Genomic DNA, 57,671 nt, shown 5'->3' on the forward strand with positions numbered 1-57,671 from the left:
TAAGCTTTGGTTCAAAAATAAGTTAGCTTTTGATTGTCCGAGTCATATCAGTAAGGTTAAATCGAAGAGATAGATAAGTCGGTGTAGGTGCGGCTGTGACCTTCCGTGACATGGATGTCACGGCAGAGCCTACAGGGATTGTACTTGAACAACGTCCATGTCTAAAAGCCAGTTCGGTATCCATGCCTCTCGTTCGTAAGCGCGAAGCTGGGCTTCACTCACCGTGTCACAGAAGCACCTGCACGAAAGGCCTGCGGCAAGCAATTCAAAATGATGAAGGTTAATGCTACCATCGTTAACTAAAAACCAATCACGCAAAATGCCTCAACCTTAATTCGAAGGCCAAGATACTTTGGTCCAAAAAAAATTTAGCTTTTAATGGTTCTGTGGATACTAATTACGGCTAAATCGAAGAGATAGATAAGCCGGTGTAGGTATGGCTGTGGGGGTTGGTGGCATGGATGCCACCGTCGAGCGTATAGGGATATACTTGCAGCGCCCCACCGAAATACCTGCACGAAAGGCCTGCTGCTGGCAATGGGTTGCCATAAAGGTTAACGCTACCATCAATAAATAAAAACTAACTCGACTAAATGTTACAAGCCCAAAAAAGCCAACACCTTCATTCGAAGGCCAAGATACTTTTGTCCAAAAACGATTTTGCTTTTAACGGTTCTGTGGATACCAATTACGGGTAAATCGAAGAGAGTGATAAGTCGGTGTAGGTGCGGCTGAGGCCTTCGATTTCAGGGATGAAATCGCAGAGCGCCCAAGGATGGGTTTACAGCGGTGCCGAGGAAGCACCTGCACGAAAGGCCTGCGGCAAGCAATTCAAAATGATGAAGGTTAACGCTACCATCAATCAATAAAAACAAACTCGACTAAATGCTACAAGCCAAAAAATGCCAACACCTTCATTCGAAGGCCAAGATACTTTTGTCCAAAAACAATTTAACTTTTGATTGTCCGAGTGACACTAGTAAGGTCAAATCGAAGAGATTAAGAACTCGGGTGTAGGTGCGGCTGAGGCCTTCGATTTCAGGGATGAAATCGCAGAGCGCCCAAGGATGGGTTTACAGCGGTGCCGAGGAAGCACCTGCACGAAAGGCCTGCGGCAAGCAATTCAAAACAATGTAAGTTAACGCTACCATCAGCGATGTAAAAACCTATTCCGGCAAATGCTACAAGCCAAAAATGCCAACACCTTCATTCGAAGTCCCACAACCTTTTGTCAAACATAATTTTGCTTTTAACGGTTCTGTGGATACCAATGATGGCTAAATCGAAGAGATTAAGAACTCGGGTGTAGGTGCGGCTGTGACCTTCCGTGACATGGATGTCACGGCAGAGCCTACAGGGATTGTACTTGCGGCGTGTCACAGAAGCACCTGCACGAAAGGCCTGCGGCAGGCAATTGATAAACCATGAGGTTATGGTTAACACAACCCCTTTAAATACCTAAGTGGGGTAAACGTAAGGTCGCACTCACCGAGCCGAGGAAGCACCTGCACGAAAGGCCTGCGGCAAGCAATTGATAAACCATGAGGTTATGGTTAAAACAACCCCTTTAAATACCTAGGGTAGGAAATTGCGAGATAAAAAAATGGCCAGTATTGCTACTGACCATAGTGTGGTTACGACTTACCGATAAGCGTTACTTAGCGGTTTGCGCGGCACTTGGGCGACGCGTACGGCGACGACTCGGGGCGTTGCCGTCTCTGTGTTCGCTCTTGCCTTGGTAAGGACTTTTGCTTTGTCCTTGGCCTTCGCGGTTGCCTTGCGGCTTATCGTCATTACGGTTGTGACCGCCGCTATTACGCGCTGGGCGATTGCCGCTAGGCTTAGCATTACGTGGGCCACGGTTTTGCCCATGACGCTTAGGTGTTAAGTCTGTTTCTGGTAGCTTATGAGTCGACTCAAAGCCTGCCACTTCGGTGCGCGGCAGGGTTTTACCGATCAAGCGCTCGATATCGGCAAGCAATTTTATCTCTTCGCTGCTCACCAGTGAAATCGCTTTACCCGCGGCGCCGGCGCGACCAGTACGACCGATACGATGTACGTAATCCTCTGGCACGTTAGGCAAGTCAAAGTTAACCACTTGTGGTAGTTGATCGATATCGAGGCCACGAGCGGCAATATCGGTCGCAACCAATACGCGGACTTCACCACTTTTAAAGTTAGCCAGCGCCTTGGTGCGCGCGCCTTGACTCTTATTACCATGAATGGCCGCAGCTGTGATGCCTTTGGCATCTAAGCTCTTAGCGAGGCGGTTAGCCCCATGCTTGGTGCGGCTAAAGACCAATACTTGTTGCCAATCGTGTTGCTTGATTAATTGCACCAGTGCAGCCGATTTTTGCGTCTTGTCTACTGGGCAAATTAACTGCTCTACCGTATTGGCTGTGGTGTTACGCGGCGTTACCGAGATCTCGACCGGATTGTTAACCAAGCCTTTGGCTAGGGTGCGGATCTCATCGGAGAAGGTGGCCGAAAACATCAGGTTTTGACGCTTGGCGGGTAATACAGCCAAGATTTTTTTGATGTCGTGGATAAAGCCCATATCCAGCATGCGGTCGGCTTCATCGAGCACTAATACTTCTAGCTGACTAAAGCTAACGGCACGTTGATTATAAAGGTCGAGTAAACGCCCTGGGGTGGCCACTAAAATATCGACGCCACGATTAATTTGGCTGATTTGCGGGCCTATGCCGACGCCGCCAAATACTACGGCGCTACGCAGGGGTAAATATTTGCCGTAAGTGGTGACGCTTTCTGCTATCTGTGCAGCCAGCTCCCGAGTTGGGGTTAACACCAGTGCGCGCACTTGTTTGGCGCGAGCACGTTCTCCTTTGCTTAGCAATTCGAGCAGTGGCAGGGTAAAGCCTGCGGTTTTGCCCGTGCCGGTTTGTGCCGCCGCCATTACATCCTTACCTTCTAACACGGCTGGAATCGCCTGTGCTTGAATTGGAGAGGGTGTTTCATAACCTTTGTTGGCTACAGCTTTTAAGATAGGGGCGGATAAACCTAGGGAGGTAAAACTCATAGATGGGTCTCTTGGGGCTGCATGGGCAGCAAAATTCAGGTGCCAGGTACGCTGGCGGGCGTGCATCTTACAGGATTTACTGAAAAATCGCTAATTATTCGCTAAAACATGGCGAGTAAATGTGCAGGCATGGGGGCCATAAGCGGTCAATGGCAAGGCCCAAGTATAGCGTTTAAGTGACGCATAAGACACCTTGTGTGGTTAAGGGGTCGTTAAGGCGCCTGTAATATCGACCGTTGGCTATAGAGGACTAGGCCGTTAGGCGATATATTTAGCTGGGCTTAGCGTCGCTAAAAACGAGGGGTAATATGTCATTAAACTCAACTTTAATAATAGCTTAGACTTCTGATTGCCTTGTGTTAGTACTTTTTTGGTTATTAAAATTGACCCCTTATTTAAATTGATTAGTATTATTCACTCGCTCATGATTGAGTTTTGTGCAAAGGAGACTACAATAGCCGCCTTTCGGGCAAAACCCATCGCGGGCCTCGCCCAACCGGTGGTAGATATTTAGACACTCGAAGATCTATGCCTTTACTTATGTTAGGACTGAATCATGTTAAAAGATAAAAAGTATGCCCTTCGTGTTGTTGAAACCGAAAAAGGCTGGAGTGCACAAGTCACTCGTCGTATGACTGCGCGTAAAACCGTGGTTTCTAAGTCAAAAGCTGGCTTTGCAACCGAAGCGGAAGCGACAGAGTGGGGCAATGCCGCACTGCAACAGATTGTTGAAAACCTAATGGTACGTAATCAGCGCCGCGCTAAGCAGCGTGAAGAGCGTACTGAAGCGTTAGCGGCAAAAGAAGCGGCAGCGCAAGAGTGGCGTGACGCGCACCCAGATGCCGATGCCGATGAAGATGACGACGAGATTTATATCAAGCAAGATTAAACCTTGTTATTGATATATCGCCCTAAAAGCCAGCCATAAGTGCTGGCTTTTTTGATCTAGCTCAATTTTTGTGAAGCGCCTAACATTTACGCTCGTCTTTGTTTATTAAGCCCCCATTGCCTGCGATACTTCATGGATTGGCAATATACGCCGTTACCCTCGCCTCAATGTCGTCGGAGCCCCATGGACAAAAGCTTAGAAAAAGTGCTTTCCCGTTGGTTGAAACAGCAAAAATCAGCCTGTGGCATCTACCTTAACCTCACTGTGTTGTTTGGCGTATTGACGGGCCTAGCCTTAGTGGTACAAGCCTATCTGCTGGCCACCATGTTGCATGGCATGATTATCGAGTCGCAGCCCAAAACTGATTTTATCAACCATTTTTATCTCCTCATCGGCATCATAGCGCTTAGGGCATTATTAGCCTATGGCCGCGAGCGCATTAGCTTTAAAGCGGGCTGTTTGCTGCGCGGGCAGATCCGTAAAGCGGTGCTGGATAAGTTAACCCAACTGGGGCCCGTGTTTATAAAAGGTAAGCCGGCGGGTAGCTGGGCCAGCATTGTATTAGAGCAGGTTGAAGATCTGCATGACTTTTACGCCAAATACCTGCCACAGATGCTGTTGGCGGGCTTTATTCCGCTGACCATTTTGGCGGTGGTGTTTCCGATAAACTGGGCCGCGGGCATCATCTTGCTGGCAACGGCCCCGTTAATTCCGCTATTTATGATCTTAGTGGGCATGGGCGCTGCCGATGCCAACCGTAAAAACTTCACCGCCTTGTCGCGTTTAAGTGGCCACTTTATGGACCGCCTTAAAGGCATGAGCACCATTAAGCTGTTTTATCGCGGCGAGCGTGAGATCAAAGCGATTGAAACCGCCTCTGAAGAGTTTCGCAGTCGCACTATGGCGGTGCTGCGTATGGCCTTTTTAAGCTCAGCCGTGCTGGAGTTTTTCGCTGCAGTGTCGATTGCGGTATTGGCGGTGTATTTTGGTTTTAGCTTTCTTGACCATCTCGATTTTGGTCATTATGGCGCTGGCCTCACCCTGTTTACCGGTTTATTTGTGCTGATCTTGGCCCCCGAGTTTTATCAACCGCTGCGGGACATGGGCACGCATTATCACGCTAAGGCGCAGGCCATCGGCGCGGCAGAAGCGTTAATGGCCTTGCTTAATCATCCCGAGAGTGGCTGTGGCGATAACAATAGTTGCGATAACAATAGTGGCGGCAATCAGGGTGTGCCGTTTGCCTCTAATCAGCCGCTGAGTATTGTGCTGCAAGATGTAACCGTGAGTAGCCTCGATGGCCAAGTGTTGGCCGGGCCGCTGAGTGTGACGTTAGCGGCTGGGCAACGTATGGCGTTGGTGGGGCCTAGCGGGGCAGGCAAAAGCAGTTTACTCAATATGTTGCTCGGCTTTTTACCCTATGAAGGGTCGGTGTTGGTCAATGGCATCGAGCTGAATACACTCGACAGAGTCAGTTATCGCCGCCATTTGGCATGGCTGGGGCAAGAGCCGCAGCTGTTTCATGGCACGGTGCGCGATAACGTGGCGATGAGTAATATCGAGATGAGCGACGCCAGCGTACTGGCGCTTTTGGAAAAGGCGCAGGTGAGAGAGTTTGTCGACGCGCAGCCGCTCGGGTTAGCCCATCCCATAGGCGAGCAAAGTGCTGGGGTGTCGGTGGGGCAAGCTCAACGCTTGTGCCTTGCTCGCGCGCTGGGGCAAGAGGCGCAGCTTTTGTTACTTGATGAGCCTACCGCCAGTTTAGACAGCCACAGCGAACAAGCGGTACTAGCGGCACTGGATGAGGCGATGGCAGGCGCGAGCGCCTTGATGGTGACTCACCGCTTAGACTCTCTGCAGCAGATGGACATGATAGTGGTGTTAGACAAGGGGCGCATTGTGCAGCAGGGCGATTATCAGACCTTGGTGAGCCAGCAGGGGCTATTTCGGGAGCTGTGCCATGAGCAGGCTTTAAGCGAGGCGTTGTCATGAAACGTAAAGGGATAAGCCAACTGTTGCCGTTTTTAAGGCTGTTTAAACGCCAATGGCTGATGATGGGCGTTGGACTGTTGTTAAGTATCACCACCTTGATGGCTGGCATTGGCTTGTTATCGCTGTCGGGCTGGTTTCTCTCGGCCACGGCGGTTGCAGGACTCACGGTGGCGACCGCGCAGGCGTTTAACTATTTTACCCCCGCAGGTGGCGTGCGCTTTTTATCCATCGCCCGCACCGCCAGTCGCTATGGTGAGCGCCTTGCCACCCATGAGGCCACCTTTAAATTACTGACCGAGCTTAGGTGCTGGGCATGGCGCAAGTTGATGCCGCTGAGCGCGAGCGATCTTCAGGCGGTGCGCGGTGGCGATCTGCTGAATCGTTTAGTGTCAGACATTGATACGCTCGATCATCTCTATTTACGCTTAATCACTCCCATGGCCGCCTCGCTGTTGATGATTGGCGCCTTATACCTGTTTTTGGGCTGGTTTGATGCCTCCTTAGCGCTAACCCTGTGCGGCGTGTTATTGGCCTTGTGGTGTTTATTGCCGTTGATCTTTTATGCCTTAGGCCATCGCCCGGGCATCGCCCAGCTTGAGGCAAAACGCGACTTTAGAGTATTAATGCTCGAATATGTGCAAGGTCAGGCCGAGTTAACCCTATTTGGTGCGCTGCCACGGTTTCGCGCCGAGCTTGATAGGGCGCAGACAAAGTTGTTTGCCAGCCAAGCCGCGATGGCCAATGTCACTGCGCTGAGCCAAGCGGCGTTGGTCTTGTGTCATGGGCTTGCCGTGGTACTGCTGCTATATATGGCGGCCGATGGGGTGGGTGAACATCTGCCACCTGGGCCCATGCTGGCGCTAGTGGTCTTTATGACACTGGCTTGTATCGAGATGTTGATGCCGCTAGCGGCAGCGTTTCAGCACCTGTCTGCGTGTGTGATGGCCGCCGAGCGAGTCAATGAGGTGGCGCTGCAATCGCCTAGTATCATCTTCGATGAGCAGGCAGAGCATAGAGTCACCCATGGCGCGTTAAGCTTGCATCAGGTCGATTTTGCCTATAAGGCAGATAGACCCGTACTCAAAGGAGTCGATTTAACCCTGCAGGCTGGCGACAAGGTGGCGCTGCTGGGGCAAACCGGTTGTGGCAAGTCGAGTTTGTTGTCATTAATCACTCGTCAGTGGCAGCCGCAAGCGGGCAGTATCATGCTCGATGGGGTGCCTATTTCAGCCTACAGCGAAAAACAACTGCGCCAAGGCATGACTGTGGTGAGCCAGCGTATCTACCTGTTTGCCGGAACCCTGCGCGATAACTTAACCTTAGCCCAGCTCGATACGCAAACGGAGATCCAGACACAAGGCTTAAGCCGTGCAGCCAGGCAGGAGGCGCAGGAGGCCAATGATAAGCTGCTCGTTGAGGTGCTCAATAAAGTGGGCTTAAGTACCTTAACTCAAGGTGATAAGCCACTGGATACTTGGATTGGTGAAGGCGGGCGGCAGTTGTCTGGAGGGGAGCAGCGCCGTATTGGGGTTGCCAGAGCGCTATTGCGTGACGCGCCGTTATTGCTGCTTGATGAGCCTACCGAAGGGTTAGATCAACGCACCGAACGTGAGATCTTGGCGCTGTTATTTGAATTTGCTCAAGATAAAACCTTGTTGATGATAAGCCACCGCCTAACTGCGATGGCGCAGATGGACTGTATTCATCTGATGGAAAATGGGGCGATCCGTCAAAGTGGTAGCCATCAAATGCTGCTGCAACAGGATGAATACTATGCCAGCTTACAACGGCGCTTAGTGTAAATTAGGCTTGCTTAAGCCGGCGGTGAGCCGTTAAGCAGACAGTAAAAAGCCAGTTGCATTGCAACGGGCTTTTTACTTATCGACTTTTTACTTATCGACTTTTTATTTATCGACTTTTTATTTATCGTCGCTGACACCTTACGGTATCGGCTTACTTGTTCATTTGCCTACTTACGCTATGGGATACGCTAATGGTATTAGTCATCACTATCGCCCAGTGATAAGAGGGTCGCATTGCCACCGATGGCGGTGATGTTATTGGTGCGGGTCTTTTCGGTCACAAAACGGGTTAAGTAGTGTGGACCACCGGCTTTAGGGCCTGTGCCCGACAGGCCTTGTCCGCCGAAAGGCTGTACGCCAACGACAGCGCCAATTTGGTTGCGATTGATATAGACATTACCCACATTAACCTTGTCGGCTAAGGCGAGGGCATGGCTTTCGTTACGGCTATGGATCCCCAGGGTGAGACCAAATCCGGTTGAATTGATCTCATCAATAACCTTAGGTAAATCAGCAGCCTTATAGCGGATAACATGTAGGATAGGCCCAAAGTGCTCTTTTTCTAACACTTTAATCGAGTCAATTTCTACCGCAATCGGCGCCACAAAGTGGCCATTTTCGGTGCCAGATGGTAACTCAAGCTGGTTAATCAAACGGCCTACTTGCTTAATGTGATCGATATGGGCATTAAGGTTGGCCTTGGCGGTCGCATCGATCACCGGCCCGACATCTGTCTTCACCGAGTTGGGATCGCCAATGGTTAACTCATTCATCGCCCCTTTGAGCACATCAATAACACGATCGGCGATATCTTCTTGTAAAAACAGCACTCGCAGCGCCGAGCAGCGTTGTCCTGCACTGGTAAAGGAAGATGACACCACATCATTAACCACTTGCTCTGGCTGCGAGGTTGAGTCCACTACCATGGCATTTTGGCCGCCAGTTTCGGCGATTAGCGGAATGATGGCCCCTTCGCGCTGGGCTAAGGTTAGGTTGATGCGCTTGGCCGTGACGGTTGAGCCAGTGAAGCAGACGCCCCCTATGCGCTCATCGGCGGTGATGGTCGCCCCAACGCTAGCACCCGTGCCAGGCAGGAACTGTAGCACCTCTTTGGGGATCCCCGCTTGATGAGCCAGTTGCACCGCGCGGTAGCCGATAATTGAGGTTTGTTCGGCAGGCTTAGCCACCACAGTGTTACCCGCAGCAAGCGCGGCGGCAACTTGACCTAAGAAGATGGCTAGCGGGAAGTTCCAAGGGCTGATACACACAAAGACGCCGCGACCTTGCAAGAACAGCTCATTGAGCTCACCCGTTGGGCCAGGAAGCAGTTCAGGCTTGGCCATCATCTTCTTGGCTTGCACCGCGTAGTAGCGACAGAAATCGACCGCTTCGCGCACTTCATCGATACCGTCTTGAATACTCTTACCCGCTTCACGGGTACATAAGACAATCAACTCTTCGCGGTGTTCTTCTAATAGATCCGCTAGCTTTTGTAGCGCGTTGGCGCGCACTTCAACGGGCGTTGCACACCATGGGCCAAAGGCGCCGTGGGCACTGGCGAGCGCATGTTCTATGGCGTGGCTGTCGGCAAAGGCGACGGTGCCGACCACCTGAGTGGTGTCATAGGGGCTGAGCACTTCTATGGTGTCACCCGTTAGGGTTTCGCCATTGACCAGCGGGCCCGCGCTCCAGCGCTTGTCTTTAAAGGTGTCTAACGCCGCGAAAAACGGCTCAGATTCAGACATGATATTCATATTGAGTCCCTTAGAGTTTTTACGTTCGGCGCCAAAAATATCGGCTGGCTGAACAATTTTATTATTGGCTAGGGTGTTGTAGTTTTGTAGGGTCGTCAAAGGATGGACAACCAAAGAGTCGATGGGGGTTTTAGGGTCCACCAGTTTATGCACAAACGAGGTGTTGGCGCCATTTTCTAGCAGGCGCCGCACTAAGTAAGGTAGCAGATCTTTGTGGGCACCAACGGGCGCATAGATACGCACTGTGCTCACGCCAGCTTCGGCCAGCAAGGTGTCATACAACTCTTCGCCCATGCCGTGCAGACGTTGAAACTCATACTGGCGATCGCCCGCCATATCGGCAATGGCCGCGACGGTTTGCGCATTGTGGCTGGCAAACTGTGGATAGATGGCGCCGCGGGTGGCATCAGACAACAGGTAGCGGGCGCAGGCAAGGTAAGAAACATCAGTACCCGCCTTACGGGTGTAAAGCGGGTAACCGCCTTCACCTGCCATTTGTGCCCATTTTAACTCGCTGTCCCAGTAAGCGCCTTTCACTAAGCGCAGTGGGATCTCATCGCCTTGCTCTTTCGATAGGCGCGTTAGCCAGCAAAGTACCGGCAGGGCGCGTTTAGAGTAGGCTTGCACGACTATGCCTAACAGGCCCCAGCCTTTGGCGGCGTCTGAGTTATACAGCTTTTGGAATAGTTTGAGCGACAACTCTAAGCGGTCGGCTTCTTCGGCATCGATAGAGACGCCAATATTGAGGGCGCGTGCCTGCTTGATTAATTTGATAACGGTGTCGTACAGCTCGGTGAGCGTGCGGTCTTCGTTAGCGACTTCATAGCGAGGATGCAGCGCTGACAGCTTAATAGAGATGGTTGGACGCGGCGCTTGGCTTTCATCGTATTGTTGCTCGCCCAAGGCGGCGATAGCACTAGAATAATCGTCGAAGTATTTTTGCGCATCTTTCATGGTGAGCGCCGCTTCGCCGAGCATGTCGTAGCTGTGGGTATAACCTAGCTTACGTTTATCGACACTGTTTTTTAGGGCTTCTTTAACGGTGCGACCTAATACAAATTGCTTGCCCATGATCTTCATCGCTGCCAGCATGGCTTGGCGGATCACAGGTTCGCCTAAACGGTTAACTAAGCGGTTGAGTAGGCTACTAGGCTTACCATCAATCTCTTTATCTAGGTTGACGATTTTACCCGTTAGCATCAATCCCCAAGTCGAGGCATTGACTAAGGTGGAGCCACTCTTATTGAGGTGTTCGTCCCATTTCGCCCCTGAGAGCTTGTCTTCAATCAGTGCGTCGGCGGTCTCGGCATCGGGGATGCGCAGCAAGGCTTCAGCTAGGCACATCAAAATAATGCCTTCTTGAGTTTCTAAGCTATATTGCTGCAAGAAGGCATCGATACCGACCATCAGGCCTTTTTTATCGTATTGACGTACCTTGCTGACTAGGTCGTGGGCACGTTGGGTGACGCGCTGGATCTCTGCTTCACTCGAAGGCACCAATTGGATCAGTTCTGAGAGGTATTGCTCTTCATCGACAATATAGTTGTGGGTGATCGCTTCAAAAAGCTCATCTAGGGTAGCTGAGTCATAACGACCAGTCAGAACTTCACTTGCTTTGAACATAGTAGTAACTTCCACCTGGACCTACATTAGGGACAGTTTTGGCTTGAACAAAAGGTCTGTTTAAAAGGCGTTTGGTCTTATTTTTGTATCCAATCTGGCGCCTTCGCGCGCCGATTATACATTCAAAATGTGACGAGGAACACCATTGTGAAAACTAATGTGATCCTTGTTTGAAATGATGTAAATAGATGGTGTGCTATGCCCAGCTTGTATGGGTTTAGTTAGTGAGTGGTAATTGCACTGCGTTTGAAATCAACTGTAAATGGAGTGTTAAATACGGTCTGTTTTGTCGTGTTGACCTTAATCGCTATGGTGTCTGCTGCAATCCATTTGTTGTCATCGCGGGCTGGCGTTATCGCAGCGGCTGACAAGGTGGCTTTGTGCTGCTCAGATGTGGTAACTCCCTGACATTTGGCTATCAAAAAGTGTAATGCACAAAAAAGCCAGCAGCCTAGCTGCTGGCTTTTTTAAAGCGCTAATAGTTATTACCAGCGATTCTTTTGGCGACGACGGGGTCTTGGCAGATAAGCGATGATCACCCCAAGAATTAAGCCGATTCCCGCAATCATACCGCCTTGCTTGAGTTGCTCGAAACGCTCGTTATTTTGAATCTTTGCTAGCTCACGTGTGGCGCTATCGCGCTCGCTGCTGGCTTCGGCGAGCGCCTGCTCACTGGTGGCAAGCTGAGAGCGAAGTTGACGGATAAGCTGAGTGCTATTACTGCTTTCATTGGTCAAGGTATCGAGCTCGGACTGTACCTGTGCCAGCTTGGCTTCGACCTCGGGTAGCTGCACGCGAAAGCTCTTGCTAGTCATGACTAGATTACCATCTACCCAACCCTCACGGCCTTTGTGGTCGATAATCTTAACATAGTCTCCTTCGGTCTCACCTAAGTAAGTGATGGCTTGTCCTGCCTCGACGCTACCTAAAATACGGAACTGAGTACCCGGCCCGCCATGAAGGAAGGTGTAGACATTATCCGAAATATAACGGGTCTGCTCAGCTGCCAAAAGAGTGGGTGACAGCAACATCAATGCAACGATAGATAGGAGTCTTAACACTTTGAGTTCTCTTCAACGAAATATTGCCACATGCTAGGGATTTAACGGCCTTTTTGCAAGGGGTAGCATGGCTGATATTTTACCAAATGATGATAGAGATCAGCGATAAGGTATCGTTATGGGTTGTGTCAATGGGCTATCTTGTTCTGTCGCGCCCATAAAAAAGGAAGCCATTTGGCTTCCTTTTAATGCTTCTACTTATACTATCAAGGTGTTAGTTGAAAATACCCTTGATGGTAAAGAAGAAGATGATCGATAGACCGGCACCTGCTGGTAAAGTGACCACCCAAGATACCACTATGTTACGTACCACGCCGATATTGATAGCAGCAATGCCACGCGCCATACCTACACCTAATACCGCACCAACCAAGGTTTGTGTGGTAGAGATAGGTAAGCCGGTACCCGAGGCGATAACCACGGTAGAAGCGGCTGCTAGCTCGGCGGCAAAGCCACGGCTTGGGGTCAGATGAGTAATATTTTTACCAATGGTTTGCATGACGCGCTTACCAAATATAGCCAGACCCATCACAATACCCACAGCGCCTAAAGGTAGGATCCACCATACCAATGGGGCTTTGCTGCTGATCTCGCCGCCACTGTTAACGACAGAAACAACGGCTGCCAGTGGGCCAATGGCGTTAGCTACGTCATTAGAGCCGTGCGCAAATGCCATACAACATGCGGTAACCACCATCAAGATGGCGAACACTTTCTCAACGTTACCAAACTGGGTTTGACGATCGGCTTTGTCGCTCATCTTCAGACGTTTAATCGCTACCATACCGCCAAGCCCAACAAGGATGGCAATGCCTATGGCTAATGCATAAGACTCAAGATCGGTAAAGTGTAAACCAACGTGTTTTAGCCCTTTCTTGATGGTCACAAGTGACATTACAAAACCAGCTAAACCCATGTAAAACGGCACATAGCGTTTAGCATTTTCAAGCGGATTTTCAGTGTTAAAAATCAGCTTCTGTACGCTTTGGAATATCATGAAGGCGATAAAGCCGGAAATTGCTGGTGTGACTACCCATGAACCAACAATGCCAAACACTTTGCCCCAAGCCACTGAGTCAGCACCCACTCCGACCGAGGCAAAACCAACAATCGCGCCCACAATTGAGTGAGTCGTCGATACTGGCCATCCTAATGCAGAGGCGACGACTAACCAGATACCTGCGGCTAATAGCGCCGCAATCATGCCGTAAACCAATAACTCGGGTGAGTCGACAAAATACGCTGAATCGATGATCCCTTTTCGAATCGTGCTGGTAACTTCACCGCCGGCAAGATAAGCGCCAGCGAATTCGAAGATCATCGCAATAATGATCGCTTGTTTAATGGTGATCGCGTTTGAACCTACAGAGGTTCCCATTGCATTGGCGACATCGTTTGCGCCGATACCCCACGCCATTAAAAATCCAAATGCGGCCGCAATAGCAATAAGCCATGGGCCGTTGGTGACTAATACATCAACCATGTTGATACCTTGATAACTTGTTTTTTAGACGCGAGCTAACATTAGCTCTAAGCGAGAACCGACGCGCTCAGCAAGATCTGCTAAGTCACCAACCCACTCAATTATCTTATAAAGGAACATCACATCGATAGGATTTAGCTCATTTTCAATGCTAAATAACTGGCGACGGATTTTGATTTGTAGATCATCTGTGTCCTCTTCTATTTGGTCGAGTTCACTGATCATCTTAGCGACAAGATCGACTTCACGCCCGCGAAAACCTGTTTCTAGTAGGTCGTCGAGTTCGTTAATGGCTTCCTTAGCCTGCACAACAGCATCAATACAGCGTTGTAAATAGGCGGTGAAGGGTTCTTGTATAGCTGCGGGGACAAGTAGTTGACGGCCAATGACGCGGCCTGAAATGTCTTTCGCCTTATTAGCGATCTTATCTTGCTGGGTAAGTAGCTCCAGTAAGTCAGTTCGTTCAACTGGCATAAACAGGCCACCAGGAAGAGTCAGACGGATCTCTCTTTTAAGATCATCCGCTTCACGCTCCGCTTGGCTAATTTGCTTACGAAGTTGAACTGCTTTGTCCCAGTCACCTGCGACAGTTGCTTCAAAAAATGGTACAAGTATCGACGCACAGTAGTGCACTTTATCGATATGCTCTTGTAACGGTTTGATTGGCGATTTTGCAAACACGCCCAAAATAGAGTTTACTGGCATTGCCGTGTACCTATTTAGGTTATTCCACTGTTGGAAAATGCGGGCGCATGTTAACCCAAGCGTCCACGTATTGAAACTGTGTTTTTATATAAAAACTGACAGTTTTTATTCTAACGAGTTATATAGAAACTGCAAAGCGTAATCCTAAAGTGCTTTTGTGACAGCAATATTACATTATGACGTTTTCATTAAATAATAATGAAAGCTGCATTACAGAATCGAATTTATTAATCAAAAAGTGAGCAATTGGCGAATGGCAGCCGAAATAGAACTTAAACTGTTTTTCCCGAAAAGTGCACGAGAAGCCTTGATATCACTGCTAAACAGTTTACCTCATAGTGAGTCAAAAGGCGTAAAACATCTCAGTAATAGTTATTTTGATACCCCAGACTTACAGCTGCGGCAATGGGACATGGGGCTGCGTATTCGCGGTTGCGATGGCCATTATGAGCAGACCATCAAGACCGCGGGCAGTGTCGAAGGCGGAGTGCATTATCGCCCCGAATACAATATTGATATCGATCAACCTAAGGTCGATTTATCACGCTTCCCGCCTAAAATTTGGCCAGTAGGTGCTGACATAGATAAAGTGCAGCGCCAATTAACCTCGTTATTTGATACTGATTTTAGCCGGATGATTTGGCATATTTATCTACAAGATAGCTTAGTCGAGGTGGCTTTAGATATCGGCACCGTTTGTGCCAATGGCGTCAGCGAACCTATATGTGAAATTGAGTTTGAGCTGCTTGCTGGCCAAACGCAGGCGTTGTTGATACTGGGTGAGCAAGTGACCGAGCAGATCCCCGCGCGTTTGGGGCGAGCCAGTAAGGCGCAGCGAGGCTATCGCTTGGCCGCTATGGCAAGCCCGCAGCAACTGGAGGCACTTGATGTTATCGCTTTAAGTGATAATGCGACGCCAAAACAGGCGTTATTAACTGTGCTTAGTATTGGGCTGGAGCGTTGGCAATTGCTCGAAGCCATGGTGTTAGAGTCCACCGAGAGTGTTGAGCAACCAGAGCTGGTATATCGGCTGCGCGCCTGTATCAGGCTGCTGCGCTCTACTTTGATGCAATTTGGTCTGTTAGATGAGTCCTTATTACAGGCTTTTTCGCGCCTAGAGCAACATCTGGCCCCGGTTGATATTAGTTTGGGTTACAGCACCCTATTAACTCACAGGGCCACTTTATTATCGACCCTGCCGCAAGTGGAGGCGATTGAGCCGTTAATCACTAAGGCTTTAGCTGCACAGGATTTACCTTGCGTGATGCAAACCATGTTGGCTGATACCGCCTATGGTCACTTGCAGCTCAAGTTGGTTAACTTGTTATTTGCCTGTCGAGAGGGCTTGCTACCACTCGAACTCTCGTCTGAGCTGGTGCAATTTGCCAATAACCAGTTAGAAGATTCATGGCGGCAAATGAGTACTATGATGTCAGCCGAGCGCGCATTGAGCTGTGATGACTTGCTATCGTTGGGTAAGGCGTTAGAGGAGGGGCAGTTAGTGAGTATCGCTTATGGTGACTTGTATCGCGTTAAACAAAGAGCGCTATTTTGCGCTCCTTGGAATGACTTAGCTCAAGGGATCCGCACCTTACGCGCCTACCAATGTTTAGCAAAGTTGGCGACAGCGCAGGGGATTGAACTTCAACCTTGGCTCGATTCTCAGCAACAGAGTTTATTGGTTGCGATGGATCATTCGCGCCGCTCGGCGCTGAAGGCCATGCCTTACTGGCGTTAAATTAGCGCTTAAGATAGGGCTTAAGGCTCGGTGTCTTTGTTCACGGCACCGAGCCGAAGTTGGCTTAATTCGGGTGTTAGCCGTGTTAGCTTTATGTTTTAGCCCTGATATGGCTTAGCGCTAACAAGGCTTAGTGCTGCAGCGTAAGCCAATTCCTCGGCGTTAACCGTTAATGTTGGCTGTCATGGCCGATATTAACTTACTCAAGCGACTTGCCTTGTTTGAGTTGTTGTTTTAGTTCTGCCACTTCTTGCAGTAGTGTGGCTTGATTTTGCTCCATTCGTTGTAGGGCATGTTGAAGATCGCTACGAATTTCTTCGCTCTGAGTATCTAATTTTTCTGACTCATCGGGAGCGATAAAAATCGAGGCCATATAGCCCGATATCACCCCGAAAAAGCTCACACCACACACTATGACTATGCCGCCGATAACATGTCCAATGGTGGTTACCGGGTAATGGTCGCCATAACCTACGGTGGAAATGGTTACCAGCGCCCACCAAATCGCCTCTTCAGCGGTATGGATATTCGACCCAGGCTCGCCACTTTCTACAATTAATATTAATACTGAGGCAAAGGTAAGCAAGGTGACCAAAGCCACGAGTAAGCTTGCCAGCGTGGCCTGTCGTCGCTGCTTCATCATAGGCACAATGATTGAGCGGGTCATTCTGAGTAGACGAATAACCCGTAAGATTTGGAATAACCTTGCCATACGCAGAGGCTCAATCGCCGGAATGCTAGCAACCAGATCGATCCAATTGTGTTTGATATAGTGACGTTTATCGTCGGCGCGAAACAGATTGATGAAGAAATAACTGATAAATATGGTGCAGATACTGGCATCGACAAATAATAATAGCCGGCGGGTTTCAGTGTCGAGCTTGGCAAAGGTGAGCATCAATACCACGACAACGGAAATCAATGATAGCGCCATCATGGCTAGCTGAAACGGTGATGGGGCCTGCTCTATTGGCGGTAACCAACGTTTTTTCTCTGCCATAAAATGGATCCCTAAACGGGACGCGGGTTAATCCCACGCCCCTTTATTTTATATTTGAGCCACAATCTTATTCGTTTTCTCCAACAAAATGAACCAAGTCATCTAATACTCGGCGTTTTATTTCCAGCTGTTCGCTGGGGGGCAAGTTATATTTTTGCGCCAGTAATTGGTAATCATCTAGGCTGAGCGACACCGTTAGCCGTGGGCGTTTGGGCCGCTTAGTGACCGATAATCCTAAGATAGTGCGAATTTGATCGGATGGGCTCACCCCTGCATCCAGTGCCGCTTTACGGATGGAGTATTGAAACTTTTCATCAAGATCGAACGCGACTTGAGTGGCCTTAGCAGCCTTTTGATTTTGTAACCATTGCTCAGGGAGTGGCTGTTTAATTTTACTCATTTATCGTTACCTCAGCTTGATGTGGCAAGTCGCTTAGGGGGCAACGGATTTGCCGCTGCAGCGCTTATCACTTGCCTGGCCAGTATTCGCGAATATCACTCAATGGGCGATACAGGGTCAGCATGACGTCGGTCTCGCCGCCTTCATAGACTTCAACTTCAATGCCATAACGTTCTTCGTCGTCGAGCAGTTGATACAGTTCAAACGGTTCACCACTGTTAGTGCCCTCATCTTGAGGGGGCGTCATACCGCGATAATCTTGGCGGTGAAAATAGCCAAATTGGGCAAAGTTAATCTGATGATATTGGCTTCCTAACCAAGCGCTAAGCGATTCAGGTGCCGTGGACTGTATGCTGAGGCTGGCCTGAACATCTTCTTCAAAAATATCGCTAAATTGGTCAAGATCGACAATTTGTTCGACTTGGCTGCGGGTGATTTTTAGGGCGAAACACAGATGGGTTTCATCATCTTCATCGAGCGATAAAAACAGGGTGTCATTACCATGACCTTTTAACACCCACTCGGTCGATTGTCGGCGTTCAAACTCATAGGTATTGACCGCTTCGACACGCAGTTGTTGGCCGCGTAGCTGCTCGGGTAGCGCAAAGCTATCATCGAGGGTGATCATATCGCCAATTTGGAGATGATTGGGGTGGCTTAGTTGACGTGGCGGTGGGGCTTTTTTACCAAAAAGCCCTTTTAAGAATCCCATGTGATACTCCTAGCACTAACGTAAATGGCTAAAAGCACCTTAAGGCGAGGCCTCAAAGTGCTTTTTAGCAAACTTAACATCGATTATTTGCGCGCTTTAAGGCGTTCAAGTACCGCATTGGCATTGGACTTTTGTTCACCAATTCCCGCTTCGGCTAATTTGGCCTGCAGTGACTTGTCACTGTTCTCTTCTGCTAAGGTTTCTGAGGCCTTTAAGCGATCGTCAAACTGTTGTTGACGTGCTTTGATGCGCTCGAGTGAATCTTTTGCATTGAGCAGTTTCGAGTTGCTGCTGGCAAATGAGTCGGTAATCGTTGCCGTGGTTTTTTGTACGCTCTCAGTGGTTTTGACCATGCTAAGCTGGCGCTGATAATCTGCCAGCTGACGTTCGGTTTTACGCACCAAGTCTTTGAGTCTGGTCGCATGGGCGCTAAAGCTATCGTTAGCCGTCTGCTGCTCGGCAAGCTCTTGGTCCAGTTGAGCGATCTTCTCTGCCACTTCTAGCGCCAAGGTTTCATTGCCTTTTTCTAACGCCTGTGTGGCATAGCCTTCATGCTCGGCGATAGCACGTTTTAGACGGTCGATTTCGCGGCTAGCATGCATCTCTTTAGCCATGACGTCGGTTAGTTCACGCTTGGCCTTGGTGAGGTGCTTCTCTGCATCGCGGATCTCTTGTTCAAAAATACGCGTGGAGTTGGCATCAACAATGCTTTGGCCTACTTCAGTCGCGCCGCCGCGAAACGCGGTTAAAATCTTATTTAGAATACCCATAATGAGACTCCTCTACAGTATAACCGTGTGCTAAAAACCGGATGTCTCGCCCACAGTTACCACAATTTAATTTGGTGTGAATCTAGTTTAAGAACTCGCTGAGTTCATCGATCACTTCTAAGCAGTTATCCGACAGTACCGATAACTCCTGTTCAATCTCTTTCATGCTCGAATTGACCGATAGTGCTCCGTACACCACATATTTGTCGTCAATTTTGGCAAAAGAGGACAGTGGCATCGGAATATTGAGCTCTAGCATGGTTTCGAACATCTGACTGCGACGCTCAGGTTTAACTTCATCTTCGCCCCATAGATAGCTGATGCACAGCACCTGGTTTTCTGTGACCGACACAAATAACGGTATCTCTTCACGTCCAACAATATTGACTTGTAACACCTCAACGTCACCGTCAATGGGATAGCAATCGAACTGAAAGCCTGTATGGCTATGGTCGCCAAGATCATTGAGGTGGTTGGCAATTTGGTGAATGTTCATAGTTGTCCTCTTTGACATATTATGTCTGCGGTTAAAGATAGCACTGAGACATAATATGTCAAGCGCTATTTTACGATTCAAAATAGGGGGATATTTTCGTTTTCAGACCATGCCTGTTGATGATACTGATACAGGTGCATTGAGCCAATATCATTCACTTTTACTTCTTCGGCGTGTTGATAATAGTTGCCCGGAAACTCAAATGCCCCTTTGATAAGCCCAGGCGTTAACCAAGCTTCCTCTATCGATAACTGGGTCAGGGTTTGCAAGCGCTCACGTGGCGCTTTGCCTGCTAAGGTGGCGATACTCCAGCCCCACTCGCCAAAACTGGGCACATTATGATGATATTGCTGCATGTTAAATCCGGCACTGGCGAGGGTCTTACCCACAGAGATAAACGCCTGAGGCGCATGATAGGGCGAGGTCGACTGCACCGTAATTGCGCCGTCAGCGCTTAGTAGCTCTTTGAGTTTAAGGTAAAACATATCGGAGTAGAGTTTATTGAGATCTGGGTGGCTAGGGTCGGGCAGGTCGACAATGATGGCATCATATTTATCGCCGCGGCGGATCAGTTTATCGGCGCCATTAAAGGCATCATCGAAGACAAGCTCGACCCGCTTGTCGTTAAGCGCATCATTATTGAGCTTAAGCAAGGCGTGACGCAGTCGCGTCGGCATGGCGTCGTTGGGGGTTTTAAATAACGCCACTAAGTCCGCATCCAGATCCATAAGCGTCACCTGCTGCGGCTGCCACTTGAGGACTTGGCGCAAGCCTAAGCCATCGCCGCCGCCAATGATCAGCACCTTGTCATGACGCGCACTGGCTTCGAGGGTCGGATGGACTAAAAACGCATGGTAGATATGCTCATCCTGGCTAGAAAACTGCAGCCGGCCATTGATGTAGAGCGAATACACCGCAGGCAGATCGTTTCCGCGTAAGCGTTCGGTAAAGGTTAGCTGTTGGAAGCGGGTCGCCTTGGCGTAGATCACTTTATCCTTGTAGAGCAAATTATTAAATTGTTGCTCCCACTGCGGACCATGGCTGGCGAGAAGAACCAACAAGCCGCTAGCGATAATATGGCCTGCGAGCAGTAATTTGGCGTGAGCGATATTATCCCAAAAGCGCCAAATAAAGATGAAGCCTGCGAGCAGGTTAAAGCTAGCGGTTAACGCCGCCGCGAGTTGAATATCGATGGCTAACATCAATGTCACCCAAATCGCCGCGCCTACCCCTGCGCCAATATAGTCGGCACCATAAATGGTGCCAGCATTGTGTAGCAAATGGGCTTCACACAGAGATTGTCTGACTCTGGCGATCAGCGGGATCTCCATGCCGATCATCAAGCCCAGCAACACTCCCCAAAAATAGGGCAGGTACTCGCTTAATTTTTGCAGGCTGCCGATAAAGCCGCCTTGAGGCAGTTGATCGGGCGGCAGGCCGATAGTGTTAGCAATCAGCATTGGCAGCTGCTGACCAAAGCCAATGACGGCGGCGGTGATTAAAATCGCCAAAGCGCCGCACAGGGCGACACTGAGTTCTAAAATCGCAAAGCCAGTATAAGCGCAGCGAATTTTTCGCGCCGCAAAGGCGCCAATGCCCATAGAGACGATCATCAAGCCAATCATGGTGTAGATGGCGGCTTCTAATGCGCCGAGTACTCGCCCGGCATAGTGAGACAATAAGTATTCGTAAATCAGACCGCAGGCAGCCAGTACGGCCATGATGCCCAGTAACAATAGATCGTCAAACCAGGTGAGTTTTTTGGCGCCAACCGAGGTTGGCGCAGTCGTGGGAGAAGAGTGCATTACATCCTTGCTGGTGCGATTAGGTTACACCATCAAACTGGTTAAAATAAGGGCGATAGCCACGCTAATGGCCAATTCAACGGTGGCGATCCCCACATTGTGTTGCAGTTCTACCTCCTCGGCCAAATTGATGTTAGCTAAGACTAATTTTTTCACCAAGGCTTGTAGCAAGGAGAGCGCTAGCAGCATGATCACCGAAAATACCAACCAGCCAATAATATTGTTGATATAGGCATCTGGGATAAAAATAATAAAGTGACTTGCGGCATTAAAGCTCAGCGCCATCGCCAGCATATACCCGCTGTGGCGTATGGCTAATGCGGTATGGCCTTGGGCTAGGGCTTGTTGCATCGAGGCTTCTTGGTGGCGTTTAGCATAGCCTTTTTCACGGATACGGGTGAGTAACACCAACATGAGTTGTGAAATGGCAAATGCACTAAAGATGGCGATAAAGGTATCTAAGGTCAGATCTTCAGCCCAAATCAGTACGGCGCGAATAATAATGGCAGTGGCAATAGCGGCGGTGGCATCGACAATTGCCACCGAAATATTGCCCTTAATAATGAGGGCGTTTTTATCTATTTCGTTAAGGGCAATCTTATCGTGTAAAAAGCGTCCCAGTTTGATAAGCATTAAGCCGAAGATACCGTATGCGCTCATGCCGATAGCTTCGACCCAGTATGACTCGGCCGCCTCTCCTGTGATGGCGCCCGTTAGCACTATGCCTAAGCCAGCCACTGCGCCAGCAGTGCTAATGCCAAAGGCAAAATTATCGCGCTCAGACAGTTCATGGGTGCTGTTAACATTAACGGTCCAGCCCTGTAGGTAGCGCATCGCCGTGAGGAGGATAATGGCGATAGCAAGATCGATCCCTAAAATGATGGCCAGTTCGGTGGTGATGCCGAAGTGTTGCAATATTGTCATCTTAATTTCCTTTATTTGCCCCGACGGACACCGCGTGTCGTGCGACTTCCTGAATTTCTAAAGTTGCTGTTTTTGGAGTAGTTAGAGCGAAATTTACTGCCACTGCTGCGCCCAGCTGTGCTGGCTTTAGGCGCACTGGCGCTTTGGCGTGACAAGCTAGTAGAGCCTGCACGCGGCTTGGCATAGGGGCTGTCGAACTTCTTCCCCTGAGCATTAAACTGCTTCTTAGTTCGCTCGAAGGTTTGATTTTGCGCCTGAGCTTGTTTCGGTGACGTGTAACGGTAGCGGCCTACATCATTGTAATAGCTGTAGTTGCGACGGCTCGACCAGCGGTCGTAATACACTGGGCCGCGCACCAGATTAGAGAACATGGCATACATGCCATACCAGGCCCAAAACGACATACCATCGGAGCCCGTTTGCCAATTACCGTAGGCGGGGTTACCAACTAGCTGACTACCCGCGCCAAAATCTTCGGCGCCATTAGCCAGCACAGCGGCTTCACGGCTGATGGCGTTGACCCGCGCCAAGGCGCCATCTGACATGTCGGCGACCACGTTAACCGGATCTGACAGCATATCGTTAAATAGGCTAGGATCGGCGGCTTGATAGAGGTTTTCTGCTTCGCTGAGCTGTTGATCCAGATCGACAAAGTTATTGCCATCACTGAGCTCGTTAAGACGTCGTTGCAGCGAGGTATACATAGGCCCGGCTGACGTTGCATCTTTAGCTAACTCGCGCAGTAGTGGGGCGAGATCGGTTTTCTGTCCTTCAAGCACCTCAACATACTGCCTGAGCAGGTTAGCATTTCGGATCTCACCTTTATCGAGCATCTGACCGAGGTTATTGATGCGCTCTTGGGCGAGCTGTTGAAATTTTGCGATTTTTTCTGGCCTGTCATCACCACATCCCGTTAAGGTCAGTAGCAAGGCTAGGGTGAGAATGCGCATCAGCATTACTGCCATGTTTTCTCCATAAACATAAGGTTAGATTGCAACGGATGATGGATGAACCGTTGATCACTTCTTTGCATAATATAGCGACTAGTTGAGTTATAGTAACCCTTAAACGCGATCAATTTCGTCTCCAGTGGCCCTTTTATCACGGCGCAGGGCTCGATAAGCTATATCGCGCAAATTAACGCATATCTATATCATTCAAGACATATTATGTCGAATGTTTAAATGTTAGGGATTGTTTAGGCTATGGAAAATATCACGCATCACCCGTTACCCGCAGTGGTTAAGCAAGCCGCAGAATTGCAATGGCAACGCCTGACTGACGTTTGGCCTGATATGTCTGAGCAGTTGAGCGTGGAGCAAGAGGCGCAATTACGCCAGATGCTCGGTTTAAGTGACTTTGTCGCCGAGCAGCTATGCCGTCACCCTAACTGGATAATGTCGTTATTTGAAGGTCAATTAGCAAGCCTAGACCGTGCCGATTTCAGCAACGAGTTAAACTCCTTGTTGGCGGGTGCCAGCGATGAAGAGCAGGTCAAAGCCATATTGCGCCGCTATCGCAATCGGCAAATGGTGCGTTTGGCCTGGCGTGACTTTCAAGGCTATGCCTCACTCAATGAAGCCCTATTGGATTTATCGGCGCTAGCCGAAGCTCTCATTATTGCGGCGCGCGATTGGCTTTATCAGCAAATGTGCACGCAACATGGTACGCCATGCGATAGCGAAGGGGTTGCGCAGCCCTTGATGATTTTGGGCATGGGAAAGCTGGGGGGACGTGAGCTTAATTTCTCCTCCGATATCGATCTGATCTTCACCTTTCCCGAACATGGAGAAACCCGTGGTGGTCGGCGCGCCTTAGACAATCAACAATTCTTTATTCGTATGGGCCAGCACTTAGTGAATTTACTTCACCAAGTGACGGTCGATGGGTTTGTTTATCGGGTCGATATGCGCCTGCGCCCTTATGGTGAGAGCGGTCCCTTGGTGGTCAGTTTTAGCGGCTTAGAAGATTATTACCAAGAGCAGGGCCGAGACTGGGAGCGTTACGCCATGGTTAAAGCGCGTGCGTTGGGGCCGTGGAACGCGTTTTCTGATGAGCTACATGACATGTTACGCCCGTTTGTTTATCGCCGTTATTTAGATTTCTCGGCCATCGAGTCACTGCGTAAGATGAAGCAGTTGATCAGCCAAGAGGTGCGCCGCCGTAAGTTGACCGATAATATCAAGCTGGGCGCAGGTGGGATCCGCGAAGTGGAATTTGTGGTGCAAAGCTTTCAATTGATCCGCGGTGGCCGTGAGCCCGCATTGCGCCAGCAAAGTCTGTTTGCCGCCATCGATACCCTTTACAGCCTAGGCCAACTTGAATATTTGGCGGTCGATGAGCTTAAAAACAGCTATCAACTGCTAAGGCGTGTCGAAAACTTATTACAAGCCATTGGCGATCATCAAACTCAGACCTTACCTAGCAGCGAACTCGATTGGCAGCGTCTCTGTTTTGCCATGGGCATGGCTGATGAGGCCGAGCTTCGCAGCCATATCGATACGGCGATGAGTAAAATTCACCGTTATTTTAACGACACCGTCGGTGGGCGAGATACCGAAGATATCTGCGATCTGTGGACGCAACAGTTATGGAATGTGCAAGACGATGACGATGCACACAGTCTGATGGAAGAGCAAAGCCTTGCTGATCTCGCCTTATGGCCAGCATTAAAAAGTTGGCGCGAGACAGTCGCCAAGCGCACCATAGGCCCACGTGGACGAGATACCTTAGACAAATTAATGCCATTGCTGTTGCAGGAATTCACCCATCTGGCGGCGCCATCGAAGGCCTTTACGCCGGTATCTAAGGTGCTGGATCAAATTTTGACTCGCACCACCTATTTAGAGCTGTTGTTTGAAAACCCCGGCGCGCGCCAGCAATTGGTAAGCCTGTGTTTGGCCAGCCCATGGATCGCCCAGCAGTTAGCTAAATTCCCCATGTTGCTTGATGAGCTTATTGATCCATCGCAGCTGTATGACACCACATCGCTCGACGATTACCCCAGTGAATTACGCCAATATTTACTGCGGGTTCCCGAAGACGATATGGAGCAGCAAATGGAAGCCTTGCGACAGTTTAAATTGTCGCAGCAATTAAAAATTGCCGCCGCCGATGTCACCGGCGTACTGCCAGTGATGCAGGTGAGCGATCATCTCACATTTTTGGCTGAGGCGATCATCGAGCAGGTGATTCAGCAGGCATGGCAACAAGTGGTGGCACGCCATGGAGTGCCGCCCCACTTACAAGGCGAGCAGATGGGCTTTGCCGTGATAGGTTATGGTAAAGCTGGTGGCATAGAACTTGGTTATGGCTCAGATCTCGATTTAGTGTTTTTGCATGACTATAGTCGTGAAAAATACCCACAGAGTAGCCAAACCAATGGTGAACGTCCTGTGGATATCGGCCATTTTTACTTAAAGCTGGCCCAGCGAGTGTTACATCTGTTTTCAACCCGAACCACCTCGGGTGAACTATACGAAGTGGATATGCGCCTGCGTCCCTCGGGAGCATCGGGTTTACTGGTGAGTGAAATTGAGTATTTTGGTCATTATCAACAAGAGGAAGCCTGGACCTGGGAGCATCAAGCCTTAGTACGTGCGCGCTTCTTGTTTGGTGATAATGCCTTGGCGGTGCGTTTTAGTGAGCTGCGCCGCGACGTACTGTCCATTGCGCGCGACCATACTCAGCTGGCGAAAGAGGTGCGTGAGATGCGCCAGAAAATGCGCGCTCATTTACTGAAAGTCGAGCCGGGTTATTTCGATTTAAAACAGAGCCCTGGCGGCATTGCTGATATTGAGTTTATCGCCCAATATCTGGTCTTAGCGCATACCCATACCCACCCAGAGTTAGCGACTTGGTCTGATAATGTCCGCATATTTGAGACGTTATCGGAACTTGAACTGTTGCCACATCTTAGTGCACAGCATTTAACTCAGGCCTATTGCTATCTTCGAGATGAGAATCATCACCTTACGCTGCAACAGCAGAGCGGCAAGCTACCCATTGAATTGGTCGAGTCGCATACACAAGGTGTGGTCGATATTTATCAGCAGATCTTGGGGGTTGATGAGTAATAGGCTGCTTTTATCTCAGTCTGCTACACTGACATTTACCAGTATTTAGCGGTATATCTATGTGACCAGATTGCGCTCTGCGACTCTATTTGTGGTTTGTTTGTATTCTTGTATTGGGACAGTTACTTTAGCTAATAACTTGTCCCATCTCACTTATTTTACCGAATCGTATCCCCCCTATAACTATCGTGATAATTATCAACTGACTGGGATCGCTGTCGATCTGCTCGATGCCGCCGTGTCAAAATTTGAGACTGAATTCGACCCTAGCCAGATCCAGCTTGTACCGTGGGCTCGGGGTTATAAACTGACAAGAATAGGCAAAGATACCGTGCTGTTTTCTACGACTCGTACGGCTTATCGTGAGTCCACATTTGAGTGGGTAGGACCTATTTCGGCTACTAGGGTCGTGTTATTTGCGTCAAAGTCTAGGCAGCTGAAAATAACGCAACAGAGCGATCTTAAGCAGTATAATATCGGTGTTATTCGAGATGATATTGGCGAGCAATCACTGTTATCCCTTGGCGTGAATAAAGACCAGATACACAGAGCACATAACGCGCGTTACTTAGTACAAATGCTTGAGTTAAAACGGATCGATCTATGGGCATATGATGAGATAGTCGGCCGCTGGTTAATCAAACATGCTGGCTTAAATACCGATGATTTTGAGGTGGTTTATACCCTCAAAGATAGTCAACTTTATTATGCTTTTAGCAAGGATAGTGACCCAGTATTGCGCCAAAAGCTGCAGCAAGGCATAGATCTGGTGAAAAGTACTGTGCAAGCCAATGGATTAACCGAATATGAAAACATAGTCAGTAAATACCGTTAGTTTAGTTGATCTTATTTATCAGTAGTTTGCCACTTGGATTAAGCGCTACTCGCACTGAGAGTAGTAAGCTGGTTGTAACACATACACTGAGTACGACAAAGATAGCCAACAAGATTATCAGTTGATATTTAACCGCTAGCATGGGATCGCTACCGCCGAGAATTTGCCCTGTCATCATGCCGGGAAGTGTCACTAGTCCGGTTGTGGCCATAGACGCTAAAATTGGTGCAAGTGATTGTTTCAGTGCAGATTGCACGAAGGGCATTGACGCTTGTTTCGGCCGTGCCCCTAGGGCTAGGCGACCCTCATATTCACTTCGATTTTCCGCTAAGGCACTGAATAGACGCTGCAGGGCAACGATATTACCGCTGAGGCTATTGCCTAACAACATGCCCGCCAGTGGGATTAAATATTGGGCGCTATAGGCGGGCGTAGGTTGCAGTAATCCTAGGAGTAAAATGGCCAGCACAGGCAGTAACGACAGGGTTATACTGGCTAATATGGGCAAAAACAGCACCCGCTTAGGCAATTTGGCCCCGCCTAAAATCGCACTGGCGCCAATCAATATCATGGTGGCTAACCACGTCAAGTTAAGCCAGACGCTATTAAGATCGAATAAAAATTGTAAGTAGATACCTACCAACACGAGCTGCAACGTCATGCGCAGCACCGCAATACCGATATCTCGGCCGATCCCCAGTTGTAGCCAATGACTAATGGCCACAGGAATGCTGAGCAGCAACATAAACAGCGCTAAATCTAGCCAAGTGATATCAATGGTGGCTTGCATATCGCGTCTCTAGTGATCGCTATTATCGGCAGCGGTAAGTGTAGCGGTTAAATATTGCCGCGATTGCATTTCAATCAGCCGACTCTGGGTACGCTGAAACTCAAAGGCCAATGCCCCAGGGGTATAAAGCTGCTCCAGTGGCAGAGCGGCATGTAAATACAGCTGTACTTGTTGATCGTAAAGCTCATCGACCAGAGCGATAAAGCGCCGCGCAGGATCGTCATTGGCAGCGTAGTGTAACTGCCGCTCGCCAGCTTGAGTGGCCAGAGCGCCATCTTCGGTGCCCCGGGCGCGTATCCATGAGCGCGGCGTTCCGCCCAGCGGCGGAATGTCGCTGAGTAAAATAGTGCGATAACAACTGGCTAGCTCAATATAGTCCAGTTGAGATCGCGGCCCATCGCAGAGGGCATCGAAGCTTAGCCAAAGTGTGCTGCGGGTGCGTTTTATCACCGGGATCTGTCGACCTAAAATCTCGATCGGCTGGGTTTGTACCTCAGAGTCATCACATAGTTGTTCAAACAGTGCGTCAAACCGAGCAGCATGGTCGTAAAAGTAGGTTTGTTGATAAGTTAATTGCCGCAAACGATGATCGAGCGGGCCGTCAAGATGGAACGCTTGAGTATGCTCATTGAGCAGGTCGATGGTCGGTAAAAAACGGTCGCGAGCTAAACCGTTTTCATACAGCTTGTCGATGGGCGTATTGGAGGTCGCAACCAGCACGATACCGCGGCGAAATAAGGCCTCAAACAGCTTGCCTAAAATCATCGCATCGCCAATATCGGCAACAAAAAACTCATCGAAACAGATAACCTTGCACTGCTTAGCGAGGCGCTGGGCAATCCGTTCTAACGGGTTTTGCTGGCCATGCTCTACTCGCATCTCTTGATGAATTCGCGCCATAAAACGATGAAAGTGCAGCCTAAGTGGCATATTGGAGGGCAGGCTTTGGCAAAAGAGGTCCATCAACATGGTCTTACCGCGACCGACACTTCCCCATAGATAGAGGCCTTTAGTGTGCGGCGTTTGGCAATGCAGTTGTTGATACACGCGCTCTAACTGCTCGATGGCGGCTCGCTGGTGGGGATCATCGACAAAATGGGCTTCATCTTGTAATTGGGCGAATCGTTGGCGTGGAGAGAGTGACATAAACGCTGTGGGTTATTGACCAATAGCATCAGTATATCAGCATATTATGACAATAATCGAATGGGGCCCGTTTAGCATGGTTGCCCGTAAGTGAGGTAAATTATCTTAGGTGGCTCGCTGTTTTGAGTGATCACAACATGGGTTATTGACCAGAGTAAAAGGGCCGCTGGGGGCGCTGCGTCTGCTGTTCTTTGCGATGGGAAGTTGCGATGGAAAGTGATTATGGGAAGTAACTCGCAGCGGGTAGCAATAAAAACGCCAGCGCAGTGCTGGCGTTATGATCAAGCTTATTGATACAGCGACGGATCGTCTTGATTAGGGCGAGTTTTAAAGCGGCGATGCAACCACATATATTGGGCGCGATTACGATTGATGATCGATTCGATTATCTGATTACCGCGAATGGCATCTTCGACTTCATTGTCGCCGGGGAAATTATCCAGTGGCGCTTGGACTTCAATGGTGTAGCCTTTATCGTCGCTGTTGCGTTCGACCACAAAAGGCAAGACTTTGGCTTTACCCAGCTTAGCCAAGGTGGTTGCGCCTGTGATGGTGGCAGCATCGGGCACATTAAAGAAGGGAATAAAGACCGCGCTTGAGCGGCCAAAGTCTTGATCCGCCGTGTACCAGATGACATCGGGTGCTCTGAGGCTGCGCACCATTTGGCGCAAATCTCGCTTAGGAACCAAGCCTTTGTTGGAGCGTAACCGACCATTGACCTGAAGGTATTCCATTAATGGGTTGTTATGTGGGCGATACACACCAATGCCGGGTTGAAACTGACCGAAGATACGCGCGCCCATCTCAAGGGGAAGGCAGTGCACGGCAAACAAGATCACGCCTTGGCCGCTAGCAAGGGTTTGCTTGACATGCTCTTGGCCTTTAATCGTCATGTGGCGTTGTACTTTGGCATCTGACCACCACCATGCGTTGGCGATATCAAAGATAGCTTTGCCAGTCTCTTCAAAATTTCGATTGAGTAATTGCGCTTGCTCTTGCGCCGGCATATCAGGAAAGCACAGCTCTATATTACGTTTGGCGGTATGTACTCGGCTGCCGGCCACTTTTTTGGCCAAGCGTCCGAGCATTTTACCCAGCCACATCTGCATCGGTAGGGGTAACAACTGAGTGAGTCGCATCAAGCCAACACCCAGCCAGAGTAGCCAATATTTAGGATGACAAAATGTTACGGAGAATTCTGCTTTTTCGACCACGAGTCACTCAAATGTATTAACCAAAATTACTGCACATTCTAACTCAAATATTAGGTAAAATTAGGTATAATCATGGATTAATTTTTAAAAGATAAGCCCAATATGAAGATTTCTCTGCCAGCATTTGAAAAAGCTAAAGTTCTCGTGGTCGGTGATGTGATGTTAGACAGATACTGGGCAGGACCGACTGGGCGCATCTCTCCTGAGGCACCTGTACCTGTGGTGCGAGTCAATCAGGTCGAAGATAGACCGGGCGGCGCAGCTAACGTGGCCCTGAATATTGCAGCCCTAGGCGGCAACGTTCGCCTAGCGGGCATTGTCGGCGAAGATGAAACCGCCGCTGCGCTTACCCAAGGTGTGCAGGCCCTAGGCGTTGAGCCTAAATGGTTCAGAGTAGCTGAGAAGCCGACAATCACTAAGCTCAGAATTTTGTCACGTAATCAGCAGTTGTTGCGTTTAGATTTTGAAGAGCCTTACCTACCTGAACACAGCCAAGCGCTGCTAAATAGTGCCGAGAGCGAATTTGCCGATGTGTCTGTTGTGGTGTTGTCTGATTACGCTAAGGGCGCATTAGATAAGCCGCAAGAGTTTATTGCCAGAGCGAAAGCTAAAGGCATTAAAGTCTTGGTCGATCCTAAAGGCAGTGACTTTTCTCGTTATCGCGGCGCAACGCTATTAACGCCCAACATGCTTGAGTTTGAACAAGTCGTGGGAACCGTGCGCGATGAAGCCGATCTGGTTGAGAAGGCGCAGGCGTTGCTTAAAGAGCATGATTTAGAAGCCATGCTCGTGACGCGTTCAGAAAAAGGCATGACCCTTATCACCGCTAACGCGCCTGAGTTACATATTCCGACCGTGGCCCGTGAAGTTTACGATGTGACAGGGGCTGGCGATACGGTTATTTCGGCGCTTGCTACCGCATTAGCCGCGGGGAGCGATCTGCCACAAGCGTGTGCTATTGCCAATACGGCCGCGGGGATTGTTGTCGGTAAGCGAGGCACCTCGACGGTTAGCCGTATCGAATTGATCGCCGCCTTAAACTTAAGCCATGGCGAGAGCGGTTTTGGCGTGATAAGCGAAGATCAGTTAGTTTATGCGCTAGAAGAGGCTAAGCTGCGCGGTGAGCGCGTGGTGATGACCAATGGCTGTTTTGATATTTTGCATGCGGGCCATGTTAGCTATTTGCAGCAAGCCAAAGCCTTAGGCGATCGCTTAATTGTGGCGGTTAATGATGATGAGTCGGTAAAACGTCTCAAAGGCGATGGTCGTCCGGTCAATCAACTGGATCGCCGCATGGCGGTGCTTGCTGGACTTGCGTCGGTCGACTGGGTGGTGTCATTTAGTGAAGATACACCGCAACGCATTATTGCCCGCCTGCTGCCCAATATGTTGGTGAAAGGTGGCGACTATCAGGTTGAGGATATCGCAGGGGGTAAAGAGGTGATTGCCGCCGGTGGCAGCGTTGAAGTGCTAGGCTTTGAAGATGGGGTATCTACTACGGCGATAATACAAAATATCATGGCGAAACAGTGATCTCTGAGGCGCTATTGCTAGCCAGCGCTTGGCTGTGGGTTCCTATGTCCCATGGGCAAGCATTGGTCTGTCATACGCCTGAGCTCGTTCAATGTTTAGCCCAGTTACCCAGCGATGCGCGTCAGCAATTGCCTCCAAAGCGTGAGCTTCTTAAAGAGCTGGGCCACCGTGGCGCCATGGCAAAACCTATCGACCACCCCGCGATAACCGGGGTGGTGTTGCTTAACCCTGATAATATACCTCGGTTATCGTCGGCACGTTGGAGCGGCGAGCTGTATAGCTTAGCCCTTGATAATGCCGTGCAGATGACGCTCTGGCATGAGTTGGGGCATTTGGCCGTGACCTCTTCTGCGTCAGCGTTGTTAACTCAGTATCCGCTATCGGGTTATCAACATGAGTGGCTGGCCGATACCTACCTCGTATGGTCGCTGGCACAGCAAGGACAAGGCCGTCACTTAGCTTGGCAGCAATACCATAAGCGTAATCTTGCGGTGTTTGATAATGTGATTGCTCTCTCTCACTGGTCTGCACCTATGCTGGCTCAGTTGCTGCGTAGTTATAGCTGGCAGGAGCTGGGGCAGTTTGAGGATTTTGATCACTTAATTGATGAGATTTATCCGACGTTACAACAATATCAGATAGATGAATTAAATGAGTTTGCTAGCTTATTGCATTATCTTTTTGGTCAAGGCGTTAACCATAGGTTACCGCACTATATGTTTTGGCGCCGGGCACAAATGGCCGATGTGATTCGACCGACATTGGAACACCTTATGGGGAAAGCGCAGGCGCTAGCGTGGTTAGATGAGCAGACGATGAGTGGTGATTAAGCCTCATTGACACACCGAGAGGCCCAATAGTTAACCGCGAGTCTTAACGCCTAGGTGTTGATGGTGTTGTCCTGCTTTTTTCTATAGCTGTTGCCGTGGTGGGCGACGTTCGCGTAGTACTACATTTGGATTAAAGTCGATGTCACCCTCATCGTTAATAGTCACCAGCTGTTCTTCTTGCTTGACTACAGCGGTGGAGGTGTGTGGCGTGCGCCTAACAAATAGCAGTTGGTAGCCCAGTTTGGCTAAAGTGTAAAAAGCAAACCGCTGCGCGTTAGTGAGTCTATCCCAATGTTCACCTGATTTAGCTTGAGTGACGCGCCTATCTTCAAAAGATAATAACGGATGATTGTTGAGCGTGCTTCCTTGCATCATAATCTCCTTTTCTAAGCATTAAAATATGCGTTACATGATGAATATATAATCAGAACACAATAACTTAAGCAAGTTATACGCTCAGTTTGTTACATTTAGTCAATGTTAAGGTCGGTATTATTGAGCTTAGTGTTGATATTGTCAGATGCCTAAAATAATAAATAATCGATTAACGCAGCTGTCGGCTTGGCCCTAAAGTGCACTGTAGGTAATGGGAAGCTTTCTTGAGAGCAGAGTGAGCATAAAAAAAGACCGCCCAGCGGTCTTTTTGTTAATGAATGTCCTTGTCGAACGCTATTGGGTTAATCCCTATTGGGGTTAACCCATACCGATATTAATCAGCTTCTTTCAAACTTTGGGTTAAGTCGACAATGGCTTTCTTACCATCACCAAATAACATCAAGGTATTATCTTTTGCAAACAGCGGATTAGGTAAGCCTGCAAACCCTGGGCTGAGAGAGCGTTTCACCACAACCACAGTGCGCGCCTTATCGACGTTCAATATTGGCATGCCGTAAATTGGGCTGCCTTTATCTTCGCGCGCCATAGGGTTGGTTACATCGTTTGCGCCAATCACAATAGCAACATCGGTCTGCTCAAACTGAGGGTTGATCTCATCCATTTCAATCAACTGCTCATAAGGCACTTCGGCTTCAGCTAGGAGTACGTTCATATGCCCTGGCATACGGCCCGCGACCGGATGAATCGCGTAGAGCACTTGAACGCCGCGAGCTTCTAGCACTGAGGCGAGTTCGCGTACTGCGTGTTGCGCCTGCGCCATCGCTAAACCATAACCCGGTACAATCACCACGCGCTCGGCAGTTTCTAGCAGCATCGCCACTTCTTCTGGTGAAGAGGAGGTTACCTTGCCAGCATAAACTTCGTCGGCATCGATGGTTTCGCCGCCCTCGGCCATCACACCAAATAACACGTTAAACAGTGAACGGTTCATCGCCTTACACATGATCTGGGTCAAGATGATGCCAGAGGCTCCAACCAGTGAACCCGACACAATCAATACCGTGTTACCCGTGATAAAGCCGGTTGTCGCCGCCGCAATACCCGAGTAAGAGTTCAGCAAGGCGATTACCACTGGCATATCGGCGCCACCAATAGGCACGACTAAGAACAAGCCCAATAATACGGACACCGCTACGAGCGCATAAATAAGCATAGTGTTGCTTGGGTCAAGCACTATAGCGACCGATAACCCGATTGCAGCGATCAATAAAGCGGCATTAATCACTTTATTGCCTGGCACTTTAATTGGGTTACCTGAGATCAACTCTTGTAACTTAGCAAAAGCAACGAACGAGCCCGACAAGGTAACCGAACCTATGAGTACCGTTAGGGCAATTGAGATCAGCGCCACGATATGGGTGGCCGAGTCAGGGTCAAGGAAGCTGGCTAATGCGATAAATAGCGATGCGCCGCCGCCAAAACCGTTAAGCATTGCGACCATTTGTGGCATGGCGGTGACTTGGATTTTGGTGGCCATCAAGGCCCCAATGGTCCCGCCTAATAGCACACCGGCAATGATCCACTCATAGCTTAAAATGCTTTGATCGAATAAGGTCACGACCACGGCGATAAACATACCTAGGGCCGATAACTGATTACCACGTACCGCAGTACGTGGTTTAGTTAACCCTTTAATACCTAAAATAAACAGACTCGCGGCCACAAGGTAGGCGAGATAAATAATCGTCATACTCATGTTGGCTTATTTCCTTTTAAACATGGCAAGCATGCGATTGGTAACCATATAGCCACCGACCACATTAATCGTGGCAAGTACCACAGCGATAAATCCTAATACGTTAACCCAGACACCTGCGCCAGAACCGGCCGACAGCAATGCGCCTACCAGTGAGATGCCCGAAATGGCATTAGAGCCAGACATTAACGGGGTATGCAGGGTTGGTGGGACTTTAGTGATCAGTTCCACCCCAAGAAAAACGGCCACCACAAATAGGGTGAGTAGTAATAAAATTTCCATTATTGAGCCTCCTCTGGCGCAGCAATGTCGGGCATGCCCAATAGCGAGCGGATCCGGGCGTTAACCACTTCTCCTTGATGCACGACAACTGTATCGCGCACGATTTCATCATCAAAATCTAAATGAAGTTGGCCGTCATTATCGACGAGCAATTTCAGTAGGTTTTCAATGTTGGTGCCATACATTTGACTGGCGTGGGTTGCGGCTGTGCCTGGTACATTCGAAGGACCCAAGATCGTGACGCCATTATGCACAACGGTTTCATCGAGGCGGGTCAGCTCACAGTTGCCGCCAGTTTCGGCAGCCAAATCGACAATGATAGTGCCAGGTTTCATCCCCTCGACCATGGCTTTAGTGATAAGCACTGGCGCCTTGCGACCAGGAATGGCAGCAGTGGTGATAACAATATCTTGTTGTGCTAGCACATTGGTCATGGCTTGCTGTTGGCGCTTAATAAAGTCATCACTTTGCTCGGCAGCATAACCGCCTTTGGTCTCGGTGTTTTCAGTTTCCAGATCCAGCTCGACAGGCTTGGCACCGACAGACAGAATTTGTTCGCGCGCGGCGGGGCGAATATCATAAGCTTCCACCACGGCGCCAAGGCGTTTAGCGGTCGCACATGCCTGTAGGCCTGCTACACCAACGCCCATGATAAAGGCACGGGCCGGTTTTAAGGTGCCTGCAGCCGTCATCATCATAGGGAACATACGCGGTGCTTTATGGGCGGCCAGTAGTACCGCTTTGTAGCCAGCGATCGTCGCCATTGACGATAGAATATCCATGCTTTGGGCGCGCGTGATGCGTGGTACGAGCTCAAGGGCGATAGCTGTGGTGCCCGTTGCGGCAAGCGCCGTGGCGTTGTCTGGGTGAGCTAGGGGATCCATCATGCCGATAAACAGTTGGTTAGCTTTAGCCAGCGTTTTGATTTCATCAAATTGGCTGCCTTTGCAGTTAACCACAGTGATGATGTCAGCCTGCTCAAACACTTGCTCGCGGGGGGTGATAATAGCTCCGGCTTCCTGATATTGTTGATCGCTAAAACCTGCGCTTTCGCCAGCGCCGCTTTCGACAAGGATTTGGAGGTTTTTTTTGATTAACCGAGTCACGTTTGCCGGAATCAACGCAACGCGTTTTTCATCGGCTTGGCTCTCTTTTAGTAGACCTAGTTTCACTGAGAAACCTCTTAGTTAGGGACAGACGTCGTTATTAAAGTTGACTCATTATTGTGGCGAGTCTATTAGCATACACAAGCCCGAATTTTTCATATTTGGCTTTTTACCACTGGTCAGAGCAAAAAATTTGCGCTAGACCACAATTTCTTATTTTAAATTCTGTGCTTAACTACCCATTTTTTACGATTTTGATTCGCCACCCTCACTTTTGTAGCTCAATTAATGCGCTTTGCATATTCCAAAAAGATATTAAAAATCATATTTTATTCTTTTTTGCTTTTCAAGTAAGGCTCTAAGCTAGGTCTATTACACTGATATAGGGCCGTCCTTCATGCTGTTAAAAGAGCTTTCATCACTAGCTTCTCCACTGTCTCAAGGACAGGTCGATAAGCTAAAACAACTCACGAGTGAACTTACTGCGGTGCAACTGGCGTGGGTGGGCGGCTATCTGTCGGCGACTGCCGAAGTGGCGAGTCATGCCATCAATACTGCCAGTGCGCCAGAGCAAACCATCACTATTCTCTATGGTAGTCAAACAGGCAATGGCCGAGGTGTTGCGACCGACTTGGCTGAAAAAGCCCAGGCACAAGGCTATGCCGTTAATCTCGTTTCTATGGCCGACTACAAGGTGCGCCAGCTGAAACAAGAGACCTTACTACTTGCCGTGGTCAGTACCCATGGTGAAGGCGAAGCCCCTGATGATGCCATTGAGCTACACCAGTTTTTAGCATCGAAACGTGCGCCGCGTTTAGAGCAGCTTAATTATGCTGTATTAGCGCTCGGTGACTCAAGTTACGAGTTTTTCTGCCAAACCGGTAAAGACTTTGAGCAGCGCCTTGCCGCGTTAGGTGCTAAATCGATTGTGCCGCTAACTGAGTGTGATGTCGATTATGATGTGGCTGCGAGCCAATGGCAGCAGCAGGTGTTGACTGCCGTTAAGCCGTTAATCTCGGCCTCTAGCGCGAACGTGGTCTCAATAGGCGGTGTCAGTAGCGCCACTGCAGCAACTTACACTAAGCAAAAACCCTATAGCGCCGAGGTGCTAGTGAGCCAAAAATTGACCGGGCGTGATTCAGACAGAGATGTGCGCCATGTTGAGATTGATCTCGCTGACTCTGGGCTCAGTTATCAAGTGGGTGATGCACTAGGGGTATGGTTTAGTAATTCAGATGCCTTGGTTAATGAGATTTTGAGTGCCTTGTCCCTCGATGGCACAGCGCAGGTGACGCTTGCAGATCAAAGCTTATCGCTTTTTGAGGCGCTTAAAGATAAGCGCGAATTAACCCAGCTTTACCCTGGACTGGTGCAAAGCTGGGCACAACTAAGCGGTGATGAAGCATTACTGGTAATTAGCGAAGACCGAGAGTTGACGCGTCAGTTTTTGCTTCATCATCAACTTGCCGATCTGGTTGCTCTGTATCCGGTTGATATTACCGCTTTCCAGTTGGTCGAGTTATTGCGCCCAATCACGCCGCGCCTCTATTCGATAGCATCGAGCCAAGCCGAGGTGGACGGCGAAGTACATTTGACTGTGGCATTGGTTGCGGATGAGCGTGAAGGTGTTGCCCGTTTTGGCGGCGCGTCACACTTTTTAGCGACCGCAGCAGAGGGTGCAGCAGTTAAGGTCTATGTTGAGCCGAACAACCACTTTCGTTTGCCTGACAATCCAGAAACGCCTGTGATTATGATAGGTCCTGGCACCGGTGTGGCCCCTTTCAGGGCCTTTATGCAGGAGCGTGCCGTACAAGGGGCGGCTGGAGAAAGTTGGTTATTCTTTGGTAATCCGCACTTTGAGCAAGACTTCCTGTATCAAACCGAGTGGCAGCAATATCTTAAAGAGGGCACGCTAACCCGCTTTGATTCGGCTTTTTCGCGAGATCAGGCGCACAAGGTTTATGTGCAGCATCGCATTGCTGAGCGCGGCGAGGCCTTGTGGCAGTGGTTAGAAAAGGGGGCTCACCTCTACGTGTGTGGCGATGCCGAGCGAATGGCTAAAGATGTGCATCAAGCTCTGCTTGATGTGGTGAAGCAATATGGCGGTAAAGATGAAGAGGCGGCCGCAGCATATTTAGAGCAACTTCGCCGTGATAAACGTTATCAAAAAGATGTTTATTAATCGACGTATTACGCATTTTAGCTAAAAAACCACTTAAAGTAGCGAAACGTGCATCGGCAGCGCCCGGGCACTTATAGGGAAAGACAGTAACCATGAGCGAACAAAAATTATCAGTAAATGAACACCTAAAGACCGACAGTAACTATTTGCGCGGCACTATCGAAGAGGGGCTAGATACCTCATTAACTGGCTCGTTCAGCGAAGGTGACCAGCAACTGATCAAGTTTCATGGTTTTTATCAGCAAGATGACCGCGATCAACGCAATGAGCGTAAAGCGCAAAAGCTAGAACCCCTTTACAGTTTTATGTTGCGTGCTCGAGTGGCGGGTGGGGTGTGTACGCCGAAGCAATGGTTGGGGGTCGATAAAATTGCCTCAAACCTCACCAGCTCAAATAGCATTCGTCTTACGACGCGTCAGACGTTTCAGTATCACGGTATTCCTAAGCGTAATCTTAAAACGCTAATTCAAGATTTGGACAAAGAAGCGCTAGATTCAATCGCAGCTTGTGGTGACGTCAACCGCAACGTGATGTGTAATCCCAACCCGGTAGAGTCTAAGCTGCATCAGCAAGCTTTTTACTGGGCCAAGCAGTTGTCGGATAACTACTTGCCGCGTACTAAAGCTTACGCCGAGATATGGTTAGGTGATGACAAGGTGGCCGTCAGTGAGGGTGATGAAGTAGAGCCTGTGTATGGCAAAACGTATCTGCCGCGTAAATTTAAGATGGCGGTGGCGGTACCGCCCGATAATGATGTCGATGTCTACACCAACGACCTTGGCTTTATCGCCGTAGCTGAAGCGGGTGAGTTAATTGGTTTTAATATGGTGGCAGGCGGCGGTATGGGATCAACCCATGGCGAGGTTGCCACCTTCCCGCGTCTGGGTGATGATTTTGGCTTTATTAAAGCGGAAGATTGCCTTAAGTTTGCCGAAGCGGTACTTAAAGTGCAGCGTGACTGGGGCAATCGCTCCGATCGTAAACAGTCACGCCTTAAATACACCATCGTAAAACATGGATTTGATGCCTTTAAAGCTGAAGTTGAAAAACGTGCTGGCATTAAGTTTGAGCCTAAACGTGATGTAGTGATCGGCGATCGCGGCGATCGTTATGGTTGGATAAAAGGCGTTGATGACCAATGGCATTTGACCCTATTTATCGAAGGCGGTCGGATTAAAGATCTACCGGATCAGCCGTTGCAAACTGGACTGCGTGAAATTGCCTTGGTACACAAAGGGGATTTTCGTATGACCTCTAATCAGAACATCATCATCGCGGGTGTTGCCGAGGCAGATAAAGCACAGATTGAAGCGATTGCGCGCCGTCACGGTTTGATGGGCAAGTTGATCAGCGAAACCCGTGGTCATTCCATTGCCTGCGTAGCATTGCCGACTTGTGCATTAGCGATGGCAGAAGCGGAGCGTTACTTTCCTGATTTCTTGACCAAAGTTGAGGCGCTGCAGGAAAAGCATGGTTTTCTCGACCAAGGTATTGTTATTCGTATGACGGGGTGCCCTAATGGTTGTGCTCGTCCTTTTGCGGCTGAAATTGGCTTGGTTGGTAAGGCCCCCGGGCGTTATAACCTCTATCTTGGTGCCAGTTTTGAAGGTACGCGATTGAATAAGCTTTATCGAGAGAATATTCAAGAGGCGGAGATTTTAGCCGAACTCGATGCCCTGTTTGCTCGCTATGTCAGTGAGCGTGAAACGGGAGAAACCTTTGGTAACTTCACTGTGCGTGTCGGCGTAGTGAAAGCGGTATTAGATGCCGCCAGGGATTTTCATGGATAAATTAATGATATCGCCAAACCAGTTACAGGCGCTGATTGGCGCACCTAAAGTAGAGCAACAAGCTGAATTAGCAAAGATAAATGAATACCTTGTGACTCTTACAGCGGCCGAGCGCGTCCTGTGGGGATTAGCCTATTTACCGGGTGAGCATGGTTTGTCATCTAGTTTTGGCATTCAGGCGGCAGTCATGTTGCATCTGGTCAGTCAGGCTCAGAGTGATATTGCGGTGATCTTAACCGATACAGGTTACCTGTTTCCTGAGACTTATCAGTTTATAGATCAATTGACCGAGCGCTTGCAACTTAACCTTAAGGTGTACCGAGCGCCAATGAGCGCCGCTTGGCAAGAGGCCAAATTTGGCAAATTGTGGGAGCAGGGGCTCGATGGTCTAGAGCAGTATAATCGCATCAATAAAGTGATCCCGATGCAAAATGCACTACAAGAGCTTAATATTGGCACTTGGTTTGCGGGGTTAAGACGCACCCAAGCCAGCACTCGTGAAGCTTTGCCTATTTTAGCCATTCATGGCGAACGTTATAAATTACTGCCCATAGTCGATTGGAGTAATAAAGATGTGCATCAATATTTGACCGCACATCGATTACCCTATCATCCGTTGTGGGATCAAGGTTATGTCTCTGTAGGTGATACTCATTCTACCCAACCCTTAACATTGGGAATGACAGAAGAAGAGACGCGTTTTAATGGCTTGAAGCGTGAATGTGGGCTGCACTATGAGATTTAAGGTTTGTTGGGAAGGCAAAATGGTGGCGTTTTTTTAATCGCAACGTTGTCGCTATAGTTATGATAGATAAGCTAATAAGACGTTAGTCTTAATACTTTTTCATGCTTTGCACACTTTTTTTGCACATGGTTATGCACAGGCTGGTTATTTGATCTATAGTTGTAAGTTCCCGTAGATGGTTTTGATATGTTGTTCGGTTTTTGTGTGCATTTTATCCCGCTGGGATAGCGTAACTCTTACTTCCTTGATGAAGGTTACAGCAGGCATGGCAGCATTATCGACGCCAGCGAAAGCTTGATTGGTTTGCTAGCGCTTACTAATTATCGCTGAGGCCCTGGATAGTCCGGCGTGACTATCCAGGTGTCTGGACTCATTAACTCTTTGTCTCGCTATTTCCTTATCTTATCCCCTGCTGATTTTTACCTGAGTTCAGTTTATTGGTGTGATTATGCCACTCGATTAAGCTAAATCGTTTACATTATCTATTTACCTATAGATAGTTATTTCCCTTTTTATTCATCCATATAGTATTATCTGTGCCATTAATTTTTTATGCGTAGGCTAAAGGCGGCTTCAACGCCTTAGCAGATTATTGATATTTAAAGGGAGTTAGTTAATGAAAAAGGCATTAGTGGCGGCAACCGTGATCGCTATCGGAGCAGGTGCTTACTGGGTTTCGCAGCAAAAAGAGCAGCCAAATAATGCGATGTTGGCCTATATTCCAGCCGATACTCCTCTATTCTCCGCACAGTTTAGTCCGTTTCCTATCAAAGATTACATCGACCGTATTCCTGAGGCGCAAAAGCAATACCCTGAAGAATTACGTGAGTTGATGCTTGAAGAAGATGATCCGCGTGCTAAGTTCTTCCTCGGATTATTTAATCGCTACATGGGGAGTATTAAAGATGGGCAGACCTTCATCGATACCTTTGGTTTACCGCAAAATATCACCAGCTATTTTTATACCTTAGGTGCGATCCCTGTACTTAAGCTTGACGTCGCTAAACCTGAGGCGATTTGGGCATTGTTAGATAGTCTCGAGGCTGAAAGTGGTTTAGTTCATGAAATGCGCTCCTTGGGTAATGTTAATTACCGCGCCTATCCATTGATGGATAAAGATGAAACTGAGCAGGTTGATCTGGTCGTCGCTATCGATAATGGACTGCTGACCATGACGTTATCGACCAGCTTTAGTGAGCCGACTTTACTGGAAACGGCCCTAGGCATTAAGGCGGTGACAAACCCCATCGGCGACACCCATATTATTGAAGATACTATCGCTAAACATGGGTTTTTAAAGGATGGCTTGAGTTATATCAATCATCAGGAGTTGGTGAAGGCTATAACGACTAATGATGGTAATCAATTAGCTAAGCAACTAGGGCATATCTTTCGTGTTTTCAAGGATGACCCTTTTATCGAGTTACGTTCGCAAGTGTGCCGCGATGAGCTTAATGGTATCGCTAACAACTGGCCCAGAACCGTAATGGGATACACAAATTTTGAGTTAACCAAGCAGCAGACCACCATGGGGCTCAGCACGGTTATTGAGAGTAATAATCAGGTGATCATGGGCGCTGTGCAACAGATACGTGGCTTTTTACCTGCTTATACGCAAGATATTTCAAACAGTGTATTTTCTGTCGGTTTAGGTATTGATGTGGATCAGTTTGTACCTGCAATAACAAAAGTGTGGGACGACCTGCTTACGCCATCGTATCAGTGTGAACCGTTGCGCCAAATGCAAGCCGGAATGGAAGGTCAAAGTCCGGCGATGTTAGGTATGTTTACTGGTATGGCTAATGGAGTTAAAGGGGTGTCGGTGTCGCTTATCAATTATGAATTGAATGAAGCGGCGGCGGATTTAGATATCAAAACGCTAGATGCAATCGTGACCCTGTCGGCTGATGATCCTGCTACCTTATTCAACATGATGAAGCCTTTTGCGCCAGAATTGGCTGATATTCAACTGCCAACAGATGGTAGTGCGGTTGATTTAAACAGTGCCCTGCAATTACCGCCTTATTTAGGTTTGACCGCTAATATGGCGCTTAAAGGTAATCATTTAGCTCTCTACAGCGGTGATAAGGCCCAACAAGTTGCTGATGGCTTAGTGAATGAGATGTTATCAAGCAATGGTTTGCTGACGTTATCGGCCGATTACAGCAAGCTGTTTACGCCTATGATGACGCTAATGGAGATGAGTGGTGAGCCTATTCCTGAAGAGTTAGCTAGCCTTAAAGATTACAATATGAAGATAAAGGTGGATTTTGATTTCAATGCTAACGGCATAGTGATTAACACATTTATGCAGACAGCAAGCGACAAGTAAGCCATTAATCGATTTGAGCCCTATCGCTATGGTGAACCACAGTGGTAGGGCTTTTTAGTTTTTACAGCAGGGGGGGGTCTTATGGTGATAACTGGTGTGTTTTTAAAGGGGAATGAAGCCCGTTTAGTGAGTGTTGAGGGAACCCGTGCAAGCCATAGGGTGCTGGCAAGTAAAATCAATAAACTGACTATTCCTAAGGCTCCCACTACAGAGGATATTAAGCTGTTCTGTGCCGCTTTTGAGAGCTATTGTCAGCAACATAATGTGGCGCAATTAGTGCTTAATCGCCGCGCCACAACCGGGCAAGGTGCCGGTGGCGCAGGCACTTTTATCCTTGAGGGGGTTTTATTGACTATCGCTAATGTGCCGTTGAGCCTGGTGCATCCTGCTACGCTTAAAGCTACCGATAAGCGAACTGGTGAGTTGAAGGCTGATAAGCCTAAAACAGTTGATTTAGGCAAGGCCTATGACCTTGCCTTCGAAGAGTTAAGTTAAGGCTTAACTGCGTTTTTCTATGCCTAGCTCGGCTAAGGTGGCGGCGATATCTTCAGCTGCGGTAGCAGGATTAATATCGTCATCAATTTTTAAGATGGTTCCATCTTTTCCAATATAAAAAGTCACTCGGCTGGCGACTCGCACTAAATTAAGCACATCAAAGGCTTTAGCCGTGGCTTTTGTCGGGTCACTTAACATAGGAAAGTCGGCTTTTTGTTCTTCGGCAAACTTTTGGTTATCTTCAAGATCATCGACACTCGCCATCATATAAACGGCATTATACTCCCGAATAAGGTGACCTTTTTGCACCAGTGACTTGCACTCTAATGTACAGCCGTGAGTATTAGCCATGGGGTACCAAGCCAGTACTAAGGTTTGTTTGCCTAAATAATCTTGTAGTTGGTAGAAGTGGCCATCGGTTGCTTGCAATCTAAAGTCTGGCGCTTTATCGCCTACTTTTAAATCGGTTGCATGGGCAAAGTTAATGCAGGTTAGGCCGAGGATCAGAACGCTTGTGAGCATCTTAATGTGCATCCATCTGCTCGATAGGGTGTTGATTAGTGTCTTCATGTTATTAATCCTTTTTGGTGGACATTGGGCGATTGGTAGAGGGCTTTCTGGTCATTCTGGAGAGTCTTTACTGGCGTGTAAATTGATGAGCGAGATGATCGAATTACGCCATAAAATATCGTCTATATTGGTTAAAATATCAGGATAGGTTGCTAGCCCTGATAACCGTTGGCCGAGCATATCATAAATGAGACTACTGCTAATGCTCACCTTAATATTGCTGTTGGGCAATGTGATGAGGTAATACCTATCAAAGCTACCGCGAGTCGGCTCACCGATTAAGAGGGTATTTGGCCATTGCTGGGCAAAGTGGGCGATCCACTGGCATTGCTGGCGACATTCTGGGCCAATGAGTAATACCAGCTGCCTTGGTTGAGCGGTTGCAGTTGTTAATCCTGTCAGCCAAGCGGGCTTATATTGAGGCATTGGCTGTGAATGTGCTTGATAGGGCGACAATTTAGACTCAGTTACACTTTGCTCAGCGAGTGTGGCGGGCGAAAACATCGCTCGGCTGATTGCTAATTTAGTTTCACTGTGGAGCCATTTTCGTGCATGCCATTGACTAAAGCGAGCATCAAACTGGGCATGGATCTGTTGACTGGCTCGGGTTAGTTGCAGCTGTTCATCATGGGGGAGGTTATCATAGGCAATAAATTGCAATGGCGATAGATAGTCGCTGCGCAGATTTGGCGCTCGTCTATAACGGGCAATGGCGTAAAGTGCTGAGGCGGCACTTACATTAGGCGCCAGGCTCTGGTCGCGGTAGTGTTGTGCCAGCCAAGTTAACAGCTGATCGCCATTGCCATAGGCGTTGCGTAAATCAATGATGGTCAGCGGCGTTAATAACGACTGACTCAACGCTTTTTGTAACTGACTATTTTGGGTGAGCTTACTTAAGTCATGTAGGCTAAATTGGCCGCGCACAGCATCAAAATAACTCTCTGGTTTAGGCAAAGGCGCCATCGCAGTTTGCGCGGCATATTGCAATGAGAAATTAAGCTGGCGGATATGCTGTTGCAGATCACTTAAGGTGATACGCACATGGTCGTTATGCACTATGCCTATCTCTTTTCTCAGTAGCGAAATATGCTGTAGCAGTTTGGCTTGCTGATCGGGTTGTGACTGCTGTGATGGTGCTAAAAATAGTTGCCAAGCATCGACCCATCGGGTTATGGGTACGCCATCAATATGAGTAATGAAGGGGTGCTCATTATCGATTGGCATATTGTCGTTATTAAGCGCTCGCCAACCAAGGTCATTGTATTGAAGATGAATGGGCAGCTTAGCATCGCTGTTAACATCCGATATGCTACTGGCGATATCATCTAAAGGTGCTAAGACCTTTTGCAGCTGCATAGCAAAATCACTGCGCTTAACGGGTAATGTACTTAGCTCGGCCAGCCGTTGAGCTCGGTCGCTAATGAGTGCTAATCGCTGCGGCGCGATAGCGGCAAATGAGGAGTGTTCTACCAGTTGTTGCTGTAGAAATTGCAAGTCGTCGCGGATCTCTTGGCTCGTTAATAGTGCCTTAGGCGGCTCGCTGCGCAGCGCGATCGCCGTCAGCTGCAGACAGCTGATAAGCATGATTAATGCAAAGCCATTGATGATGGATTGATGACCGAATTTCATCATGCTGATTGCTTATCCTCTCGTGCTGAGCTAATGCTTTGACGTTTATAAGATGTCGTTTATAGAAAAACCTATCCCAATTCTATTGGTGTGTGAGTTGTAGTCTAACAGGCTCTCGCCATAGCCATTAAAATACTGCGCATATAGCCTTAAGTTGCCTATGATGGGGTAACTCCAGGTGACTTCTACTGCACCATAATTAGGTTGATCTAAGTTGTTTCGTAGCAGCATAGTGAATCGGTGTTTATCTAAACCGTACACCGCATGAAATTCAAAATTACCCATGTAATCAGTAATATCTGGGTTGTCGTCGCCTCTTGCCGATGTCGGCGTCTCTTTGGCATCTTCAGGAATACGCCACCACACCTTGGCGCTCAATGCAAAAGGGCCACTGTCGAACACCATGGTGCCATAAATACGATTCCAGCTACGGGAGAGATCACCTGCTTGACCATTGGATTGATGCACCGCACCGATACCCCACAACGAGTTAGTTAGCGGGCCAATTTGCCAATCGTTATTGAATAGCATGAATATTTCCGGTTCATGATTAGTCTCGCGAAACGGTGATGAGATCTCTTTATTGTAGACCTGCCAATAGGATTGATTGGTGTAGGCAAAATACAAGTGACCATTGTCGCCAAATACGTTATACATCAGCGGAAACTTGAAGCTAATTTGAAATTTAGCTTCCATTTTATCTATGTCGGCCTCAGTGTTTTCTATCTCTTCTCTGAAAGGGTCGATGTTAGGGGTGGTGTTATAGGTAAAAGGTAGGATGTAGTTGACCTTGTGTGGGGTGATCACAAAGGGAAAGTCTGCGGTGGCTAACTCCACTTTTATTCTTTCATCGACTAATGATTCGCTTTTTTTCGTTGAGGATGTTTCTGGCTGGTCAGCGCTAAAGGCTGGCGTAGTAAACGTAAGTAGTCCAAGCAGAGGCATCCAATAACGATACTGAGATATTTTCATCCATGCGTTCCTTTTAACATATGAGTTAATGTGGCTATAACAGTAAAAGCTAGATCTGTTTTAACATTTGAGTCGCCATACTGCATCTTTTATCTGCTCCGCGCCGATTTCAACAGCTTATTCGCCTTGGTTATGCCTCTTCATTGATGTGCCGCTAATAACTAAATGGAATAAAATCTAATTATTATATATTTTTTAAGTAATAAAAATGGCGCTATATTAAGCTGACTATATATTGGCAGAGATGCGGACATGGAACTAATTACTTTACCTAGGCAACAGGATCGCGGCAAAGTGTGGCTGGTTGGTGCTGGCCCTGGCGATGTTGAGTTACTGACGCTCAAGGCTTTTCGCATCTTAAAACAAGCCGATGTGGTGCTTTATGATGCTTTGGTGAGTGAAGATATTATGGCCTTAGTGCCAGTAGCTGCCGAGAAAATTGCCGTGGGTAAACGTGCAGGAAAACATAGCGCCGCCCAAGATGAGATCAATCAACTGCTAGTCACTAAGGCGTACACCCGCAAAAATGTGGTACGCCTTAAAGGAGGAGATCCGTTTATCTTTGGTCGCGGCGGTGAAGAGCTAGAAACCTTGGTTGAAGCTGGCGTCACCTTTGAAGTGATCCCCGGCATAACGGCGGCGAGCGGCACATCTGCCTATGCTGGCATTCCATTGACTCACAGAGATCATGCTCAAGGCGTGACCTTTATTACCGGGCATTGCAAATTGGCGAGTCGCCCGCTCGACTGGCAAAGTTATGCCAACAGTCAAAACACCCTAGTGATCTATATGGGCATTTTAAATGCGCAGACGATAAAGCAAGGGCTTATTGAAGCTGGACGTGCACCAGCGACACCAGTTGCGATCGTATCTAAAGCGACGACCCATGAGCAGCGAAGCTTTATCGGGACCTTAGATGAGCTGGATCAATTAGCGGCATCGCCACAATTACAGACGCCAGCGCTGATGATTATCGGTGAAGTGGTTGGATTAGCTCAAAACCTTAACTGGTTTAATCCTAAATCTGCAAATTGCAACGTGGCGCAAACGGGTCAATAATCAATTTTAAAATCTTTACTAAACAAGGCGTTTAGCGCTTTAACATACTCTTCATCTGGCTTAGGGCGCACCAATTGGGCAAGTTCATCCCCGGTAGGCGTTAAGCGATAGTAGTTAAATTGCAGGTTTCCATGTTTAGGGGTGAGCGTCATGCACTTACCCGACAGTGTCAGGCTGATAGCGGTTTTAGAGTTGAGAACTCCGGTTTCAAATTCGCTTTTATGCAGTAATCCGGCATCCACCAAGGTTAAGATGGCAGAGTAGGGTAAGCCAAATTGTGACAGGGCAATATGGGTATTATCTGACTTGCGAAACAGCTGTCCAATCCCACCAGAATGGCGATACCCCATGAGTAACTTCAGCTTAGATTCGTTATTAATGGTCACGCTCATGCCTAAGGCTTTTTCAAAGATCTGCGCCTCTTTGTGCGTCAGCTGTTTGAGGGTCGATAGGCTGCGTAAGCTAAAGCGGCCGGGATTGGTGAGCTCATTGGCTAAAATACGTCCCCATAAGGTTTGCATGTTACGGTTATGGATCTGCTCTGCTAACTGAAAAAATTGATGTATCCAGTCGGGGTCTAAGTCAGCGCCAATCACATCTGACGGCGTTTGTGCGAGCGCAATGGTATAGATAGTTTCTAGATTACTTTGGTATTGGTTGACCAACAGAGTCTGCCGTTGCTGGGCGCGCGCTGTTATTGATGCCATCGAAGGGCGATAACCTTCCTCACCGCTCAAGCCTAAATAGCGGCCAAGTGATAAGGCCTTTTTGCGGGCAGAGACATCAAGCTGATTGTGTTGTGAAGCGCTAGTACCCTTTTCTGTCATGGTTTAAATATGTAATTGTGTGATGAAGTTATAAGCAGTTTATCGCACTATTATTAGCCTTGCCTTGCTTAATTTCATCTTATTTATTGCTGATGTAAGTCAGTTGTTTTTGGTTTGAACTTTAGGACTTAAGCTGCGGATTTTTCATGGTTAGGTGTGAGCGCGAGCTTGTTATTGAGGTTTGGGATGAGTGTCGTTACCTTTAATGAGTAATGGTTGTATTTGTGATGCAGGTAAACTTAGCCGATGTTTTGCTGCTAACCCTCGTGATCTGTTTCAATTAAATATTGCCACAAATCGCTTATGATGATTTTATTGGTTGATATTAATAAAGTTAGAGGTATCAGTGAGTAAAATATTAATTATCTATTCTAGCGTGCATGGACAGACACGTAAGGTCACTGAGCATCTCAAGCAACATCTTGAATCTTTTGGCGATCAGGTTACCTGTGCCAGTATTGATGCTGTACCAGCACTTGAAGCTTTTGATAAAGTGGTGCTAGGCGCCAGTATTCGTCACGGTAAACATCATCCTGCAGTCTATGACTTCATCAGCCAAAATATGCAGGCCTTAAATGACAAGGTCAGCAGTTTTTTTTCGGTCAGTCTAGTGGCCAGAAAACCGGCTAAAAACACGCCAGAAACCAACCCTTATATGCAGGCTTTTTTAGCTAAAACGTCTTGGAAACCTAAGTTACTGGCCGTATTTGGGGGCAATTTAGATTATCAAGGCTATAACGCCCTCGATAGAAATATTATTCGCTTCATCATGTGGCTCACTAAAGGGCCGACGGCGCCAGACACTCGGGTGGAATATACCGATTGGGATAAGGTGAGCGAATATGCGAGTCAATTGCATCAACTGTAAGTGTGGCTTAAGCCTAGGAGAGGGCAAATATGCTCCGTAAACTGGTTAACAAAACCATAGAGTACCAACATCTGCTGTTGATTTTGTTATCGTTATTTTTGATCCTCACCAGCAGTTGGATTGTTATGGGGCGCAGTATCAGGCCGAACGCTTCAGTCTGGGACTATCTGCATGTTTATTTGGGTATGGTCGTTGCTGGTTTGTCAGTGCCGATGTTGCTGGCTAATGTTGCTAAGGGCAAGTGGCGTCAGTTTTTTCCTTGGCTTATGGGGGATTTTACTCAACTGAGTCGTGATGTTTGCGGCCTAAAGCGCGGCAACATTCCTGCGGCAGGAGGGCGAGGTCTCTTTAGTGTGATTGAGGGGATTGGCTTGATATTGCTATTGTTAGTCTCGTTTACTGGGGTGATGTGGTTTGTGACTCAAGGCAGCAGTGAAGCGTTAAATTGGCGCAGTTATCATCAGAGTAGTGCTCACGGATTTATAGGGTTTATGTTAGTGCACTGTGTATGCGCTGCGGCGCATCTTATTGACTTGGTTCGTAACTAATCCAAGTAACTGTCTGTTTGTGACAGCTGCATCACGTCATGGTGAGTTGATCTGCATGAATAAGAGCCTGCGCTTATTAGCGTTTATTAACCATGAGCTCTGTTAATCAGAGCTAGAAAGTCAGTTTACCGCTAGTTTCAATTAAGCCATGGGCGCTAGGCGTTAACATAGCGCGTTGCTGCGCGATTTCTGTTTAGCGAGTAAGCAGCCTATTGGATTAATGAAAACTCTAGGGCCTGTTGATCTTTGCTGGTTGAATTTTGTTCGAGACAAAAACGTTTTAATCGAGGCGAGTGGATTGCGGCCTAGTCATCTAAGCAAAATTCACTTAACAAAGAGTAAAACGTTTTTAGCCGAACCCTTCGGGCAGCGTTTGTTGGGTATTTTTACTGCGTTCTCAGCTTTTTATGTAGAATAACACTACAAAGCTTCTGCCTTGTATAAATACCCAGCAACTCGCTGCAAAAACAACCTTGAAAGATCTACAGGTCCTAGATAATTAAAATTCTAGATGAAGTGAAGTTTGCAGCTACTTGAAGCTAATTTTTGCTGTCATGTTAAATCTCACTAGAGTTTTTGGCGGCGTAAAGGCCTTATTATGGTTAATGAAATTTTAAAATTACCTTTACCAACTTACTGATAAAAATGTTATTTATCATCTTTAATTGCATTACAGCTCTGTTTAGTTGCAATACTCGATAATACTGGATAGATTTAAATAAGTAGCGCAAAAGAGAGACTTGTTTTTAATCGTTAGCCGGAGTGTAAACATATACCATGTATTATCAAAATGATGATGTTCGTATCAATAAAATCAAAGAGTTATTACCTCCAGTCGCGATTCTTGAGCGATTTCCTGCTACCGAAAATGCATCTGCTACCGTTTTTAATGCGCGTAATAGTATTCATCAGATATTAAAGCAGCAAGATGATCGCCTCTTGGTGGTGGTCGGTCCGTGTTCTATTCACGATCCTGTGGCGGCGCTAGAATACGCACAAGGGTTGGTGAAGGTGCGAGAGCAATATAAAGATCAACTTGAGATTGTCATGCGGGTCTACTTTGAAAAGCCGCGCACCACAGTGGGTTGGAAAGGACTAATCAATGATCCCGATATGGACAATAGCTTTAAATTAAATGATGGCCTGCGCACTGCGCGTAAGTTGTTACTGGATTTAAACGATATGGGGGTGCCGACTGCGGGTGAATTTTTAGATATGATCACACCGCAATATGTTGCCGATCTGATGTGCTGGGGGGCAATAGGTGCCCGCACGACTGAGTCCCAGGTTCACCGTGAATTAGCGTCGGGCTTATCTTGCCCAGTAGGATTCAAAAACGGAACCGATGGCACCATTAAAGTGGCGATCGATGCGATTGGCGCCGCCAGTGCCCCACACCATTTCTTATCGGTGACTAAATACGGTCATTCTGCCATTGTGTCGACTAAAGGTAATCCAGATTGTCATATCATTCTGCGTGGTGGCAAAGAGCCAAATTACAGTGCAGAGCACATTAAAACGATTAAAGAGCAACTACTTAAGGCGAAGCTGCCTGCCAATATTATGGTGGACTTTAGCCATGCTAATAGCTGCAAGCAGTTTAAACGTCAGTTGCTGGTGGCTGAAGATATTGCAGGACAGATAAGTGCGGGTGAGCGAGCCATTTTTGGCGTGATGGTCGAGAGTCACCTCGTCGAAGGGCGCCAAGATCACGTAGAGGGGCAAGCTTTACGTTACGGGCAAAGCATTACCGATGCGTGTTTGGGCTGGCAAGACACGGAAACATTACTGGGCTTGCTTAACCAAAGTATTATACGTCGTCGCGAAACAGTTTAAGTAATGCGAAGAGGGAGCCAATGGCTTCCTCTTGCATTAATGTTAATGCGATTAACGACTTTGCTGAGTAATGAGGTATTCGTTAGCCTTGGCTAAGCTGCCAAAAGAGGAGATCAAATTGCTCTGGCCTTTTTGTTGAATTTCGGGGTTATTCGACTCTGTCATCATCCATACCCAAGTTTGTATTAACGGTAATGGTGGGTATTGCGCGTCAGATGATTGTGGCATATCGGCTTCCTTAACATTTTGCGGGTTATTCCCGATGCTCTATACAATATGATTGAGCGACTTTACGTGATGCCGAGATTATCAAAAATTGCAAGATCTGATAACCCCTTGAGGTTATGTGTCTATTGGCTATTTATGACCCATCACTCAGCAAAAAGTTAACCTAATTCTAATACTTTTTAATTGTTATTTACCACAATTTAATTGTTATTTACCACAAAAGTAACACTAAAGTCCATCGAGCGATTGAGGTTGGCGATTGTTTGATATGCATGCAGGAGTATTCCTTGTAGGTCATTTCTCGTTGGGTATATTAAGTGATCTTATCTATAGGTGGTGAGTACGTTCTAACCGTGGGCAATAGCAAACGCTCAATGAGAATTACAACCTTAAGCCAATGTGTTTTACCCATTGGGCATTGATGTTTTTTATTATAATACGGAGCCGCTATGCGCCCCACGCTCTATTTTGATGGACCTATAGATAAATTAAATTGGCATGTGTTGAAGCTGCTTTGGCCCTATTTGTTGGAGTTTAAAGGGCGGGTGATACTGGCTTTGCTATGCTTGGTTATCGCTAAATTGGCCAGTGTTGGTTTACCCTTTGTGCTCAAAGAGATTGTCGATACTTTAGATAAAGCATCTACAGAGCAAATTATTAGCGTGCCCATAGCCTTAGTCGTCGCCTATGGCGGAATGCGGCTGTTAAATACAGTCATTTCTGAGGTGCGTGATACCTTATTTGGTCGAGTGACAGAGCGAGCGATTCGGCGTCTTGGCTTATCGGTATTCCAACATCTACATCGACTGGATTTAGCCTTTCATTTAGAGCGCCGCACCGGCGGTCTGTCTCGTGATATTGAACGTGGTACCAGCGGCGTCAGCTTCTTGATGCGTTTTATGGTGTTTAATATTGTCCCCACCATGTTAGAAATCGCCTTGGTGGTGGGAATTTTGTTTTATAACTACGGTTGGCTGTTTGCGCTGATCACCTTAGGCGCTGTGGTGGCTTATATTCTATTTTCAGTGATAGCGACCGAATGGCGTACCGGCTTCGTTCGTGAAGCTGCCTTGGCCGATTCACAATCTAATACCCGCGCAATCGACAGTTTATTGAATTATGAAACCGTTAAGTATTTCAATAATGAAGAATATGAAGCGCAAAAGTACGATCAAGCATTGCAACGCTGGGAGCGAGCAAAGCGCAGTAATCGCTTATCATTGTTTGCCCTTAATGCAGGGCAAGCATTGATTATTTCGCTCGCGATGACCTTGATGCTAGCGTTAGCTGCGCAGCAGGTTAGCGCAGCGGTAATGACCATAGGTGATTTTGTGTTGATTAACGCCTTTATGATGCAGCTGTTTATGCCGTTGAACTTTTTAGGTTTTGTCTATCGGGAGATCCGCGGCGCCTTAGCCAATATTGAGCGCATGTTCTCTTTATTAGACCGAGTCCCCATGATTGAAGATAAGCCAGATGCTGCCAGTCCTACACTGACACAAGGCTACCTACGTTTTGAACATGTCAGCTTTAGTTATGATGGCCGCAAGATCCTTGATGATGTGAGTTTCGAATTACCCGCAGGTAAAAAAGTGGCTATTGTAGGCGACAGTGGTGCGGGCAAATCCACCATAGTTAAACTGCTATTTCGTTTTTACGAAGCACAGTCTGGGCAAATTTTTATTGATGGTGAAGATATTACACAACTGAGTCAACATGCTCTGCGACAAGCCATAGCCATAGTGCCGCAAGATACTGTGCTATTTAATGATTCACTACTGGAGAATATCCGCTATGGCTCACCAAATGCGACTGATGAACAGGTGCAGGGGGCGATTAAGATGGCTCATTTAGCCGGATTTATTGAGCAGCTTAATGATGGCTGGCATACCAAAGTGGGTGAGCGCGGCCTAAAACTCTCAGGCGGTGAAAAGCAGCGAGTCGCTATTGCTCGAGCTATTTTAAAAGGATCGCCATTATTAGTATTTGATGAAGCCACATCATCGCTTGATAGTCATTCAGAGCAAGCTATTTTGACAGCATTAAAAGAGATGGAAAAAGGCCACAGCAGTTTGGTTATCGCCCATCGTTTATCGACAGTGGTTGATGCTGACCAAATAATAGTGCTTAGCCAAGGCAAGATAGTAGAGCGAGGTGATCATCACAGCTTGTTAGAAGCCAAGGGCTTGTACCATAAATTATGGACGGTGCAGCACCAGTATTAATTAGCATTCGGTTGAGATTATTGGTGAGTTAATTAATCAGTCAACTTATCTAATTTGCTTGGATGGGCTTACTTTTTAGGCTGATGTCTCTGTAAGTAGGGGCTTAATTGCCCCGCTGTCAGATTTTTACAAGAAAACCAATGTGACGGGGTCAACCACAGAGATTAAGGTGAACAAGAATGTATGGTGATGCTTTAGCAAGCGTATTTTACAGCTCAATTGATTATTTCAGTTAATCAATGTGGCGTGGTTAACCACAGAGGTTAGGCAAAGTAAAGACTGATGGTGACTTGTAGGGGACCATAATCAAGGGAACTTTGCGATAATGGCGGTATACCATAGTGGTTATTGTTACAGTTAATGATTGTCGCTAAAGAGACAGCGATTAGGCTGTTTTTGAGGTATTAATAGGTCTCCAACCATCACAAAGTAGACTTAGTTTTGTATTGCCCGCATTGTAAGGCGTAAGTCGTATGATCTCTCCACCCTTAAAACAGATAGTCTCACCTTCGATGACGGTTAACCGATCACAGTTTTGACAGCTGACCGAGAGGGGTTTACTTTTCCCACCCGCTCCAAAAAACGAATCACTCACCAGATGTTCTCCTTGTATTGACTTTATGCTAGCTGTACCGCTATTCCATATGTCGCTAATGTAGTCAAGTGTAGCGTATAAAGCTAGTGCTATCGAGACTCATGCAAGCGACTGTAGATTAATAACTCTATTAAGCGCCTTTTTGGGCTCGCTGTTTTCCAATTTTGCTTAAACCAGGATCATATACAGTCGTCGTTTTTTCGACGATTCTGATGATAACGGTTTTAATATTTGACTGTTGCTGCGCCACTGCTACGGGCTGAAACACCAAGTTATGATGAATATACTGCACAAGAGTCGTTTTGCTATGTTAGCGCTATGTCACATTATAATCGCGACATAGTAATCTAATTGAGGGTAAAACTCGATCTAATTAGCACTTTTTACTTAAAGCGTATCATCTTGATACATTTTAAGGCGTCATATAGCAAAGCTGGATAAAGGTAGGGATAAAAGCTAAAGCTGTTCGAAAAATGGTCGATAATAGAAGTTAGGCCAAAGAGTCATTATCGCTTAGAGAGGCAGTTATGCAGATCAATAATCATGGCACCGCCGTGTCAGAAACGGCACGTAATAAATCAGAAACCAATACGAATCACGGCCAGCAGGTGGCGGATGTGGCTAACACTAACACCGCCCAGGCAACCAGCAAACAGCTAATGAATACTGCCATTTTGTCAGCACAACAAGCAGTGAATCTCAGTTCAGCTAATGAACCTATGCGGTTACTCTATAAGGCGGCAATAGCCTCAATAAATGAGCATCTTGCCCCCAGTATGGGGCAACGGGCGATTGAAACGGCGGTTGAGCAAGGTGTTGATACCTCAGCAGAAGCGACAGCTGAGCGCATAGTTAGCTTTGCTACGCAGTTTTTTAGCGTACATCAAGAGCAAAACAGTAATATGACCTTTGACGAACAGCTGAACTCATTTATGGAGATTATTGGCGGCGCGATTGATCAGGGGTTTGATGAAGCTAAAGATATTCTGTCTGGTTTAAAAGTCCTTGAAGGGGATATTGCCGATGGTGTGGAGCAAACCTATTCTTTGGTGCAGCAAGGATTACAAGCATTTCGTGACAGTTTTAATCCAGAAGTTGAGCCTGTATAAGGGGTTGCAGTTTAATCGCTGTCGTGACTTATTTAAGGGGGGCACGATTTACGCGGCTTAAGATGTTACCTTGACTCTATTCTCAATAACCTCAATGATGGTGTTTATCGACCTTGATTAAACTCTCAAAGGGGGCGCGAATGTGGCAACAGGCATACGTGGTAGAGCGTATAGATTGGAACGAACGATTATTTACGTTGAAGCTGTCTGCTGATATTGGTGATTTTATTGCTGGGCAGTTTATTAAGCTCTCACAAGTAATCGATGATAAAAGAGTGGCCCGAGCTTATTCATTGGTTAATGCCCCTTCGAGTCAGTATCTTGAGGTTCTGGCGGTAAGGGTAGAAGAGGGCAAGTTATCTCCGCAATTACAGACGCTAAATGTTGGCGACAGTATCGATATCTCCACTAAAGCGACGGGCTTTATGACCCTAGATGAATTGCCCGCTCAAGGCCAACATTTATGGCTGTTTGCTACTGGTACGGCTGTAGGGCCTTTTATCTCTATGATGCGAACCGAGCAACCTTGGTTACGTTTTAATAAGGTGATTTTGGTTTATGGGGTTAGGCAGGCGAACGACTTAGCTTATTACCAAGAGTTACAGCAGCTTGAGTTAACCTATCCGCAGCAGTTTGAACTCGTCACCTCTGTGACTCGTGAAAAAGGCGTTGGCACCATAGATAGCCGTATACCTGATGCCATGGCTGCAGGCGTTATTGAGGCGCAAGTAGGACTTCAATTAACCCCAAAAGATGCTCAAGTGATGATTTGTGGTCACCCTGAGATGATTAAAAGCCTGACTCAACAGCTTAAAGAGCGTGGTTTAGCCACTAATTTACGCCGAGCGCCTGGTCAAATCACGGTTGAAAAATACTGGTAACAAGGCTTTGATGGCAACTGCCTTGAGGGCCATCATTTAGTCGAATAAAGTGGAACCAGTAGATAACGTATCCTCGCTTTAAGGCGACTTGCATTAAGATTGATTGACCTAAAGAGCAATGACGGTTGCTGTAATGGTATCGTCCTTTCTTAACTGCGCAAGCTCTCCATTATTATATTAAGTATCTGTTTTAAATTGACTATATTTGGGTTTGTCGTGTTTTTCTCAGTATTAATACTTTGGTTTATCGCGCCACTCAGTATGCGGCTTTACTCGTTGCAAGTAGGTCAACTGTACGCCAGTGTTACAGTTGGTCGGATTGGCGGCGGCCGTTACGCTTGAAGCTTCTTCGGTTTTGTTCACCAAAGGTTCCGTAAAGTTCATGACTGACACCAAATTGTAACCGCCGCTCCCCATCGAATTTTCGTCTATCGGCATGGTGAACATAGCGACAACGGCACGGTGTTGTACTGCATCCTTTCAGGGGAAGCATAGGCGCTTGCGCAGAAAGGTAACGTTTACCTTGCAGTGAGTGGGCGCTGGTACAATCCATTGCATCATTGACAATTTCTACACTATGAAAATTCGTATTCGTTGACGAATATTGCTGCTCAGCAAGAGGCGGGAGCTCACTAATAGGCTTAGCTTTGGTTTTTCTTCGTACTGTTTTTGTTACTTTTTT

The 57,671-nt window shown here is 47.8% G+C and carries 46 protein-coding genes and 1 pseudogene (1 of these 47 cut by a window edge); 21 read left to right on the top strand and 26 right to left on the bottom strand.

The window, feature by feature from the left end; translation table 11 throughout:
- Window positions 1-1,654: 1,654 nt before the first annotated feature.
- Window positions 1,655-3,040 (bottom strand): DEAD/DEAH box helicase, encoded by a 1,386-nt coding sequence (locus AC0VXX_RS03240; protein ID WP_475515887.1) that lies wholly within the window; start codon window positions 3,038-3,040, stop codon window positions 1,655-1,657.
- Window positions 3,041-3,596: 556 nt separating this feature from the next.
- Here AC0VXX_RS03240 and AC0VXX_RS03245 point away from each other — a divergent pair.
- From AC0VXX_RS03245 to cydC, 3 genes are all read left to right on the top strand, one after another.
- Window positions 3,597-3,929, top strand: a complete 333-nt coding sequence (locus AC0VXX_RS03245; protein WP_475515888.1) for a DUF3622 domain-containing protein — start codon at window positions 3,597-3,599, stop codon at window positions 3,927-3,929.
- A gap of 183 nt (window positions 3,930-4,112) precedes the next feature.
- Complete coding sequence (gene cydD, locus AC0VXX_RS03250; RefSeq protein WP_475515889.1) at window positions 4,113-5,921, top strand: heme ABC transporter permease/ATP-binding protein CydD; 1,809 nt, start codon at window positions 4,113-4,115, stop codon at window positions 5,919-5,921.
- 11 nt (window positions 5,922-5,932) lie between these two features.
- Window positions 5,933-7,723 carry a heme ABC transporter ATP-binding protein/permease CydC gene (gene cydC, locus AC0VXX_RS03255; RefSeq protein ID WP_475516927.1) on the top strand — a complete coding sequence of 597 codons (1,791 nt, stop codon included), beginning with the start codon at window positions 5,933-5,935 and terminating at the stop codon, window positions 7,721-7,723.
- A 197-nt stretch (window positions 7,724-7,920) separates the two neighbouring features.
- Here the strand turns inward: cydC and putA are convergent, their stop codons facing one another.
- The 4 genes from putA to AC0VXX_RS03275 all read right to left on the bottom strand — a co-directional run bounded on the left by putA (window position 7,921) and on the right by AC0VXX_RS03275 (window position 14,349).
- Complete coding sequence (gene putA, locus AC0VXX_RS03260) at window positions 7,921-11,100, bottom strand: bifunctional proline dehydrogenase/L-glutamate gamma-semialdehyde dehydrogenase PutA (protein ID WP_475515890.1); 3,180 nt, start codon at window positions 11,098-11,100, stop codon at window positions 7,921-7,923.
- Window positions 11,101-11,585: 485 nt separating this feature from the next.
- Complete coding sequence (locus AC0VXX_RS03265; protein ID WP_475515891.1) at window positions 11,586-12,161, bottom strand: TIGR04211 family SH3 domain-containing protein; 576 nt, start codon at window positions 12,159-12,161, stop codon at window positions 11,586-11,588.
- A 214-nt stretch (window positions 12,162-12,375) separates the two neighbouring features.
- A complete protein-coding gene (locus AC0VXX_RS03270; RefSeq protein WP_475515892.1) occupies window positions 12,376-13,644 on the bottom strand; it encodes an inorganic phosphate transporter in 1,269 nt (422 codons plus the stop codon).
- Window positions 13,645-13,668: 24 nt separating this feature from the next.
- Window positions 13,669-14,349 (bottom strand): TIGR00153 family protein, encoded by a 681-nt coding sequence (locus tag AC0VXX_RS03275; protein ID WP_110455915.1) that lies wholly within the window; start codon window positions 14,347-14,349, stop codon window positions 13,669-13,671.
- A 253-nt stretch (window positions 14,350-14,602) separates the two neighbouring features.
- On the opposite strand from AC0VXX_RS03275, the gene AC0VXX_RS03280 reads away from it, so the two are divergent.
- A complete protein-coding gene (locus tag AC0VXX_RS03280; protein WP_475515893.1) occupies window positions 14,603-16,087 on the top strand; it encodes a CYTH domain-containing protein in 1,485 nt (494 codons plus the stop codon).
- A 199-nt stretch (window positions 16,088-16,286) separates the two neighbouring features.
- Here AC0VXX_RS03280 and AC0VXX_RS03285 read toward each other — a convergent pair whose 3' ends face one another.
- From AC0VXX_RS03285 to AC0VXX_RS03320, 8 genes are all read right to left on the bottom strand, one after another.
- Entirely contained in the window at window positions 16,287-17,087 is an 801-nt protein-coding gene (locus AC0VXX_RS03285) for an ion transporter (RefSeq protein ID WP_475515894.1), read from the bottom strand.
- Window positions 17,088-17,154: 67 nt separating this feature from the next.
- Window positions 17,155-17,487 (bottom strand): hypothetical protein, encoded by a 333-nt coding sequence (locus AC0VXX_RS03290; protein ID WP_475515895.1) that lies wholly within the window; start codon window positions 17,485-17,487, stop codon window positions 17,155-17,157.
- A gap of 67 nt (window positions 17,488-17,554) precedes the next feature.
- Window positions 17,555-18,199 (bottom strand): hypothetical protein, encoded by a 645-nt coding sequence (locus AC0VXX_RS03295; RefSeq protein WP_475515896.1) that lies wholly within the window; start codon window positions 18,197-18,199, stop codon window positions 17,555-17,557.
- A gap of 83 nt (window positions 18,200-18,282) precedes the next feature.
- Window positions 18,283-18,969, bottom strand: coding sequence for a PspA/IM30 family protein (locus AC0VXX_RS03300; protein WP_475515897.1), 687 nt, complete (start codon window positions 18,967-18,969; stop codon window positions 18,283-18,285).
- 82 nt (window positions 18,970-19,051) lie between these two features.
- Window positions 19,052-19,465: a YjfI family protein gene (locus AC0VXX_RS03305; protein WP_475515898.1), complete on the bottom strand. Its 414-nt coding sequence runs from the start codon at window positions 19,463-19,465 to the stop codon at window positions 19,052-19,054.
- A 77-nt stretch (window positions 19,466-19,542) separates the two neighbouring features.
- On the bottom strand, window positions 19,543-21,270 hold the full coding sequence (locus AC0VXX_RS03310) for a polyamine aminopropyltransferase (RefSeq protein ID WP_475515899.1): 1,728 nt from the start codon (window positions 21,268-21,270) through the stop codon (window positions 19,543-19,545).
- A 24-nt stretch (window positions 21,271-21,294) separates the two neighbouring features.
- A complete protein-coding gene (locus AC0VXX_RS03315; RefSeq protein ID WP_475515900.1) occupies window positions 21,295-22,194 on the bottom strand; it encodes a DUF350 domain-containing protein in 900 nt (299 codons plus the stop codon).
- 11 nt (window positions 22,195-22,205) lie between these two features.
- Complete coding sequence (locus AC0VXX_RS03320; protein ID WP_475515901.1) at window positions 22,206-23,159, bottom strand: hypothetical protein; 954 nt, start codon at window positions 23,157-23,159, stop codon at window positions 22,206-22,208.
- 240 nt (window positions 23,160-23,399) lie between these two features.
- On the opposite strand from AC0VXX_RS03320, the gene glnE reads away from it, so the two are divergent.
- Together glnE and AC0VXX_RS03330 are read left to right on the top strand one after the other, a co-directional pair.
- Window positions 23,400-26,270 carry a bifunctional [glutamate--ammonia ligase]-adenylyl-L-tyrosine phosphorylase/[glutamate--ammonia-ligase] adenylyltransferase gene (gene glnE, locus AC0VXX_RS03325; RefSeq protein ID WP_475515902.1) on the top strand — a complete coding sequence of 957 codons (2,871 nt, stop codon included), beginning with the start codon at window positions 23,400-23,402 and terminating at the stop codon, window positions 26,268-26,270.
- Window positions 26,271-26,409: 139 nt separating this feature from the next.
- Entirely contained in the window at window positions 26,410-27,105 is a 696-nt protein-coding gene (locus tag AC0VXX_RS03330; protein WP_475515903.1) for a substrate-binding periplasmic protein, read from the top strand.
- A 1-nt stretch (window position 27,106) separates the two neighbouring features.
- Here the strand turns inward: AC0VXX_RS03330 and AC0VXX_RS03335 are convergent, their stop codons facing one another.
- The 3 genes from AC0VXX_RS03335 to AC0VXX_RS03345 all read right to left on the bottom strand — a co-directional run bounded on the left by AC0VXX_RS03335 (window position 27,107) and on the right by AC0VXX_RS03345 (window position 30,255).
- Window positions 27,107-27,895 (bottom strand): ABC transporter permease, encoded by a 789-nt coding sequence (locus tag AC0VXX_RS03335; protein ID WP_475515904.1) that lies wholly within the window; start codon window positions 27,893-27,895, stop codon window positions 27,107-27,109.
- 9 nt (window positions 27,896-27,904) lie between these two features.
- Window positions 27,905-29,041: a cell division protein ZapE gene (gene zapE, locus AC0VXX_RS03340; RefSeq protein ID WP_475515905.1), complete on the bottom strand. Its 1,137-nt coding sequence runs from the start codon at window positions 29,039-29,041 to the stop codon at window positions 27,905-27,907.
- 287 nt (window positions 29,042-29,328) lie between these two features.
- A complete protein-coding gene (locus AC0VXX_RS03345; RefSeq protein ID WP_475515906.1) occupies window positions 29,329-30,255 on the bottom strand; it encodes an LpxL/LpxP family Kdo(2)-lipid IV(A) lauroyl/palmitoleoyl acyltransferase in 927 nt (308 codons plus the stop codon).
- Window positions 30,256-30,357: 102 nt separating this feature from the next.
- On the opposite strand from AC0VXX_RS03345, the gene hldE reads away from it, so the two are divergent.
- Window positions 30,358-31,788: a bifunctional D-glycero-beta-D-manno-heptose-7-phosphate kinase/D-glycero-beta-D-manno-heptose 1-phosphate adenylyltransferase HldE gene (gene hldE, locus AC0VXX_RS03350; RefSeq protein WP_475515907.1), complete on the top strand. Its 1,431-nt coding sequence runs from the start codon at window positions 30,358-30,360 to the stop codon at window positions 31,786-31,788.
- Window positions 31,785-32,618 carry a hypothetical protein gene (locus AC0VXX_RS03355; RefSeq protein WP_475515908.1) on the top strand — a complete coding sequence of 278 codons (834 nt, stop codon included), beginning with the start codon at window positions 31,785-31,787 and terminating at the stop codon, window positions 32,616-32,618. The genes hldE and AC0VXX_RS03355 overlap by 4 nt, the downstream gene beginning before the upstream one ends.
- Window positions 32,619-32,699: 81 nt before the next feature.
- Here the strand turns inward: AC0VXX_RS03355 and AC0VXX_RS03360 are convergent, their stop codons facing one another.
- The 4 genes from AC0VXX_RS03360 to AC0VXX_RS03375 form a co-directional block, all read right to left on the bottom strand.
- Window positions 32,700-32,993 (bottom strand): hypothetical protein, encoded by a 294-nt coding sequence (locus AC0VXX_RS03360; protein WP_475515909.1) that lies wholly within the window; start codon window positions 32,991-32,993, stop codon window positions 32,700-32,702.
- 334 nt (window positions 32,994-33,327) lie between these two features.
- Window positions 33,328-34,710, bottom strand: a complete 1,383-nt coding sequence (locus AC0VXX_RS03365) for an NAD(P)(+) transhydrogenase (Re/Si-specific) subunit beta (protein ID WP_110455933.1) — start codon at window positions 34,708-34,710, stop codon at window positions 33,328-33,330.
- A 6-nt stretch (window positions 34,711-34,716) separates the two neighbouring features.
- Window positions 34,717-34,992, bottom strand: coding sequence for an NAD(P) transhydrogenase subunit alpha part 2 (locus AC0VXX_RS03370; RefSeq protein WP_248977486.1), 276 nt, complete (start codon window positions 34,990-34,992; stop codon window positions 34,717-34,719).
- Window positions 34,992-36,164: a Re/Si-specific NAD(P)(+) transhydrogenase subunit alpha gene (locus AC0VXX_RS03375; protein WP_475515910.1), complete on the bottom strand. Its 1,173-nt coding sequence runs from the start codon at window positions 36,162-36,164 to the stop codon at window positions 34,992-34,994. Before AC0VXX_RS03375 ends, AC0VXX_RS03370 begins: the two co-directional genes overlap by 1 nt.
- A gap of 331 nt (window positions 36,165-36,495) precedes the next feature.
- On the opposite strand from AC0VXX_RS03375, the gene AC0VXX_RS03380 reads away from it, so the two are divergent.
- From AC0VXX_RS03380 to AC0VXX_RS03400, 5 genes are all read left to right on the top strand, one after another.
- Window positions 36,496-38,280, top strand: a complete 1,785-nt coding sequence (locus AC0VXX_RS03380; RefSeq protein ID WP_475515911.1) for an assimilatory sulfite reductase (NADPH) flavoprotein subunit — start codon at window positions 36,496-36,498, stop codon at window positions 38,278-38,280.
- Between the two features lie 92 nt (window positions 38,281-38,372).
- On the top strand, window positions 38,373-40,070 hold the full coding sequence (gene cysI / locus AC0VXX_RS03385) for an assimilatory sulfite reductase (NADPH) hemoprotein subunit (RefSeq protein WP_475515912.1): 1,698 nt from the start codon (window positions 38,373-38,375) through the stop codon (window positions 40,068-40,070).
- Window positions 40,063-40,815 (top strand): phosphoadenylyl-sulfate reductase, encoded by a 753-nt coding sequence (locus AC0VXX_RS03390; RefSeq protein WP_475515913.1) that lies wholly within the window; start codon window positions 40,063-40,065, stop codon window positions 40,813-40,815. Before cysI ends, AC0VXX_RS03390 begins: the two co-directional genes overlap by 8 nt.
- Before the next feature lie 616 nt (window positions 40,816-41,431).
- A complete protein-coding gene (locus AC0VXX_RS03395) occupies window positions 41,432-43,147 on the top strand; it encodes a hypothetical protein (RefSeq protein ID WP_475515914.1) in 1,716 nt (571 codons plus the stop codon).
- Between the two features lie 81 nt (window positions 43,148-43,228).
- Window positions 43,229-43,642, top strand: a complete 414-nt coding sequence (locus AC0VXX_RS03400; RefSeq protein WP_475515915.1) for a DUF3010 family protein — start codon at window positions 43,229-43,231, stop codon at window positions 43,640-43,642.
- A 3-nt stretch (window positions 43,643-43,645) separates the two neighbouring features.
- Here the strand turns inward: AC0VXX_RS03400 and AC0VXX_RS03405 are convergent, their stop codons facing one another.
- From AC0VXX_RS03405 to AC0VXX_RS03415, 3 genes are all read right to left on the bottom strand, one after another.
- Window positions 43,646-44,164 carry a peroxiredoxin family protein gene (locus AC0VXX_RS03405; RefSeq protein ID WP_475516928.1) on the bottom strand — a complete coding sequence of 173 codons (519 nt, stop codon included), beginning with the start codon at window positions 44,162-44,164 and terminating at the stop codon, window positions 43,646-43,648.
- A 99-nt stretch (window positions 44,165-44,263) separates the two neighbouring features.
- Window positions 44,264-45,844 (bottom strand): hypothetical protein, encoded by a 1,581-nt coding sequence (locus AC0VXX_RS03410; protein ID WP_475515916.1) that lies wholly within the window; start codon window positions 45,842-45,844, stop codon window positions 44,264-44,266.
- Between the two features lie 42 nt (window positions 45,845-45,886).
- Window positions 45,887-46,807 carry a phospholipase A gene (locus AC0VXX_RS03415; protein ID WP_475516929.1) on the bottom strand — a complete coding sequence of 307 codons (921 nt, stop codon included), beginning with the start codon at window positions 46,805-46,807 and terminating at the stop codon, window positions 45,887-45,889.
- 258 nt (window positions 46,808-47,065) lie between these two features.
- Here AC0VXX_RS03415 and cobA point away from each other — a divergent pair, with 258 nt between their 5' ends.
- The gene (cobA, locus tag AC0VXX_RS03420) at window positions 47,066-47,872 is read left to right on the top strand and encodes a uroporphyrinogen-III C-methyltransferase (protein ID WP_475515917.1); all 807 of its coding nucleotides are present in this window, start codon (window positions 47,066-47,068) and stop codon (window positions 47,870-47,872) included.
- Here the strand turns inward: cobA and AC0VXX_RS03425 are convergent.
- Window positions 47,866-48,699, bottom strand: a complete 834-nt coding sequence (locus AC0VXX_RS03425) for a TIGR03899 family protein (RefSeq protein ID WP_475515918.1) — start codon at window positions 48,697-48,699, stop codon at window positions 47,866-47,868. The genes cobA and AC0VXX_RS03425 overlap by 7 nt on opposite strands.
- 346 nt (window positions 48,700-49,045) lie before the next feature.
- On the opposite strand from AC0VXX_RS03425, the gene hemG reads away from it, so the two are divergent.
- The 4 genes and pseudogenes from hemG (at window position 49,046) to aroG (ending at window position 51,951) form a co-directional block, all read left to right on the top strand.
- Complete coding sequence (gene hemG / locus AC0VXX_RS03430; RefSeq protein ID WP_475515919.1) at window positions 49,046-49,567, top strand: menaquinone-dependent protoporphyrinogen IX dehydrogenase; 522 nt, start codon at window positions 49,046-49,048, stop codon at window positions 49,565-49,567.
- 29 nt (window positions 49,568-49,596) lie between these two features.
- Window positions 49,597-50,115, top strand: coding sequence for a cytochrome b/b6 domain-containing protein (locus AC0VXX_RS03435; RefSeq protein ID WP_475515920.1), 519 nt, complete (start codon window positions 49,597-49,599; stop codon window positions 50,113-50,115).
- A gap of 298 nt (window positions 50,116-50,413) precedes the next feature.
- Window positions 50,414-50,614 (top strand): annotated as a pseudogene (locus tag AC0VXX_RS03440) (hypothetical protein).
- A gap of 278 nt (window positions 50,615-50,892) precedes the next feature.
- Entirely contained in the window at window positions 50,893-51,951 is a 1,059-nt protein-coding gene (aroG, locus tag AC0VXX_RS03445) for a 3-deoxy-7-phosphoheptulonate synthase AroG (RefSeq protein WP_475515921.1), read from the top strand.
- A gap of 51 nt (window positions 51,952-52,002) precedes the next feature.
- On the opposite strand, the gene AC0VXX_RS03450 is transcribed toward aroG, so the two are convergent.
- Window positions 52,003-52,179, bottom strand: coding sequence for a hypothetical protein (locus AC0VXX_RS03450; RefSeq protein WP_475515922.1), 177 nt, complete (start codon window positions 52,177-52,179; stop codon window positions 52,003-52,005).
- A gap of 449 nt (window positions 52,180-52,628) precedes the next feature.
- Between AC0VXX_RS03450 and AC0VXX_RS03455 the strand changes: the two genes are divergently transcribed.
- The 3 genes from AC0VXX_RS03455 (at window position 52,629) to AC0VXX_RS03465 (ending at window position 56,989) form a co-directional block, all read left to right on the top strand.
- Window positions 52,629-54,404, top strand: coding sequence for an ABCB family ABC transporter ATP-binding protein/permease (locus AC0VXX_RS03455; protein WP_475515923.1), 1,776 nt, complete (start codon window positions 52,629-52,631; stop codon window positions 54,402-54,404).
- Window positions 54,405-55,526: 1,122 nt separating this feature from the next.
- Window positions 55,527-56,108: a DUF5610 domain-containing protein gene (locus tag AC0VXX_RS03460; RefSeq protein ID WP_475515924.1), complete on the top strand. Its 582-nt coding sequence runs from the start codon at window positions 55,527-55,529 to the stop codon at window positions 56,106-56,108.
- 140 nt (window positions 56,109-56,248) lie between these two features.
- Window positions 56,249-56,989 (top strand): ferredoxin--NADP reductase, encoded by a 741-nt coding sequence (locus tag AC0VXX_RS03465; protein WP_475515925.1) that lies wholly within the window; start codon window positions 56,249-56,251, stop codon window positions 56,987-56,989.
- Window positions 56,990-57,293: 304 nt separating this feature from the next.
- Here AC0VXX_RS03465 and AC0VXX_RS03470 read toward each other — a convergent pair whose 3' ends face one another.
- On the bottom strand, window positions 57,294-57,671 hold the 3' portion of the coding sequence (locus AC0VXX_RS03470) for a hypothetical protein (protein WP_475515926.1). Its footprint extends 81 nt past the window's final position; 378 of the gene's 459 nt are visible here — the last part of the coding sequence; the start codon falls outside the window, past its right edge — the gene reads right to left on this strand; its stop codon occupies window positions 57,294-57,296.

This window comes from Shewanella sp. QJM3NY_23 (genome assembly GCF_056173105.1).

Bases quoted from the DNA above. Each gene is read 5' to 3' on its own strand.
- AC0VXX_RS03365 (WP_110455933.1), bottom strand. From the start codon at position 34,710: ATGAGTATGACGATTATTTATCTCGCCTACCTTGTGGCCGCGAGTCTG.
- AC0VXX_RS03390 (WP_475515913.1), top strand. From the start codon at position 40,063: ATGGATAAATTAATGATATCGCCAAACCAGTTACAGGCGCTGATTGGC.
- AC0VXX_RS03460 (WP_475515924.1), top strand. From the start codon at position 55,527: ATGCAGATCAATAATCATGGCACCGCCGTGTCAGAAACGGCACGTAAT.
- AC0VXX_RS03275 (WP_110455915.1), bottom strand. From the start codon at position 14,349: ATGCCAGTAAACTCTATTTTGGGCGTGTTTGCAAAATCGCCAATCAAA.
- AC0VXX_RS03300 (WP_475515897.1), bottom strand. From the start codon at position 18,969: ATGGGTATTCTAAATAAGATTTTAACCGCGTTTCGCGGCGGCGCGACT.
- AC0VXX_RS03245 (WP_475515888.1), top strand. From the start codon at position 3,597: ATGTTAAAAGATAAAAAGTATGCCCTTCGTGTTGTTGAAACCGAAAAA.
- aroG (WP_475515921.1), top strand. From the start codon at position 50,893: ATGTATTATCAAAATGATGATGTTCGTATCAATAAAATCAAAGAGTTA.
- AC0VXX_RS03450 (WP_475515922.1), bottom strand. From the start codon at position 52,179: ATGCCACAATCATCTGACGCGCAATACCCACCATTACCGTTAATACAA.
- AC0VXX_RS03290 (WP_475515895.1), bottom strand. From the start codon at position 17,487: ATGAGTAAAATTAAACAGCCACTCCCTGAGCAATGGTTACAAAATCAA.
- AC0VXX_RS03285 (WP_475515894.1), bottom strand. From the start codon at position 17,087: ATGGCAGAGAAAAAACGTTGGTTACCGCCAATAGAGCAGGCCCCATCA.
- zapE (WP_475515905.1), bottom strand. From the start codon at position 29,041: ATGTCACTCTCTCCACGCCAACGATTCGCCCAATTACAAGATGAAGCC.
- AC0VXX_RS03465 (WP_475515925.1), top strand. From the start codon at position 56,249: ATGTGGCAACAGGCATACGTGGTAGAGCGTATAGATTGGAACGAACGA.
- AC0VXX_RS03395 (WP_475515914.1), top strand. From the start codon at position 41,432: ATGAAAAAGGCATTAGTGGCGGCAACCGTGATCGCTATCGGAGCAGGT.
- AC0VXX_RS03425 (WP_475515918.1), bottom strand. From the start codon at position 48,699: ATGACAGAAAAGGGTACTAGCGCTTCACAACACAATCAGCTTGATGTC.
- AC0VXX_RS03410 (WP_475515916.1), bottom strand. From the start codon at position 45,844: ATGATGAAATTCGGTCATCAATCCATCATCAATGGCTTTGCATTAATC.
- AC0VXX_RS03310 (WP_475515899.1), bottom strand. From the start codon at position 21,270: ATGCACTCTTCTCCCACGACTGCGCCAACCTCGGTTGGCGCCAAAAAA.
- AC0VXX_RS03295 (WP_475515896.1), bottom strand. From the start codon at position 18,199: ATGGGATTCTTAAAAGGGCTTTTTGGTAAAAAAGCCCCACCGCCACGT.
- hldE (WP_475515907.1), top strand. From the start codon at position 30,358: ATGAAGATTTCTCTGCCAGCATTTGAAAAAGCTAAAGTTCTCGTGGTC.
- AC0VXX_RS03360 (WP_475515909.1), bottom strand. From the start codon at position 32,993: ATGATGCAAGGAAGCACGCTCAACAATCATCCGTTATTATCTTTTGAA.
- cysI (WP_475515912.1), top strand. From the start codon at position 38,373: ATGAGCGAACAAAAATTATCAGTAAATGAACACCTAAAGACCGACAGT.
- AC0VXX_RS03405 (WP_475516928.1), bottom strand. From the start codon at position 44,164: ATGCTCACAAGCGTTCTGATCCTCGGCCTAACCTGCATTAACTTTGCC.
- AC0VXX_RS03280 (WP_475515893.1), top strand. From the start codon at position 14,603: ATGGCAGCCGAAATAGAACTTAAACTGTTTTTCCCGAAAAGTGCACGA.
- AC0VXX_RS03270 (WP_475515892.1), bottom strand. From the start codon at position 13,644: ATGGTTGATGTATTAGTCACCAACGGCCCATGGCTTATTGCTATTGCG.
- cobA (WP_475515917.1), top strand. From the start codon at position 47,066: ATGGAACTAATTACTTTACCTAGGCAACAGGATCGCGGCAAAGTGTGG.
- AC0VXX_RS03335 (WP_475515904.1), bottom strand. From the start codon at position 27,895: ATGCAAGCCACCATTGATATCACTTGGCTAGATTTAGCGCTGTTTATG.
- AC0VXX_RS03435 (WP_475515920.1), top strand. From the start codon at position 49,597: ATGCTCCGTAAACTGGTTAACAAAACCATAGAGTACCAACATCTGCTG.
- glnE (WP_475515902.1), top strand. From the start codon at position 23,400: ATGGAAAATATCACGCATCACCCGTTACCCGCAGTGGTTAAGCAAGCC.
- AC0VXX_RS03455 (WP_475515923.1), top strand. From the start codon at position 52,629: ATGCGCCCCACGCTCTATTTTGATGGACCTATAGATAAATTAAATTGG.
- AC0VXX_RS03400 (WP_475515915.1), top strand. From the start codon at position 43,229: ATGGTGATAACTGGTGTGTTTTTAAAGGGGAATGAAGCCCGTTTAGTG.
- putA (WP_475515890.1), bottom strand. From the start codon at position 11,100: ATGTTCAAAGCAAGTGAAGTTCTGACTGGTCGTTATGACTCAGCTACC.
- AC0VXX_RS03240 (WP_475515887.1), bottom strand. From the start codon at position 3,040: ATGAGTTTTACCTCCCTAGGTTTATCCGCCCCTATCTTAAAAGCTGTA.
- AC0VXX_RS03320 (WP_475515901.1), bottom strand. From the start codon at position 23,159: ATGGCAGTAATGCTGATGCGCATTCTCACCCTAGCCTTGCTACTGACC.
- AC0VXX_RS03370 (WP_248977486.1), bottom strand. From the start codon at position 34,992: ATGGAAATTTTATTACTACTCACCCTATTTGTGGTGGCCGTTTTTCTT.
- AC0VXX_RS03305 (WP_475515898.1), bottom strand. From the start codon at position 19,465: ATGAACATTCACCAAATTGCCAACCACCTCAATGATCTTGGCGACCAT.
- cydD (WP_475515889.1), top strand. From the start codon at position 4,113: ATGGACAAAAGCTTAGAAAAAGTGCTTTCCCGTTGGTTGAAACAGCAA.
- AC0VXX_RS03380 (WP_475515911.1), top strand. From the start codon at position 36,496: ATGCTGTTAAAAGAGCTTTCATCACTAGCTTCTCCACTGTCTCAAGGA.
- AC0VXX_RS03315 (WP_475515900.1), bottom strand. From the start codon at position 22,194: ATGACAATATTGCAACACTTCGGCATCACCACCGAACTGGCCATCATT.